The organism is Nocardia sp. NPDC058176, assembly GCF_042883805.1.
Lineage (GTDB): Bacteria > Actinomycetota > Actinomycetes > Mycobacteriales > Mycobacteriaceae > Nocardia.
Genome location: NZ_JBHVVA010000003.1, coordinates 469,445 through 527,115, shown reverse-complemented (window position 1 = coordinate 527,115; position 57,671 = coordinate 469,445). Strand labels below are relative to the sequence as shown.

Sequence of the window (57,671 nt, the reverse complement as noted above, 5' to 3'; positions counted from 1 at the left end):
ATCGACAGGCGCAGGACCCATCGCGGTAGTCGGCGCGGATCCTCTGCGAATGTCAGTCGTGGGAGCTCATCACGTGCTTGATCCGGGTGTATTCCTCGACGCCGTAGGCGGAGAGGTCCTTGCCGTATCCGGAGTATTTGAACCCCCCGTGCGGCATTTCGGCGAACAGCGGGATGTGGCAGTTCACCCATACCGCACCGAAGTCCAGTGCCCGGGTGAGCCGTTCGACGGTGCCGTGGTCGCGGGTCCACACGCTCGACGCCAGGCCGTAGTGCACGTCGTTGGCGTAGTGGATGGCCTGAGACTCCCCGGTGAACGCCTGCACGGTCAGCACCGGCCCGAAGGTCTCCTGCTGCACGATCTCGTCGTGCTGGCCCACGCCGGTGACGATGGTGGGCTCGAGGAAGTAGCCCAGGTCGCCCACCCGTTTGCCGCCGGTGACGATGCGGGCGTGTGACGGCAGCGCGTCGAGTTTGTCGGTCACCGCGGTGAAGTGGTCGATGTTGTTCAACGGGCCGTAGAAGGCGCGCGGGTCACGCGGCGGGCCCGGCACGAGGGTCTCGGCCTTCTTCACCAGCGCCTCGACCAGCTGATCGTGGACGGAGTGGTGGACCAGCACCCGGGCCGCGGCGGTGCAGTCCTGTCCGGCGTTGAAGAAGGCCGCCTCGGCGATACCACCTGCCGCCCTGTCGATGTCGGCGTCGGCGAACACCAGCGCCGGTGCATTGCCTCCGAGTTCGAGGTGTACGCGTTTGACCTGCTCGGCCGCCGCGGCCGCGACGGCGATTCCGGCCCGCACCGATCCGGTGATCGAGACGGCAAGGGCGGGTCCGATCTTCCAGATCGCCATCATGAACGGGTAGTTCCACGGCGTCACCTGCCCGACGACCTCGATCGGTTCCCGCCGCACACAGGAGGTGAATCCCTCCATGTATTCCCCGGCAGCCTTGCCCTCGAGCAGTCTGGCCGCTCCGGCGAAGAAGCGCAGCTGGTCGACGGCCATCGCCACCTCCTCGGTGGCGACGACCGCCCGCGGCTGACCGGTGTTGCGGCACTGCGCTTCGACGATGCCGTCGCTGTGCGCCTCGATCGCGTCGGCCAGTTTCAGCAGCACCGACTGACGGAAGGCCGGGGTGGTCTTGCCCCAGGTGAGAAACGCGCGTGACGCGGCGGCGACCGCCGCCGCGACATCCTCCCTGGTCGAGATCGGTGCCCGACCCACCACGCGCTCGTCGACCGGATCGATCAGGTCCGAGGCCTCGGTGGACATCGAGGCCACGAACCGGCCATCGACATAGTTGCGCAGCAGCGCGACCGACATGATTTCCCTCTCAGCGTTGTGCGTTGGCGGTCGATGTCATCGGGTTGTGCGCCAGTGCCCGGCCGACATCTTCGGCTGCTCGCCGGCCAGCGCTCACCGCGCCGTCGATGTAGCCCTGGTTGACGGTGGCGGTCTCGGTGCCTGCCCAGTGCAGGCGTCCGACCGTTCGGCGGTCGGCGTCGGTGTACTGGGTGAGCACGCCGGGCGGACGGGAGCTCACGCACCCGCTGATCCACGGTTCGTGCGTCCAGTCCTTCTCCAGATAGGCCCGCGGGTGGGCGGCCTCGGGCCCGAACAGGGTGACCAGGTCGTCCAGGAACATCGCGCGGCGCACCTCGGGATCGTCGAGGACCTCATCGCTCCAGTGCAGGCCGAAGCCGGCGCCGGCGGTACCGAGGAAGGTGAGCAGAATCCCGATGCTGCCATCGGGCGGGGAGTTGTCGACGACGTAGTTGGCGACCCGCAGATCGGTGATGGCCTGACCGTTGAATCCCTTGTCGCGCCAGAACGGCCGGTCATAGATCGCGAACAGCTTGCTCTCGGTGCCGTTACACCAGCGGCGCTGCAGCATGGCCCGGCGGGTGGGCAGGTCCGGCGCGAACCGGATGCGGTTGGCGTCCGAGGGCGCCATCGCGACGATGACCTGATCGGCACGAACATCGGCACGCGCGGAGGACACCAGCACCCCGGTGCTGTCCTGGGTGATCTGCGCGACCGGTGATTCGAGAACGACCTTCCCGGGAAGAGCTTCGGCCATGCGCAGCGAGATCAGCTGAGTGCCGCCGACCACCCGGGATTCCTGCGCACCGCCGGTGATGTTGACCAGGTGGTCGATCCCGCCGCAGCCGGCGATGCGGGCCAGCTGCACCAGCAGCGAGGTGCTGTGCAGGTCCTCGCCGTCGGTGACGGTGAAGGCCAGTTTGAACAGCAGCCGGACCTCCTTGGTGACGGCGTTGCTGTCGATCCACTGGCCGAAGGTGATGCTGTCCCAGTGGCGGGCCTCGGGGGCATTCCATGGCGCGTCGAGCGGGACCGTTTTCGCCATCCGCTCCAGTCGCAGCTGCGTCTGGGCGTAGTCGGCCAGGACCACCGGGTTCAACGGCGGGACCGTGCCCCTGTACAGCTTCTTCTTTCCCTTGCGCAGATAGATCGACTTGCCGTCGACGTAGGTCTTGAACGTGTCGAGACCGAGTTCGTCCAGCAGCGCCAGCACGTGATCCTGGCCGGGCCCGACCCACTGGCCGCCGCCCTCGGTGATCACGCCGGGGGCGACATCGAGGTTGACGGTACGTCCGCCGACCCGGTCGCTCGCCTCCAGCACGACGACGGAATGTCCGGCTCGATCGAGTCGGCGGGCGGCGGTGAGGCCCGACACTCCGGCACCGACGACAACGACGTCGGCTGTCAGTAGCTCGCTCATGGGGTGAGTCCTCCTGTGCTCTCGGTGAGTGGGATGTGGGCGCAGATGCGTTCGACGATCAGGTCGGCCAGTGAGTCCGGGAGGTGATGGCCCATTCCGGCGATGACGAGGTGGCGGGAGTGGGGGATGGCCGCCGCGGTGGCCTCTCCCCCTGAGGGGTCGACGAGGGGATCGCGGTCGCCGTTGATGACGAGCGTGGGCACGCTGATCGTGCGCAGGGCCGCGGTGCGGTCACCGGAGGCCTGGATGGCCTGCAGCTGGCGTTGCATCCCGGCGGGGCCGTCGCCGGCTGTTCTGTCCCATTGGGTTGCCGCGTGCTCGGCCTCGGCGAGCTCGTCGATGGGATGGCCCGCGCCCGCCAGCGCGGCCGTCAACCGCAGATGCGCTGTGACCGCCTGAGGCTTCGTCCGCGGTGACTGGGTGGCCAGGATGAAGGATGTCTTCAGCGACGCGCGGCCGACCGCGGGGTTGCCGGTCGTCGAGTAGATCGAGGTCAGTGATGCGGTGTGCGTGGGGAATTCGGCGGCGACGGTCTGCGCGATCATGCCGCCCATCGATCGCCCGACGAGATGAGCGGGACCGACGCCGAGGTGCTCGAGCAGATACGCGCAGTCGGTGGCGCAGTCGGTGAGCGTGTAGGCATCCGAGCGAGGACGCGCCGATGCCAAGCGCACGAGCCCCGGTGCGGGGGCGGAAACGAAACTGGACCGCCCGCTGTCGCGGTTGTCCATCCGGACGACGAGAAAACCGCGCGACACGAGCGCGGTCACGAAGTGCTGTGACCACTGGGTGAGGTCTTCGCCGAGGCCACCGATCAGCAGGACCGCGGGCTGACCGGGCCGGCCGTCGACGCGGTAGCAGACGCGGACGCCGCTGGGCAGGCGGGTGAACTGATCATGGCTTCGCGCGGACAACTCAGACACCGCCGGATTCCTGTGCCGCCGCGGTCAGTTCGCCGACCGTGGAGGTGTCACCGCCGAAGGGCCGGTCGGTGCTGGCGCTGAGGCGCAGGCTCTCGTCGAACAGCGCGCCCCGGAGCAGTTTGGCGTCTTCGGGGTAGGAAAGCCCCATGCGCCATGGCAGTTCGGTTCCTTGCCGGGGCACGGTGTGCTGGGAACGCAACACGTACCCGGCGCTGATGTCGAGCACCGGCTTGGTCCGCATGCCGGGTGCGGCCACCGCGACCGCGGTGTCGTAGCCGTAGCCGTCCATGTGCGCGAGCAGGCTACAGAAGTAGCGACACATCAGGCTGATCTTCAGCGTCCACGACGAGGTCGTGTATCCGACCGCGATCGCCCAGTTGGGAACACCGGAGAGCAGCATGCCGCGGTAGGCGACCGATTCGGCGAGGTCGACCGGGCTGCCGTCGACTCGCAGGTCCATGCCGCCGAGCAGCTGCAGGTTCAGGCCGGTGGCGGTGACGATGACATCGGCGGCCAGCTCGCGGCCGGATTCGAGCAGGATGCCGGTCCGGGTGAACCGCACGATCCTGTCGGTGACCACCGAGGCGTCACCATTGCGGATCGCCGCGAAGAAGTCTCCGTCCGGTGCCAGGCACAGCCGCTGGTCCCACGGGTCGTAGGGCGGGTTGAAGTGGGTGTCGACGTCGTAGCCCGGCGGCAGCAGGCCCTTGTTGACGTGGCGGATCAGCGCGCGTCCGGCCCGCGGGAACATGCGTAGGCCCTTCACGACCGCGCGATCGAGCCAGATGTTCTTGAACCGGGTCAACGAGTAGCCACGCTGCTCGCCGAAGAGCTTGGTCAGCGCGAGTGCGAGCGAGTCCACCCGCGGCAGCGACATCACATAGGTCGGGGTGCGCTGCAGCATGGTGACGTGTTCGGCGGCGCCCGGGCCCGCGGCCATCGACGGAACCAGTGTGATCGCGGTGGCGCCGCTGCCGATCACCACCACTTTCTTGCCCGCGTACTCGTAGCCCTCCGGCCAGTGCTGGGGATGGATGATGTCGCCGGCGAAGTCGTCGCGTCCCTCGAAGTGTGGGGTGAAGCCTTCGTCGTAGCGGTAATAGCCGGTGGCCGCGAAAACCCAGTTCGCCTTGATCCGCTGGTGGGTGACCGACTCGTCGGCGTTGTCGATCCGTACCTGCAAGGTCCAGGCCGCGTCGGCGCTCGACCAGTCGGCCGAGGTCACCCGGTGCCGCAATCGGATCAGCTGCTCGAGGTCGTTCTCCTGCACGGTTTCGCGCAGATAGTCACGGATGAGTGGGGCGTCGGCGATCGCGGCCCTGTCCTTCCACGGCTTGAACTCGTAGCCGAAGGTGTGCAGGTCCGAATCCGATCGAATACCGGGGTAGCGGAACAGATCCCACGTGCCACCGATGTTTTCGCGGCTCTCGAGCACCACGACACGTTTGGCCGGGAACGCTTCGGTGACATAGCGCGCGGCGCCGATGCCCGAGATCCCCGCACCGATGATCACGATGTCGAACTCCTCGTTGACGATCGTCGACGTGTTCATCACATTCACCCCTTCTCCGGTTGGTTAGGCGATGGCTTCACACTCCTCTCGGGGATGCCTCGCCGACCACCGCGCGGTGCCCCCACCTACGGCCGCGCCCGGTGCACAGTGCACCCCGGGCCGCGGTGGTGCACGGTGTCGCATCGGTGCTGGATGACGGTGCACGGCGGCGTGGCCGCCGGCACAGCCGACGCGCCAGGCTGGCGCCATGTCAGAATTTCACGAGTTCAGCGCATCACGGCTGATGCCGGTGCCGGTGGGGGCGGTGTGGGAGTTCACCGAGGATCCGCGGCACAACGCCCACTGGTGCAACAACGTTCGCGAGGTGACCCGGGTCGACAGCCCGTTCGGGGTCGGTCGCAGTTTCGAGGAGATCAGTGTCGTGGCGGGCCCGTTGACATCGGTCACGACCTGGACGCTGCGCACCGTTGTGCCGCAACGCGAACGGACCTTCTCCGGGCAGGGTTTTCCCGGTGTCGGCGAAATCCGGCCGTTCGTGCGGATGGAGCCGGTGCGCGACGCCCCGGGCGCGAACCTCACCTACGTCACCTACGGGTCGTCGATCGAACTGTCCTACGGCCGGTTCACCCCGATCGTGGCACGGCTGCTGCGGCGAATGCTCGCCACCGAGTTCACGACCTCACTGACCAACCTCGAACGGCTCGCCGGCCGCTACGCGGCTCGTTTCTGACTCCCGCAGCCGGTCAACGGTCGTCGCGCAGCTGCAGATACATCAGCGCGGCGACCACACTGGTCGCGTTGTCGACCAGCGGCCGCGGCAACAGCCGGTCCACACGAGCCAGTCGGCGCTCGATGGTGTTGCGGTGGGTGAACAAGCGCTCGGCGGTGCTGGTGGCGTTGAAACGCTCCAGCGCATAGGTCAGCGCTGTCTCGCGCAGCACGGTGTCGGCGGTCGCGAATTCGCCGAGGGTGTCGGTGACGAACTGTTCGGCCTGGGCCATGTCGGCGGACAGGGCCGCGACGAGCTGGATGTCCTCGTAGCGCACGATCTGCCGGGCCGAGCCGAGCCGGGCCAGGACCCGCTGCGCCGTGGCCGCGTCCAGGTGGGTGCGGCGGAAGCCCTCGATGTCGCGTCCGGGCCTGCCCAGTGCCACCCGCACCCCGGACAACTCCGCCGACTCCGGCTGTAGCGCCGATATCGGCGGGACCTGGTCGGTGGGTATCCACAACCAGAGCGCATTGGTGCTGGCCACCAGCGTCAGACGTCGACCGGCGCCGCAGGCTCGCATCACCAGCTCGGCTGCCGTCTCGAGTGCCTCGGAGCGTTCGGTGGAGTCCACCCAGACGATGGCCGCCACATGATCACCGGTGAGGGCGTAGCCGAGGCGGGCCTCGGCGCGCGCACGGCTGATCGGTGCGCCTTCGAGCAGCAGCTGAGCTGTGGCGTGCCGTTCGGCGTGGGCGCTGCGGGCGAGGTCGGTGCGTTCGGCTTCGACATGGTCGGCCAGGGCGACCATCGAATCGTCGACGAAGGTGAAGATCGAATACCCGGACACCTGCAAGGTTTCACGCAGCAGTTCGTGATCGCTGGTGACGGCGAAACACTCGTCGGTCCACCGTCGCCACGAGACCCGCTGGCCCGCACGCCAGGAGTCCAGGTCACTCGTGTCGAGACCGCGCCGCACGAGGTCGCGGGCGAATCTCAGGGTTTCGGGATCCGCACATGGTGGCACCCGCCGGCCGGGATGGTGGATGGTCGCGGTGAGCCAGTGGATGAGGTAGGCCCTGTGCATGCGCCGGTCGCCGGCGGCGAGGACCGGATCCTCGACGACGAACCGGTACCGGGTGCTGAGCTGGGAGGCCGAAAAGACTTCGTCGACGAGTTCGTCGACAGTGGGCAGAATCCGTTCGGCAACGTCGCGCATCACCGCGCACACCTGCTCGCTCGGCACCGGCCACAGTTCCTCCATGGGTGCACTGTTCACCATCGCCGGCTCGATTGCACTCGACTCTCCGAGAATCGCCACGACCCCCTCGAACCGGGCTCACGCACCGCGCGGATCAGCCCTCGACACCGTCGCGGCCGGGCAGCAACAGTTGGCGCAGCGCCTGACCGGCGGCCAGGTCCGCGAGAGCGTCGGCCGCTTCCGACAGCGGCCGACGGGCCGAGATCATCGATGCCAGATCCAGGCGCCCTGCCATGACTTCGTCCACCAGCTCCGGGATGTCGCGGTGCGGGATGGAGGAGCCGTAATTGCAGCCGAGGATGCGCTGGTCGGCTTCGGCGAGTGCGAGCGGATCGAAGGTCGCGTGCTCACCCTGGGCGGGCAGGCCGACGATCACCGCGGCCCCGCCGAGCCCGAGTCCCGCGATGGCCTGCTCGGTCGTGCGGATTTTGCCGATGGCGTCGAAGATGTAGTCGTAGCCGTCGGGTTCGACCGAGCGAAGCGCGGCAACAACATCGGGCACCGCGGTGGCGTCGACGGTGTCGGTCGCCCCGAGCGTGATCGCGAGCTCGAGTTTGTCGGCCACGACATCGACCGCCACGATCCGGGCGGCACCGGCCAGTCGCGCGCCCTGGATGCACGCCAATCCGACGCCACCACAGCCGATCACCGCGACAGTGGACTCCGGCCGGACCGCGGCGGTGTTGCGGACCGCGCCGACACCGGTAGCGATGGCGCAGCCGATGATCGCCATGTCTTCGAGGGGTGCGTCGTGGCGCACCTTGATCGCGCCGGACACCGGGACCACCACTTCCTCGGCGAACGACGACACCCCGAGATAGTGGTGAATGTGACCCTGCGCGTTCGACAGGCGGGTCGTGCCGTCGTAGAGCACCCCGCCGGGCGCCACGGTGGATGCCACCAGGGAGCACTGCGCGGGCCGGCCGGCGCGACAGGTGCGGCAGTGCCCGCAACCGGGCACCCAGGACAGCACGACGTGATCGCCGATCTCGAGCTCGTCGACGCCTTCTCCGATCGCGGTCACGATCCCCGATCCCTCGTGTCCGAGGACGAGCGGCCGTGGCACCTGCCAGGCGCCGGTGGTGACGTGCAGGTCGGAGTGACAGACGCCGGCGGCGACGATCCGTACCTGCACTTCGCCGGATCCCGGGGGCGCGAGGTCGACGGACTCGAGCGCGATCTTGCCGTCCTCGTCGAGGACGACGGCGCGGATCGGAGTGGGCCGTGAGTTAGCGGTGTCGTGAGTAGGCATGGCAATTCCTGATTCGTGTGACCGAAGAGCGTTGTGCGGCGCCGGCGCGTGGTGCACCGGCGCCGCGGTGAACTCGAATGGGCTGCGTCAGAGACCCAGCTGATCGGCGATCTCCTTGGCATCGGCCGTCCACAGGCCGGGTGATCCCACGGGGTACTGCGAGCGGAACCCGAGTAGTTTCTGCACTCGCGCGGGGAGTCCGCGGATCGTGTCGCGGTCGATCAGCAGCGCGTGTGCTTCCTCCGGAGTCAGGAACGATGCCTGGATGGCGATGCTCACTGCCCGCCGGCACTGGTCGTGGGTCTGATTCGCGCCACCGCCGTGCAGGACCTTGCCGGAGAAGTACAACGCGTCACCGGCGTTCATCTCGGCGGCGACGGTTTCCCCGGGAGCTCCGCGCACGCCGAAGTCGTCGGCCAGATGCGTACCCGGCAACACTCGGGTCGCGCCGTTGGCTTCGGTGAAATCGGTCAGCGCGACAAGGAGATTGGCGCACACCTCGGGTGCGGACTTGCCCATGGCCGCGAAGGCGGGATAGTTCTCGTTGTCGCGATGCAGGAACTGGGGCCGGTTACCGGGGCCGATCTGAATGACCTGCCCGGTCGAGAGCCACCAATCCCCCAGCCGATCACGGAACGTTCCCTCACCCAAAGCGTGCAGGAGATCGTCATCGAGAACCTCGCCGCCGAACGTCGGGCTCTGGGCCACCAGGCCGGTCATGCGTTTGGTGTTGGCGCCGTGGAACTCCTGCATGATCGGGTTCCAATGCTGCGACCCCGCCGAAACACCCGTCAGCGCGGGGTCGAGCTCGGTGTTGAACCGCCGGACCTGATCGGCGGACAAGAACCCGCCGATGATCACCGCCCCGTCCTCGGCCACGATCTGCAGGATCTCCCCCACCTCCGTCGACCGCGCTACCTTCCGCAAAGGCCGTGACCGGCCGGCTGCCGTCGATGTCATGGTTTTCACCTTTCATCTTGCCTGGATGGGCTACCGCTGGAGTGATGTCACTCTGCCCGCGGCGGCGCCCGTCCACTACGCCGTAGTGCCCCCGGGTGCACCTGATGCCGGTGCACACTGCACACCTCAGTCGTCGACTGCCCGACCGAGGGTGTCCGTTGCCATCGGTTGGCAGCCGGTGGTGACCGGCTCGGACCGCCGGATCACACGCGGTCCGGACCGCTGTTCTTCGCTTCGGCGATCACCCAGGTGCTCACCCGCGACGGCTTCGACATCACCGGGCATCCGATCAACCGGCTCGCCACCGGAGACCTGGCTGGATCCAGATCGCGGCCGGAGTCTTCACCATGGACCGGAGAACGGTTTTCCGGTCGGCACCACTCATCCCGACCCCGCCTGTTCAACTCGCGCGCCGTCGCGGTCGCCCGCGCCTACGCGCCGGAGCCGAGCATTCGGATGCCCACATTCGCCTTTCAGGACGTGAACGTCACATCCCCACCATTTACATTCACGCTTCCATTACTTCGATTTCTGCGGCACGCCCGGTTGGCTCCACAAGTATGCTTTCCTCCCCCACGGAGCCGTCCGGGTCGTCAGTCCAGTACATCGACGAGGCGAGAACGTATCCGACCTGCTTCGCACCCCGAAGGGTATATAGCGTCCTCCGCCCCAATTCACCACCTTGAAATCGCAAGAAATCTTCGATCTCAGCACTACTGGCATATGCCACTTCGAGCGGATAGAAGTTCTCCCATATCGCGATGGCACCGACATTTTTGAAGAGAACATCGAATACCGATTCATGTTCCGGAAAGTGACCGTCGTGATAGTAGCTCCGACCACTTCGAAGAAGAATCTGAGCGTGCGTTCCGACAAACGCGGCCAGATGAAACTTTCGATCCACCCGAAGGGGCAGAACTCCCGGAACGATATTCATGTCCAAATACTATGTGCCGACGCTACATTCGCTGCCGGCGGAGGGCGATCACGGCGGCGGGGACGATGATCAGGTCGAGGAAGACGTGCCAGACGCTGAAGGGGTTGGGGTGGGTGACGAAGCGGATCGTTCCGAGGATGCCGCCGATCGTCGGGAGGATCACCGCGAGCGGAAGCGACCACTTCCAGGACCAGAGGACCGCGATGCCGAGGACGAAATAGATCACGCCGTAGCCGACGGCTCCGAGGACATGGCCTGCCGTGCCGTAGACGGCGAGCTGGACCACGTGGGTGACACCGGTGAGGACCAGCAGGGAGCCCGCGAGGCGTTGCGGCACTCGGCTCGAGCGCGGGGTGCTGGGTGGTGAGGTCACCGAAGGCTGATTCATGCGATTTCCATCCGATAGTGGGCGCCACCCGACAAATTAGTACGGTGGCCTGACCATTTCGGAAGGTACGGTAGCCTTACTACTGTGTCAAGGACCACACCCGCCTCGGACCCCGCACATCTCGCCGACACCCACCTCGGCCCGCATTCCCGGATCGGTGCCCTCGCCCGCCGCCTCGCCCTCGTCGTGACCGACCAGGTCCAGGACGCCCTGCGCGCCGAAGGCCTGACCGAGCTACGACCCGTCCACCTCCGGGTCTTCGCCGCACTCGGTCCGGATGCCCGCCGGGTCACCCAGATCGCGGACCGCCTGAGCACGACCAAGCAAACCGTCGGCCCGATCGTCGACGAACTGGTCACCCTCGGCTACCTACAGCGCCGGGTGGATTCGAACGACGCCCGCGCGAAGCTCGTCGAACTCACCCCCGCGGGCCGCACCGCCGCCGAAGCCGCCTTGCGGGCCGCCGAGGCGATCGACCGGCGCCTGGCCGAGCGCGTCGGCGAGGCACGATTGGCCGAATGTCGCACGACGCTATGGGAACTCGTCGAGTCCGAGTCGACCGGGAACTCCTAGAGCTGGTCGAGGTATGCCTCGATCGCATCACCGACCGCACCGGCCACGGTGGCCAGGGCGGCCGGTGAGGTGGTGCGGTCGGCGACGTCGGCCGGGGTGTGGAACGCGGGGTGATTCCGACGAACGACAGCAGCGCGGAATCACTCGCGCCGGCCCAGAGTTCGCCTTCGCCGAACCATCGGGTGGGATTGAGCATCGGGACCAATGCGGCTCGCTCCAGCGCCTTCTCGACCGGCGCGTAGCGGTCGGCGTCCATCCGGATGAAGAGGCCGCGTCCCTCGGTGGGCAGATGTCGCGGGTCGGTCAAGGACGGCGCGAGTTCGATCGTTCCGTCGCCGGCACGTTGCCCCAGTGCGACATTCGCTCCCAGATGCACGGTGAGCGCGGGATCGGCGTCGAAGGTGCGCAGGTAGTGCTGCAGGCCGATGTGGTGCAGGATCTCGTGACCCGGCGAGCCGACCACAGTGATCGGGACCCGCCCGCGAAACCGTTGTGCCAACGCGAACGCCACCGCGATGCCGGTGGCCCGCTCGGCCGCACAGCCGAACCACCCGGACAGCGGAGTCGCGAGCACCAGCGGTTCGGCGGCGGGGTCGGACGTCGTGCCGAAGGTCGCGATCACCGCCGCCGCGGCACCGGCCCGCTGCCCGGCGGCGATGGCGTCGTCCAGCTCCGCGGAGGTGCGATCACCCTGCGTGACGTACACCGCGGCGGTGTAGGGAGCATCGGTGTCGACGGTCCCCACCGCTTGGTAGTAGAGGGGATCGGAGCAGACTTCGGCGCCGTCGATCGTGACCCGCGTTCGCGCCTGATACCGATCGAAGGTGAAGGGCTGGCGCCGAACTCGCCCGCCCAGCGCGGTCAGCGTGTCGGCGAAGAGGTCGTTGGTGGCGCGGTCGACGTCTGTCCCGACGCGGTGATCGCCCATCCCGGCATACTTTTCGACGAAGGCGTACAGAGTCCGACCGTCTGCCCATGTGGGTGAGTTCGAATTCACCAGTCGACTCCCGCGGTAGTTTCGGAGGAGAAAGGGGGTCATCCATGGCCATCATCGCGGAGTCCGACGACAGGACCGGCATTGGCGCGCCATGATCCTGTCCGCGAGGCCGCGGCCCCGTACACACCAGCGTTTCTGACCGTCTATGACGCCTGGGTGATCCGGCTGAGCAACCGGTTCGCCTGGCAGTGCGACGCGACGGTCATGCTCGATCTCTACAACCGGCATCTCGGCCACCGGCACCTCGAGGTCGGCCCCGGAAGTGGCTGGTATCTCGCCAACTCGGCGGCGGGCGAGACGGCACAGATCACGTTGATGGATCTGAATCCGACTCCCCTGTCGTTCACCGCGCGCCGGCTGCGCAAGTCCGTGCACGATGTCGCGGCGGTCTGCGCGAGTGTCCTCGAACCGGTGCCTGCCGAAGCCGGGACCGGGTACGACTCGGTCGGGATCAACTTTGTCTTGCACTGTGTCCCTGGCGATTTCACCGACAAGGGGATCGCGTTTCGGCATCTCGCGGACGTGCTGTCCGACGACGGCGTGCTGTTCGGATCCACGATCCTCGGACGGGGGCGAGAGCCACGGACCCTTTTCGGTCGCGCACTCACGACCGTCTACCGCAGGGTGGGCGCGTTCAACAATCGCGACGACGATCGTGGGGAACTCGAGGACGCGCTGGGGGCGGCGTTCGCGGAACACACTGTCATCGAGGTCGGGGCCGTCACGCTGTTCACCGCGCGACGGCCCCGCCGCTGACCAACCGGGCTCAGTCGAGTACCGGGTCGGTCGGCCTCACCCTGGGCCGTGGGGATGGGCGAGGTCGTAGGCGCGGGAGAGTTTTTGGGGGACGACCATGCGCCAGGCGTCGACTACCAGTTCGCGTGCTTCGGGCGGGTCCAGGGTCGACAGGTCGGCTTTGACCCAGTTGAAGCGCATTTCCGAGGTTGATGGCAGGTGGAATTTGTGTGGTTCGCTCGCGACGAGTGCTGCCCGTTCTTCCTTGGGGAATGCGAAGCCCATGATGGTTTCGTCGAGGGAGAAGTCCACGTAGACGATCTGCCCGACGCGGAACCTCAGCGCGCCGCGCACATATACCGGGTAGGAGCGCTCCAATTCGGTGCCGAGCGCCCGAACGTCCTCGATCACCGCCATGGCTCGGTCCCTTCCTTTCCATCGAGTATCCCAGTCGACGGAGTTGTCAACCGAACCGTCTCGTCTCGATTGGCTGATAGGCTCCCGGTATGTCGAATGCCCAGAATCCGGCGGCCTCCCGGCGCAGCGAGCGGTCCCGGCAGGCCATCCTCGCCGCTACTCGTGAGCTGGTGTCCGAGGTCGGGTACGGGAAGGTGTCGATCGAGGCGATTGCGGCTCGGGCCGGGGTCGGTAAGCAGACGATCTATCGGTGGTGGCCGTCCAAAGGGGCGGTGATCTTCGATTCGTTCCTGGCGCTCAGTGAGGCCGCCGACGGGCAGGAGGTGGCGCTGCCCGACACCGGGGATCTCGAGGCGGATCTGAAGCTGGTCCTGCGGGCGACCGCGGCCGAGTTCGCCGATCCGGATTTCGAGCGTCCGATTCGCGCGCTCAACACCGAGATCATCACTGACACCGAGCTCGCCGCCCAATATCGGGAGAAGCTGGCGGCGCCGATGGACGAGATCAAGAAGGTCCGCCTGCGCTCCGGACAACAGGCGGGCCAGCTCGACCCGGATGCCGATCTCGACCTGGTCCTCGAATTCCTCTACGCACCCCTGTTCCAGCGCTGGCTCCTGCGGTCGGGACCGCTCACCGCCGACTACGCCGACACCCTTGTCGAGACCACCTTGCGGGCCTTCCGCCCCTGACCGGGCACGGTGGGCCCCCATGCCACAATGCGGCATGACCATCAAGTTCGACGCGCTGGACTCCGCGTTGCTGGCCGAGCTGGCCGACGACCCGCGCGTGCCGATCCTCGAGCTGGCCCAGCGCCTCGGCATCGCCCGCAACACGGTGCAGGCGCGGATGAAACGGCTCGAGTCCTCGGGAGCGGTGCGCGGCTATCCGCCCGATGTGGACCTGCAGGCGATCGGCTTCGCGGTGCACGCGTTCCTCGGCGTCGAGCTCGACCAGAACCGGATCGACCCGATCATCGAGACGCTGCGCGGGTTCCCGCACGTGCTCGAGGTGCACGCCACCACCGGCCGCGCCGACCTGCTGGTCCGCATCGCCGCGCGCTCGCAGCAGGATCTGCTCGAGATCATCCAGCGGGTGCACGCCATCGACGGCGTGAACCACACCGAGACGATGCTCGCCCTGGCCACCCCGATCGGCTACCGGAGCCTGCCGCTGGTCGATCACCTCACGAACCGATCGACCGATGTGTGACCCAGGTCTCTCACCTCGAGCAGACTGACACCTCCACGCCAGTGTCGTAGATCACTTTTGAGCAGACTGATCAACTTTTCGACCGACTGTTGACACAGATCACCCCGCCACGGCAGATTTCGCTGCACCGATAGCAAGTTCCTTCGTTGCGCAGCTCGTGATCCGGGTTGTGGGAAGTGTGGTGAGGCGTCCATGACCACCATCGTCTGTCCGTCCGCAGGACCGGAGGCCGAGGCGGCCGCACCCTACGATCTCGCCGATCGCTATCGCTCCGGCGCCGGACCGGTGCTGCTCACCGGCGTCCAGGCCATCGCCCGGCTGCTCGTGGAACAGCAGGTGCGCGATCTGCGCGGCGGACGCCGGGTGGCGACGTTCGTCTCCGGTTACCAGGGCAGTCCGCTCGGCGGGGTGGACAAGATGCTGCTCGGCATGCCGGAGGTCCGCGCCGAACACGACATCACCTTCGTCCCCGGGTTCAACGAGGAACTCGCCGCCACCGCGGTCTGGGGCAGCCAGGCCGACCTGCCCGCCGGAACGCCGACCCACGACGGCGTGGTCGGCATCTGGTACGGCAAGGGCCCCGGCGTGGACCGGGCGACCGACGCGATCCGGCACGCGAACATGTACGGGGTGAACCCGCGCGGCGGCGTGCTGCTGCTGGTGGGCGACGATCCGGCGTCGAAGTCGTCGACCGTGCCAGCGGTGAGCGAGCGCTCACTGGCCGCGATGGGTGTGCCGGTGCTGTTCCCGCGCAATGCCGAGGAGATCATCACCCTCGGGATGCAGGGCATCGCGTTGTCGCGGGCGTCGGGGTGCGTGGTGGCGCTGAAGATCGTCGCCGATGTCGCCGACGGGGCGTGGACGGTCGATGCCGATGTGGCGGACCTCGGGATCACGGTGCCCGAGATCCACTGGGAGGGAAGGCCGTTCGTCTACCGGCAGCGGCCGATGGCGGCGCCCTCGGACAGCGTGATCGCCGAGGCCGATCTGTACGGCCCCCGCTGGGAGATGGTGCACGCCTACTCGGCGGCCAACGCCCTGGATGTGATCGAGGTGGACCCGCCGACGGCGAAGCTCGGGATCGCTGCCACCGGAACCACTTTCGACGCCCTCCGCCAGGGTCTGCTGGATCTCGGCGTCGACGAGGCGGCCATGCACCGGGCCGGGATCCGGCTGCTGCGCATCGGCATGCCCTATCCCGTCGGCACGACCGCGATCACCGAATTCGCCCGTGGCCTCGACGATCTCGTCGTGGTCGAGGACAAGACCGCGTTCATCGAGACCCAGATCCGCGAGATCCTCTACGGCACCCCTGACGCCCCGCGCGTCCTCGGCAAACGCGACGAGCGTGGTGCCCGGCTGATGCCGGTCGACGGCGAACTCACCCCCGGTCGACTGCTGGCGCCACTGCGCCGCGTGCTGCGCGGCCGGGTGGAGCTGAAAAGGGCTGCGCCGCCCGCTCTTCCGCTGGAGGTCCTGTCCGCCAAACGGACCCCGTACTTCTGCAGCGGTTGCCCGCACAACCGCTCGACCGCGCTGCCCGAGGGCTCGATCGGCGGCGGCGGAATCGGCTGCCACACCCTGGTGACCCTGTCGGGACGCGCCGACAGCGCCGTCACCGGACTCACCCAGATGGGCGGTGAGGGCAGCCAGTGGATCGGGCAGGCGCCGTTCACCGACGTCCCGCATCTGTTCCAGAACATCGGCGACGGCACCTTCTTCCACTCCGGGCAGCTGGCGGTGCAGGCGTGTGTCGCGGCGGGGGTGAACATCACCTACAAGCTGCTCTACAACGAGGTCGTCGCGATGACCGGCGCCCAGGACGTGGAGGGCGTGCTCACCGTCGCCCAGCTGACCCACAAGCTCAGCACCGAGGGCGTCCGGCGGATCATCATCTGCGCCGACGAACCGCAGCGGCATCGCAAGCGCTCGCTGGCCAAGGGCACGCTGCTGTGGCACCGCGATCGGCTCGACGAGGCACAGCGGCTGCTGCGCGAGACCGAGGGCGTCACCGTGCTGATCTACGACCAGCACTGCGCCGCCGACGCGCGCAGGCAGCGCAAGCGCGGCACCCTGCCGGTCCGCAACACGCGGGTGGTGATCAACGAGGCGGTCTGCGAGGGCTGTGGCGACTGCGGCACCAAGTCGAACTGCCTGTCCGTGCAGCCGGTCGAGACGGAGTTCGGGCGCAAGACCCGCATCGATCAGACCTCCTGCAACACCGACTACAGCTGCCTCGACGGCGACTGCCCGTCGTTCGTCACGGTGGAGGTACCGGAACGAAAGACCGAGCGCCGCAAGGCCGCCGAACCACCCACGGTGGCCGATCCGGGGCTCGGCGCACCGCAGCGCACCCAGAACGTGCTGATCGCGGGCATCGGCGGCACCGGCATCGTGACGGTGAACCAGGTGCTGGCCACCGCCGCCCTGCGCGCCGGGTACGCGGTGGAGAGCCTGGACCAGATCGGCATGAGCCAGAAGGCCGGCCCGGTGGTCTCGCACCTGCGGTTCGCCACCACCGAACTGGAGCCGTCCAACCGGCTGACGCCGGGCAGCGCGGACTGCCTGCTCGCCGTCGACCTGCTCACCGCCACCGAATCCCGCTACCTCCAGTACGGCGATGCCGACCGGACCATCGCGGTGGCCTCGACGAGCCAGACCCCGACCGGCGACATGGTCTACGACAAGTCGGTCGACTATCCCGCCACCGAGGTCCTGCTGGATCGTCTTGCGGCGGTGTCGCATTCGGTCAACCACTTCGACGCACTCGCCGCGGCGCAGACCCTGTTCGGCAACACCGCCTCGGCCAACTTCCTGATCGTCGGCGCGGCCGTGCAGTCCGGTGGGCTGCGGCTGCCCGCCTCGGCGGTCGAGGAGGCGATCGAGATCAACGGTGTCGCGGTGGCCGCGACCATCGCGGCGTTCCGGTGGGGACGCGTCGCCGTCGCCGATCCGGGCACGTTCGCGGCGGCGGTCGACCAGGGGCAGCCGCAGCGGGCCACGCGAACGGTGCCCGCGGAGCTGCTGGCGCACACCGGTTTCGAGGGTGAGGTGCGGCGGGTGGTGGAACTGCGGGCCGCGAATCTGATCGACTATCAGAACCTCACGGTGGCGCGGCGTTACGTCGAGACCGTCGAGCGCGTCTGGTCGGCGGAGCGGAGCGTCACCGAGCGCACCGAGTTCAGCGAGGCGGTGGCGCGCGGGCTGTACAAGTTCACCGCCTACAAGGACGAGTACGAGGTGGCCCGCCTGCTGGTCGATCCCGCGTTCCTCGACGAGGTGGCGGCCCAGGTACCCGGCGGCGAGAAACTCACCTACAAGCTGCACCCGCCCGCGCTGCGCGCCATGGGCCGCCGCAAGAAGATCGGCCTCACTCCGAAATCCCATGTCGCGCTGAAGGTTCTCGCCAAGGGCAAGTTCCTGCGCGGCACCCGCCTGGACCCCTTCGGCTACGCGCACGTGCGCAAGGTCGAGCGGGAACTGCTGGCCGAGTACACCGCGATGGTGCGACGACTGGCGAGCGATCTGCACGTCGAGAACTACGACACCGCCACCGCGGCAGCGGCGCTGCCCGATGTGGTGCGCGGCTACGAGGACGTCAAGCTCGGCAATGTCGAGGTCTACCGGGCCGGACTCCGCGAGCTCGGCATCGAGAGCTGACCGCGCATCGGCGGCGGGATCACGCCGCCGATGCGCCACAGCACCACGACCTCGTGGTGCGCCGACAACGCCGCGAACCCGCGGCACCACAACACTGTCGCACCCACGGCACGACCGGGTGTGCGGCAATCGGAAAGGAATGGACAGTGACCGTTGTGCACACCGAGGCGGGAGTCTTCGGCCGATCGCACGAACTCAGCGCCCGCGCCCACGAGCAAGTGGTGTTCTGCGAGGACGACCGGTCCGGGCTGAAAGCGATCATCGCGATCCACTCGACCGCGCTCGGCCCAGCCCTCGGCGGGACCCGCTTCTACCCGTACGCCGACGAATCCGCGGCGCTACAGGATGTGCTGCGGCTGTCGTGGGGCATGACGTACAAGGCCGCGGCGGCAGGCGTCGATCTCGGTGGCGGCAAGGCCGTGATCATCGGTGATCCGGCCACCCAGAAGAGCGAGGACCTGCTCGCCGCCTACGCGCGCTTCGTGGAGACCCTCGGCGGGCGCTACATCACCGCCGGTGACGTGGGCACCGACACCGACGATCTGGATGTGATCGGCAGGCACACCCGCCATGTCACCGGCCGCAGTGTCGCCGCCGGTGGCAGTGGTGACAGCGCCCGTTTGACCGCGCTGGGCGTGTTCCACGCCATGCGCGCCGGAGCCGAATCCGTCTGGGGCGCACCGACACTGGCCGGTCGCACGGTCGGCGTCGAGGGTGTGGGCAAGGTCGGCCGGGAACTCACCGCGCTGCTGCTGGCCGACGGCGCCGAGGTCTGCGTCACCGACGTGAACGAGGCCGCCCTGCGCCGCATCGCCGACGAACAGCCCGCCGTGCGGCTGCTGTCCACGGTGTCCACCGCACCGGTCGACGTGTACGCACCGTGCGCGATGGGCGCCACGCTCACCGCGTCGAGCGTGGCCACCATCGAGGCCAAGCTGGTCTGCGGCGCGGCCAACAACCAGCTCGCCACCCCCGACGTGGAGCGGCAGCTCACCGAGCGGGGCATCACCTGGGTGCCCGATTTCGTCGCCAACGGCGGCGGGCTCATCCAGGTGGCGGGCGAACTGCGCGCCGCCGCCCCGGCCGAGATCGACGCCGAGGTGGCCGAGATCTACCCGCGCTGCCGCGAGATCATCGCCGCCGCCATCGCCGAGGGCATCGGCACCGGCGCCGCCGCCAACCGGTTCGCCGAACGCCGCCTCGACGCCATCCCCCGGGCGCACCGATGACGAGCACGAGCGGCTTGTTCCGCACGAAGTCCGTCGAGCAGTCGATCCGCGACACCGACGAACCGGGTTCCAAGCTCCGCAAGGATCTGACGGCCAAGGACCTGACCATCTTCGGCGTCGCGGTGGTGATCGGCGCGGGCATCTTCACCCTCACCGCGCGCACCGCGGGCTCGGTGGCCGGGCCCGCGGTCTCGCTCGCCTTCGTCTTCGCCGCGATCGCGTGCGGGCTGACGGCCCTGTGCTACGCGGAGTTCGCCTCGACCGTTCCGGTGGCGGGCAGCGCCTACACCTTCGCCTATGCCACCTTCGGTGAGTTCATCGCCTGGATCATCGGCTGGGACCTGATCCTGGAGTTCGCGCTCGCGGTCTCGGTGGTCGCCAAGGGCTGGTCGCAATATCTCGGCGACGTCCTCGGGTCGACGCCGGTCATGCATCTCGGCTCGGTGCGCTTCGACTGGGGCGCGGTGGTGATCATCGCGGTGGTCGGCGTGCTGCTGGCCACCGGGACCAAGCTGTCCTCGCGGGTGTCGGCCATCGCCGTGGCGATCAAGCTCGGCGTGATCGCGCTGGTGCTGGTGGTCGGCGCGACCTACTTCAAGCCCTCGAACCTGACGCCCTACATCCCGCCGTCGCAGCCGGCCGAGGACGGCGCCAGCGGCCTGCACCAGTCGCTGTTCTCCTTCCTGACCGGCGCGGGCAACACCAGCTTCGGCTGGTACGGCCTGCTCGCCGCGGCCAGCCTGGTGTTCTTCGCCTTCATCGGCTTCGACGTGGTCGCCACCACCGCCGAGGAGACGCGCAATCCGCAGCGCGACATCCCGCGCGGCATCCTGGGCTCGCTGGCCATCGTGACGGTGCTCTACATCGCGGTCTCGCTGATCCTCACCGGCATGGTGTCCTACACCGAGCTCGCCGACGGCAACGCCACCCTCGCGACAGCCTTCGCGATCCACGGCGACACCTGGGTGAAGAACATCATCGCGATCGGGGCGCTGGCCGGACTGTCGACGGTGGTGATGGTGATGTACCTGGGTCAGACCCGGGTGCTGTTCGCCATGGCCCGCGACGGTCTGCTGCCCCGGAGCCTGGCCAAGACCAGCAGCAAGGGCACGCCGGTCCGGTTGACGGTGTTCGTCGGCGTGGTCTGCGCGCTGCTGGCCGGGTTCGTCGACTTCGGCACGCTGGAGGAAATGGTCAACATCGGCACCCTGGTCGCGTTCGTCATGGTGGCGATCGGCGTGCTGGTGCTGCGCCGCACCCGGCCCGATCTGCCGCGCGGGTTCCGGGTTCCGTTCGTCCCGGTGGTCCCGATCCTCGGCGCGGCGGCCTGCCTGTGGCTGATGCTGAATCTGTCGATCGAGACCTGGTTGCGCTTCGTGATCTGGATGGCCCTCGGTGTCATCGTGTATTTCGCCTACGGGCGCGGGCACTCGGTCCTCGGGCGGGAGAAACCGCCCGCAGCCGAATCCGAGCTCACCCCGGCCCGATAGCCGAAACCGCTGGGCCGCCCCGCTTGTCGACCAGGACAGGGGCGGCCCGGTCGGTGCCGTCGAGTCCGCCGGAGAGCACTTCTCACAGCCTGTGGCACTGAGTGCCAGCCAGGGTGAAATAATCCCCTGGACAAGCAGGGCGATGCGATGGGAAGTGACTGCAGTGGAGTTGATCGGAGTGATCGGTGGCGGCACCATGGGTGCCGGTATCGCCGAGGTGTGTGCCAAGGCCGGCAGCTCGGTGCTGGTGCTCGAGACCAAGCCGGAGTTCGCCGAGGCCGCCCAGCAGCGGATCGCCGGGTCGATCGGCAAGGGCGTGGCCCGGGGCAAGATCAGCCAGGAGGAGGCCGACGCGGCCATCGCCCGCGTGCGGGTCACCCTCGACATCGACGAGTTCGCCGACCGTGACCTGGTGATCGAGGCCGCGCCGGAGATCGAGGCGATCAAGTACGAGATCTTCGGCAAGCTGGACAAGATCGTCAAGCCCGAAGGCATCCTCGCCACCAACACCTCCTCGATCCCGGTGATCAAGGTGGCCGGTGCCACCGAGCGGCCCGAGCGGGTCGTCGGCGTGCACTTCTTCAACCCGGTGCCGGTGATGCCGCTGGTCGAGATCATCTCGACCCTGGTGACCGCGCCGGAGGCGGCCGCGGCCGTCACCGACTACGCCAAGAACACCCTGGGCAAGCTGACCGTGCAGGCCGGTGACCGCTCCGGCTTCATCGTCAACGCCCTGCTCATCCCCTACCTGTGCTCGGCGATCCGGATGCTCGAGTCCGGCTACGCCACCGCCGAGGACATCGACGCGGCCATGAAGGGCGGCTGCGGCTACCCGATGGGCCCGCTCACCCTGCTCGACACCGTCGGCCTCGACATCGCCCTGGCGGCCTCGGAATCGCTGTACGCGGAATTCGCCGAGCCCCACCTCGCCCCGCCCGCGCTGCTGCGCCGGATGGTCGAGGCGGGCCGCCTGGGCCGCAAGTCCGGCCGCGGGTTCTACGACTACGCGAAGTGAGCACCACCCCGCGGGAGCCCGGCTCCCGCGGGGTACCTAGGTGACCGGCTGGGCCCGGCCGCAATTCGCGCAGAAGGCCATGCCCGCCTGGGATTCGTGGCCGCATTCGCAGCGCACGCGCAGGTCGAGGGCGGTGCCGCAGGTGGCGCAGAAGCGGCCGCCGGAGGTCGGTGCGGCGCAGGTCGGGCAGGTGACCCGGGCGGGGCTGCTCAGGTCGTGCTGGGCGGCGTAGTCCTGGCGCTGGGCGGCCTGCTGGATCTGCGAGCCCCTGGCGTCGGCCTGGGCGCGGGCGATCTGGTGGGCGACCTCCGGTGAGCAGCGGGTGCACTGGCCGACGTGGTCGTTCCAGCAGATCCGCGCGCACACCCACGAGCCGCAGCCCGCGCAGAGCCGGAAGTCCCCGCGCACCTGCTCGACGGCCGTCGCGAACGCCTTGTCCTTGGTGGCCGAGGCCGATCCGCCCCAGTTGTTGGAGTAGCTCTCCGCGGCGTTGGACGCCTTGTGCAGGCCGGGAACCCGATCGCCGAACAGGTTGCTCAGTACGCGCAGGGCACCGCGGCCCCTGGACAGGTAGTTCTGCTGGAACGCGGAGGTGTGGGCGGTGCTGCAGCGCTCGCAGCGGAAGGTCCACTGGAATCCGCTGTCGTTGGAGACGTCGGAGAAGGAACTGGTGAAGACGACCGGTGCGGCCATGGCGCGAACGAGTCCTTTACATCAGAGAACAACGGACGGCCGGCGAGCCCGAACCATCCTGTGCGAGTTCATATCGCACCGGCGGACCGCCGCGCAACGCGAAGCGCGCGCCACACCGTTGACACGTCACAGGCGCACCTGTCGCGCCGTGCCGGTGAGCAGCTCGACGAGCTCGGGATCGTCGACCATCAGGCGCCCGGTCCGCCCGATCGCGGCGAGCGCGCCCACCACGGCGCCGCCGGGCGCGCGGACCGCCACCGCCACCGCGCTGCGGCCGAGCCTGCACTCGTTCACCTCGGTCGCGACTGCGGCCCGGCCGACCCGGCGCAGCTCCGCGGCGAGTTCGTTCGGCGCGGTGATGGTGTAGGAGGTGACCCGGCGCAGTGGCGGGGTGAGTAGTTCCGGATGCCCCGCCACCAGCAGTTTGCCGATCGCGGAGGCGTGCGGGTGGCTGATCAGGGTCTGCTCGCCGCCGAGTTCGTGATCGGGGTCCTTGTCGACGATCCGGATGCGGTCCCCCGCGAAGGAGGCGAGGTGGATGCCGAACCGCAGCCGCTCGCGCAAGTCGCTCAGCGCTCGCCGGTGGTCGGGCTCGGATTCGGGTGCGGCGGCGGCGAGTTCGCGGGTGCGGCGGCCCAGCGCGAAACCCGAGAGGTCCTCGATCCGCACCAGATAGCCGTCGGCCACCAGCAGATTCAGCAGCCGGTAGGCGGTCGCGGGCGGGATGCCGGTCTGCGCGGCGATGCCCTTGGCGGTGGCGCCGGGACCGAGCCGCGCGACCGCCTCGAGCAGGGCCAGCGCCTTCTGCACCGCCCTCGGCTCGTGCCCGGTGGGCCCGTCGCGGCGGGTCGAGATGCTCACGACTCGCCGCGGCCGGTCCGATTCGCCCCGACCAGGGCGATCGCGCCGCGGGCGTTGACGGCGAACACCCCGGCGCCCGGCAGCACGTCGGCCGATTCCGGACTGTCGAAAACCCCGATGGCGGTGAGGCTTCGGGGCCTGGTACACCACAGGTAGCGGTACCAGACCGCACCCGTGACCAGCACGGCCAGCACGGTCGCCGGGGCGACCAGCACGCCGTGGCGCGCGTCGGACACGGTCAGGTAGCCGAGGACGGCTACGAGCGCGGCGGCACCGAGCAGACCCGCCGCGCGGTCGAGGTGGTTCAGCTCGTCGATCCGGGCGAGGAACAGCACCGCGGCGATCGCGACGAGCACGTAGGCCAGCGCGAGCGCGGTCCGGACGGCGGTCTTCACCGGGCCGGGCACACCGTCGAGCGCGACGAAGGTCAGCCCGGCGGCCGAGACGATCCCGATGATCGCCGTCAACGCCACGTGCGGGGTGCGCAGTCGCGGTCCGACGCGGGTGAACACCCGGGGCAGCACGCCTTCCACGCTCATCGAATAGACCAGCCGGGACGCGGCATTGGCCGAGGCCATCGACGAGCCGAGCCACGAACACGTCAGGCCCGCGTCGAGCAGGAGCACCACCACCAGGCTCGCGCCGCCCGCCGTCCCGTACAGGTAGGCGTTGACGACCGCGCCCGCGTGCCCGGACCAGGCGGCCCAGGACGCGAAGATGAACAGCGCCCCGCACAGCACCGGGGTGAGCAGCACGGTGCGGGTCACCGTCACCAGCGGACGGCGGGTCTCGGGCGCGAAGAAGGTGGCGCTCTCGAATCCGGCGAGCGCGAACAGCGCCAGCATCGCGACCGCCAGCACCGCGGGCACATTCGGCGCGACAGGGGTGACCGGCGCCGCCGGACCCGAGACCAGCATCAACCCCACGATGAACGCCAGCGAACACGCCTCGACGGCCAGAATCGCGATGGCCGCGAACCGCACCCCGCGTACCAGCACCGCGCCGATCAGCACGGCGATGCTCACATACACCGCCGCGATTCCCCAGCCGCGCACGGTGATTCCGAGCTGCGCGGCCAGCGCCAGCACCGTCTGGGCGCCGTGATACATGGTCAGTGAGGCGCTGCCGAGGTACTTCACCAGCATCCCGACACCGCAGGTGAGCGCCGCGCGTGGCCCGGCACCGTGGCTGACGAAGGTGTAGAGCCCGCCCGCCGCCGAGAGCCGCCGGGTGAACTGCGCGACGCAGTGCGCGATCAGGGTGACGACCAGGGTCGCCACGACGATCGTGATCACCCCGGGCAGCAGGGTCTCGTGGGTGAGCATGGTGACCGGCAGCAGCACCATCGAGGCCGCGGGCGCGGTGGTCGCCACCGACTGGCCGAGCACCGCCGTGCCGGAGAGCTGTTTGCGTCCCAGCGCACGCAACGGTGACACCGCGGGGCGCTCGGGTTCACCCGCTGCGAACGAGCGCGCGAGCGCGTCGGCCAGAGCAGTCACCACTCACCTCCGCCGAACCGTGCCCACTGTGCGGGCGACCCTATCCAGATCGGGTTTCGGCGATATTGCGGTCAGGAGTCCGTCGGCGCACGCCGAGCGAGAAAGCGCCGCGGCCGCTCTCACTCGTCGACCGGTGAACGTTTTCGCCGGTGTAGTCGAACCGACCCGCGCGCTGCGGAGACTTTCGCAGCAGCACATCGCGGATCGGACAGCGGACGGAGTCACCCCATGGCAGTCACCAGAAGATCGTTCATGCAGAGCCTCGGGGTCACCGGCGGCGCCGGACTCGCCTACGGCGCGCTGTCGACGCTCGGCCTGGCCCCGGCGAGCGCGCAGGTCTCCTACCGCTCCCCCGCCATGGGCGATCTCATCGGCAAGGCCGGGTCGGGTGCCTCGGTGGCGATCCTCGGCGGCGGTCCGGCCGGGCTGTGCGCGGCCTACGAACTGGGCAAGGCGGGCTACGACGTCACGGTGCTCGAGGCGCGGAGCCGACCGGGCGGGCGGGTGTGGTCGGTGCGCAACGGCACCACCGAGACCGACCTGAACGGCGAGACCCAGACCTGCACCTTCGCCGAGGGCCACTACTTCAATCTGGGTGCGACGCGCATCCCGCAGAGCCACATCACCCTCGACTACTGTCTCGAGCTCGGCGTGGAGATCCAGCCGTTCGGCAATCAGAACGCCAACGCGCTGGTGAACTACCAGAGTTCGACGCCGATCTCCGGCCAGTCGGTGCAGTACCGGACGGCGAAAGCCGATGTGTACGGGTACATGTCGGAGCTGTTGCAGAAGGCGGCCTCGCGCGGCGCGCTCGACGACGTGCTCTCGGTCGACGACAAGGAAGCGCTCTCGTCGTTCCTGAGCGATTTCGGCGACCTCTCCAGCGACGGCCGCTACCTCGGCTCCACGCGGCGCGGCTACGACTCCGAACCCGGGGGCGGGCTGAACTTCGGTGACCAGCGCGAACCCTTCGGCATGTCCGAGACCATCCGCAGCGGGCTCGGCCGCAACTTCAGCTTCGACTTCGGCTACGACCAGGCCATGATGATGATGACCCCGGTCGGCGGCATGGACCGGATCTACACCGCGTTCCAGCGCGCGATCGGCAGCGAGCGGATCCGGTTCGGCGCCGAGGTCGCGGCGATGCGCAACACCCCGGAGGGCGTGCGGGTCGACTACATCCAGGACGGTGCGCGCAAGTCGCTCGACGCCGACTACTGCATCTGCACCCTGCCGCCCAATCTCGTCGGCCGCCTGGCCAACAACCTGCCCGCCGACGTGCTGACGGCGTTGAAGGCGGCGATCCCGATCTCCTCGGGCAAGCTCGGCATCGAGTACACCCGCCGGTGGTGGGAGCTCGACGACCGCATCTACGGCGGCGCGAGCAACACCGACAAAGACATCGCCCAGATCATGTTCCCCTACGACCACTACAACGGCGAGCGTGGCGTGGTGGTCGGCTACTACAACACCGGCAAACGTCATCAGGCGTTCGAATCCCTCACGCACCGGCAACGATTGGCGAAGGCGATCGACGAGGGCGCGGCGCTGCACGGCGAGAACTACCGGCGCGACATCGCCTCGGCGTTCTCCGGCAGCTGGCGGCGCACCAAGTACTCCGAGGGCGCGTGGGTCGGCTGGTCCGGCAGCGATTCCCACGGCGGGGAGGCCACCGCCGAGTACACGAAGCTGCTCGAGCCGGTCGAACGGATCTATTTCGCCGGTGACCACCTGTCCAACGCGATCGCCTGGCAGCACGGCGCCTTCACCTCGGCCCGCGATGTGGTGACCGCCCTGCACTCGCGCGTCGCCGCGAGCTGAAACACCAACCCCGACAAGGAGTACCGATCATGAAGCGAACGATCAGTCTGGCCGCGGCGGCCCTCGCAGCCCTGGCGCTGACCGCCTGCACCTCCGACACCGAGGCCGCCGCGCCCGATGCCGCCCCCAGCACCTCGATTCTCGAAGCGGGACAGGCCAATCCGATGATCGCCCAGGGCGTGGTGATCGCCACCGGCGTCGCGATCTACAAGTCCAGCGGTCTCGGCCCCGCCGCGGCGAACAAGGCCGCACCCGCGGGCAGCCCCGAATCCTTCATCGACACCACCCAGTTCCCCGACGCGAAGCTGAGCCCGGGCGTCACGATCACCGAGGCACAGGGCATGGCGGCCCTGGCCGCGATCAAGGAGAACCTGGAAGCCCAGGGCCTGACCCTCGACGACGTGATCACCATGCGCGTCTTCCTCGACAACGCCCCCGGTACCGACCGCGCCGACTACGCGGGCTGGAACCGTGCCTACCGCCAGTACTTCGCCAACACCAACCTCGACACCGGCGACACCGAACTGGTCCCCCTCGGCACCGCCGCCCCCGCCGCTCCCCTCGTCCGCAATCCGGCCCGCCCGAGCCGCTTCGCCCTCGAGGTCGCCAGCCTCCCGGTCCCGGGCTGGCTGGTCGAAATCGAGGTCGACGCGGTCTATCCGGCGGGCGAGTGATCCCGGCTCACGCCGAGGCGAACTGGTCGGGGGCGGGGAAGAAGCCGACCTCGATGTAGTGGTCGAAGTAGCGGCTGATCGCGGCGGCGTCGACGGCGGGGAAATCGATGGGCAGGCCGCGGAACACCTCGACCGGAGCGCCCTCCACCGAGCTCAGGACGGTGGCCGGATTCGCCTTGGCGATGGCGGCGGCGTAGTTGCCGCTCAGGGCGGCGGCCCTGGCCAGGATCGGATCGGCGTCGGGACGTTCGGCCGCGGCGTTCAGCGTCCGGCCGAACTCCACCGGGTCGATGAACTCGAATCGGTAACCGCGGCGCAAGATTTCCTCGTACACGACCTGCAGTGCCACATGGGAACCCGAGGCGCGGTAGATGGCGCCGAGCGAGGCCGGGTCGCGGGACTGGCGCACGATGCCGGCGGCGACATGGTCGACCGGCGCCATCTCGATGCCGATCGCGCGCACGTCGACCGCGACGCCGAGCACGAGCATGGCGCGCAGCATCGTCCACCAGGCGTCCTCGGCGGGCGCGGTGCCGGTGCGCGAGTCGCCGGTGATCAGGCCGGGACGGTAGACGGCGATGGGGATGCCCCGGTCGATCGCGGTGTGCACCAGCTGTTCGGCGACCCACTTGGTCATCGCGTAGCCGGGCAGCCCGCCGGGGACACCGTTGTCCTGCGGGACACCGGCGAGCACCGACAGCGTGGAGACGTAGTGGATCGGCTTGATCCGCGTGGTGGTGGCCAGCCGCAGCACCTCGACGGTGCCCTCCACATTAGCCGCGCGCATCCGCGCGTACGGCTCGAGATGGTTGACCAGCGCGCCGTTGTGGTAGATCGCGTCGATGCCCGCGGCCAGTTCGGCCAGGCGCGACGGGTCGATGCCGAGGCCGGGCTGGGCGAGATCGCCTGGCACACCGACGATTCGGTCGAGGTGCGGGGTCACATCGATGCCGAGTTTCGCGGCGGTGGCGACGACGCGGTCCACCGCGGCCCGGTCGTCGGTGGCGCGGACCAGGCAGTGGATGGTGGCCTCGGTCTGGTCGAGCAGTTCGCGCAGCAGGAAGCTGCCGAGGAAGCCGGTGGCGCCGGTGAGCAGGATCGTCGCCGGTGCGCCGGTGCGCCGCGGCGCGCACCCGGCCGGGTCGATCGCGGGGTCGAGCACCGTGTCGGCGGCGGGATCGGGGCCGGTGGCCGAGGCCGAGGACTCGTCACGCACCGCCAGTGCCAGATCGCTGACCAGTGGATAGCTGAACAGCATGCGCAACGGCACCTCCACGCCCAGCCCTTCCGACAGCCCGGCGCGAACCCGGATCGCCGAGAGCGAGGTGCCGCCGAGAACGAAGAAATCGTCGTCGCGGCCGACCCGATCGAGTTCGAGCACCCGCGCGATCACCTCCGCAACGATCCGCTCGTCGTCGGTGACCGGGGCCTGGTATTCGCGAACCTCCACCGCGGGCGCGGGCAGTGCCTTGCGGTCGAGCTTGCCGGTGGCGCCGAGCGGGAATTCGTCGAGCACCAGCAGCCGGTGCGGGATCATGTACGGCGGCAACAGCATTCGGATCGACGTCAGCACCTCGGCGACATCGATCGCGCGACCGGTCGCCGGGATCACGTACCCGACGAGCTGCTCGTGACGCACCGCGACCGCCGCACCCGCGACCGCCGCATGGGTGCGCAAGGCGGCCTCGATCTCGCCGGGTTCGATCCGCAGCCCGTGCAGTTTGAGCTGCACGTCGGTGCGGCCCAGGTAGGTCAGATCGCCGGTCGCGAGCCTGCGGACCAGATCGCCGGTGCGGTACATGCGCTCCCCGACCGGCCCGTACGGGTCGGCGACGAACCGCTCCGCCGTGCGATCGGGGCTGCCCAGATAGCCGCGCGCCAGCTGCGCACCCGCCAAGTAGAGCTCACCGGGTGTGCCGACGGGTACCGGTCGCAGTCGCGCGTCGAGGACATAGGCCCGGGAGTTCCAGTGCGGGTGGCCGATCGGCACGGTCCCGTCGCCGATCTCGGTCACATCGGCGGCGGTGATGGACACGGCGGCCTCGGTCGGGCCGTACATGTTGTGCAGGCGGCCGGTGGTCGCGGCGGCGAAGCGGGCGATCGTGGCGTTGGGCAGCGCCTCACCACCGACCCACACCGCGCGGATCGATCCCAGGGAGCCCGCGGGGGCGGCCTCGAGCAGCATCTGCAGCACCGACGGCACGATGGTGGTGCCGGTGACCCGGTGCCGGGCGATCAGCTCGGACAGGTAGGCCGGATCGGTGAGCCCGTGCGAGGCCGCCACGATCATGTGCGCGCCCGCGCGCAGCGGGGTGGCGAAACCGATCATCGACGCGTCGAAGGTGAACGGGATCGACTGCAGCACAGTGTCATCGGCGTCCACCGCGTACTCGCCGACCATGAACGCCGCCTGGTTGACGATCGCCGAGTGCGGCACCCCGACACCCTTGGGCTTGCCGGTGGACCCGGAGGTGAAGATGACATAGGCCAGATCCAGGGTGCGCAGCGGCCGCGACCGGTCGGCGTCGGTGAGCCAGCGGTCCGAGAAGGCCGACAGCGCACCGGAATTCGCGACCAGGTCCACCGAGACGACCGGCAGGCCGTCGACCTCGATCGCATCGGCGGTGGTCGTCAGCACGCAGACCGGGCGCGCGGCGGCGAGGATGTCGGCGCGGCGTTCGGCGGGTGAGTCCGGATCGATCGGCACGTAGGCACCACCGGCGGCGAAGACCGCGTACATGGCGACGACCAGCTCGATCGACGGCCGGATCGCCACCCCGACCGTGCCGCCGGGGCCGACCCCGGTCGCGACGAGCAGCCGGGCCAGCCGGTTGACCCGGCTCGCCAGCTCCCCGTAGCTCAGGGTGAGGTCGCCGAAGGTGACGGCGGGCGCGTCCGGCCGCAGCTGCACCTGCGCTCGGAACGCGTCGAGCAAGGTCGGGTCGGGTACGAGCCGGACCTCACCGGCGGGCTCGATCCGCTCGGCCTCGGTCAGCAGGGGCAGGTCGCCGACCGGCCGCTCCGGTGCGGCGACCGCCGCCGCCAGCAGCACGGTCAGCCGTCGGCCGAGGCTCGCCATGGTCGACTCGTCGAACAGGTCGGTGGCATAGCGCCAGGAGCAGCGCAGGCCCGCCGGGCCGTCGGCGTCCTCGTGCGGGACGACGGTCAGCTGCAGGTCGACCGGCGAGACCTCCTCGCCGAGATCGACGGCCGCGACCACCAGATCGGGCAGTTCCAGCCGCGCGCCGCCGAAGTTCTGGAACGACAGCGCCACCTGGTAGAGCGGATGATGCGCTTGGGAGCGCGGCGGATCCAGTTCGGCGACAAGGCGTTCGAACGGCACGTCGGCGTGGGCGAAGGCGGCCAGATCGGCCTCGCGGACCCGATCCAGCAGCGCGGCGAAGGGTTCGGCCGCGTCGATGCGGGTGCGCAGCACGACGGTGTTGACGAACATGCCGACCAGCTCGTCGAGTTCGGGCTCACCACGGCCGGCGACCGGGGCGCCGACGGTGACGTCATCGGTCCCGGCGACCCGGGCCAGCAGCACCGACAGCGCGGCCCGCACCACCATGAACAGCGACGCATTGTGTTCGCGCGCAAGGGCTTCCAGCTCGCGATGCAGCGCGCCGTCCAGTTCGAAGTCGTGCGCGGCGCCGCGACTGCCCGCGACCGGTGGGCGTGGCCGGTCGGTGGGCAGTTCGAGCAGGGCCGGGGTGCCCGCGAGCGCGGTGCGCCAGAAGCCGAGCTGCTGGGACAGCAGCGACTCGGGATCGTCGGCGGCGCCGAGCAGCTCCTGCTGCCACAGGGTGTAGTCGGCGTACTGCACCGGCAGCGGTGCCCACCCCGGTGCCCGGCCCTGGACGCGGGCCACATACGCGGTCATCAGATCGCGGGTCAGCGGGCCGAGCGAGAAGCCGTCGGTGGCGATGTGGTGCACCACCACGGCCAGCACGTGCTCGGTGCGCGAGATCTCGAAGACCGCCGCGCGCACGGGAACTCGCGTGCACACGTCGAATCCGCCGAAGGTCAGCCGGGCCAGCGCGTCGCGCAGGCCCGCCTCGCCGGTCGGCACCACCGCCACGTCGAGACCGGCCTCGGCCGTCGACAGGACCCGCTGGTATCCCGCGCCGCCGTGCTCGGGGTAGACCGTGCGCAGGACCTCGTGCCGTTCGAGGACGTCGTCGAGCGCGGCGGTCAGCGCGGCGGTGTCGAGCGGACCGGACAGGCGAAGGGCCACCGGGATGTTGTAGGTGCTCGCGTGCGGGTCGAGGCGTGCCATGAACCACATGCGCTGCTGGGCGAGCGAGAGCGGCACCCGCTCCCCGCGCTCGCGCCGGGTCAGCGGGACGCGCACCGTCGCGTCGTCGACCAGGGCGTCGAGTGCGGCGGCCAGGTCGGCGACCGTGCCGTGTTCGAAGACGGTGCGGGCGGGCACCCGCACTCCGGTCACCGCGCCGAGGCGACCGGCCAGCCGCGTGGCGAGCAGCGAGTTGCCGCCGAGGGCGAAGAAGTCGTCGGCGCGGCCGAGTTCGTCGGCGCCGAGGAGATCGGCGAAGACCGCGGCGACGGCCCGCTCGGTGTCGGTGCGCGGCGCCTCGAAGGCGCGGGCGGTGAGCTCGGGCTCGGGCAGCGCCCGGTGGTCGAGCTTGCCGACCGGGGTCAGCGGCAGCCGTTCGATGGGCACGATCGCGGCGGGCACCGCGTGCTGGGGCAGTCGCTGCTCGGCGAGCCGGGTCAGCGCGGCCGGGTCGATCGTGGCGCCCGGGGCGGGCACCACATAGGCGACGAGCGCGTCCACGCCGCTGGGCAGCGTACGCACGACAGTGGCGGCAGTGCGCACGGAGTCGTCGGTCGCGAGGACCGAGTCGATCTCGCCCAGTTCGATGCGGAAACCACGCAGCTTCACCTGGGAATCGGTGCGGCCGAGGAAGGCCAGCTGCGGGCCACTACCCGGGATGTTCTCCCATTTCACCAGGTCACCGGTGCGATAGAGCCTGCCGCCGGTGACCGGATCGGCGACGAACCTGGCCGCGGTCAGACTCGCCCTGGCGTGATATCCCCTGGCCAGCCCGGGCCCGGACAGGTACAGCTCGCCGGGGACACGGTCGGGAACCGGGTGCAGCCTGGCGTCGAGGACCAGCGCGGTCATGCCGGGGATCGGGCCGCCGATGGTGATGGGGTCGTCCGGCGTGAGCGGATCGCTCATCAGCACCACGGCGGTGGTCTCGGTGGGGCCGTAGACATTGAAGAACTGGCGACCGGGCGACCAGGCGGCGATCAGCTCCGGCGGAACGGCCTCGCCACCGACCGCGAGCGCGGCCAGGTCCGGCAGTCCCGCGGGATCGACACCGGCCAGCGCGGCGGGGGTGATGAAGGCGTGGGTCACCCGTTCGGTCCGCAGCAGCTCGGTCAGCTCGTCGCCGCCGTAGACGTCGGTCGGCGCGATCACCATCGTCGAACTCGCGCCGATCGCCAGCAGCAGTTCCAGGATGCTGGCGTCGAAACTGGGCGAGGCGAAGTGCAGGGTGCGCGAGGCCCCGGTGATGCCGAAGCGGCGGACCTGTTCGGCGCACAGTCCGGCCAGGCCGGTGTGCGTGACGGCGACACCCTTGGGGACACCGGTCGAGCCGGAGGTGTAGACGACGTAGGCCAGATCGTCGGCGAAGAGCCTGCGGGTGCGTTCGGCCGCGCTCACCGGCGTGTTCGACGCGTGCGAGAGCTCCTCGGTGAACTCGGCGGAATCCAGTGCCAGCCAACGGAATCCGGCATCGAGCCGAGCGATGTCGGCGCCGAGGGCCAGACCGAGGCCCGCGCCGGAGTCGGCGAGCATGTGCGCGACGCGTTCGGCCGGGTAGCGCGGGTCGACCGAGACGAACGCCGCGCCGGTCTTGGCCACCGCCCACATCCCGACGATCGCCTCGATCGACCTGGTCAGGCCGAGCACCACCCGGTCACCGGGGCCGGTACCGCGCTCGATCAGGACCCTGGCGAGCTGGGACGAGCGTTGATCGAGTTCGACGTAGGTCAGGCTCTGTCCGGCGGAGCGCAGCGCGATCGCGTCGGGCGCGCGTTCGACGGCGGCCATCAGCAGGCGCGGCAGGGTCGGTGTCGCCGCCCGGCGGGCACGGCGCAGGACGGGTCGTCGAACGCCAGGAGCTTGCTCGGTCACCGTTAACGCTTCCCTTCACCATGGATCACCCGGGCGATCGCACTGTTCGAACGTTCGCCTGGACTCTCGGCTACACGGGGTATCGGAAAAATCCTGCGTGACGGTACCGCAAATATCTCATCAATTTCGGCGCCACGGCAATCAGTATGTTTCGCTTCCTTTCGGTTTGGGTATAGCCGACTGCCCAGTCTGTTGCGCACGTCATACGCAGGTCATATGCATGGCGAACGACCTTCACGCGGGTGCTGCCTTTTCACATTCCTCCGAGTCGGCGCCCCGGGCAACCGCCTCCAGCATCACGCCCGGTCCAGCCTCCACAGACGCGAACACCGGAGGCCGCGAGGCGGCTCTCCGGTGTTCTATGAAGCGAGGCGGCGATGGTTACCGAACGGTAGCCGTGATCGATCGCGTACTCTGCGCGCTCGGATCCTGCACGCGAGTGTTGCCCGCGGCGATCCACTCGGCGTCGAGTACACCGTGCCGCGAGTGGTCGGCACCGCGGATCGCGGTCTCGCAGCGCCGGGCGAGATCGCGCCGGTCCAGGCCGGGCCGCTCGAGCGGCTCGAGCACGATCTCCACCACCATCCCCCTGCTGCGCAGCACCCGCTTCGCCGAATCGGCGAAGGCGTCGGCGCCGACGAAGCCGGGGACCGTGCACGGTGCGCCGTGCCGGTCGAGATAGCGCAGCCGGACCGGCTGCACCGGGGTGGTGGTGTCGATCGCGGCCTGGAACATGGCGGGCCGCAGCGACCCGTAGGCGCGCCCGCACCAGGTGGTGCCCTCCGGGAAGACCGCGATCCGATTGCCCTCGGCCAACCGTCGCGCGACCTGATCGACCACGCCCGGCAGGGCGCGCAGATGCGCGCGCTCGATCGGGATCACGCGGGTGAGCTGGGCGAGCTTGCCCAGCACCGGCCACTCGACCATGTCGGCGCGGGCCACGAAACTCACCGGCTGCACCGCGGCCAGTGCGACGATGTCGGTCCAGCCGATGTGCCCCGCCACCACCATGACCGCGGTCCCCGAATCGGCGAAACCGTCCGTCGAGGCGCCTCGCTCGGGTGCGCGGCGGTCGACGATGCGCAACCGCATCCCCAGGCAGCCGAGCGCGGCACGGGCGTAGCGGCGCTGCAGGTTCTCGCGCCGCGACTTCGGGGTGGCGACGGTCAGCACCGGGAAACTCAGGACCAGGCCGAGGACGCCCGCCAGCCGGGCGAGCATCGTCGCGGTGCCGACCTGATCGATCGGCTCGATGCACCCGGCCCCACAGGGGCTCGACGGCATCCACGAATGGGTGGCGGTGGCGGGCGGCGCGTCGAACACCATGGTGATTACTTCCCGTCGAAGGTGGCGGCCGCGCTCTGCAGCCGCTCCAGGTAGCGGGTGTTGATGGTTTCCATACCGAGCAGGGCGACGAAATCGGCCACCGCGAACTCGGGGTCGTGCGCCGGTTCGCCGCAGATCTCGGCGCCCAGGCGCAGGTATCCGCGCAGCAGCGGCGGTAACTTGGGGCGGCTCGGCGGGGTCAGCTCGTCGAGCGAGAGACCGTCGACGACGACCGGGCGGTGCGGGTGCACCCGGCGCTCGGGGTCGCACGCGTGGCGGCCGAGCAGCATGTCACGCACGCCACGCACATTGACACCGGCGGGGTCTTCGGGGGTGTCTCGCATCGGGACCGACACGCAGCCCATCACCCAGTCGTAGCCGGTCAGCTGGATGTAGTGCAGAATTCCCGCCCACATCAGGGTGAGTACCGAGCCGTTGCGATGATCGGGCACCACGCACGCCCGGCCCATCTCGACGATCCGGTGGCCCTCGGGATCGAGCTGGGTGAGATCGAATTCGGTGGCGGTGTAGTACCCGCCCGCCGCGGCGACCTTGTCCGGCGGCAGCATCCGGTAGCAGCCGACGAACTGCTCGGTGAGTTCGTCACGGACCAGCAGGTGGTCGCAGTGGTCGTCGAACCGGTCGGCGTCGAGGCCGGTACCGTTGTCGGGCATCTGGAACCCGGGCTCGGAGGCGAAGACCTGGAAGCGCAACCGCTGAGCGGCTTCCCTGTGCTCGGCGTCGGAGGCGACGACCAACGAGTACCGAGACTTCCCCACCCCGGAGTCCGGCGCCGGAGTGGTCAACACGGACGAAATTGTCATACCGCTGATGAAGCCAGCCCGAATTGGCATCGGGGCGACGCGTCAGTGTCGTGTCGATGCCCGTTCGGTGAACGAGACACCCGTCACACCGGTCGTTCACCGAGCCGCTGCCCATCGTTCGCCCACCTGCGGGTTTCTGGCCGAACACCACCGATTTCGGTGCGAGATCCGATTCGGCGGCCCGCATTTCGCCGGTCCGGAAACGACGATCGGCCCGCTGCTCTCGCCAGCGGGCCGATAGGAAGAAGGGTCAGACGGAGGCGCCCACCCGTTCCGATTCCGGTCGGCGCTCCTCGGTGTCGACCGGTGCTGCCGGGGCAGCCTTCGGCGCTGCCTTCCCGACGTTCGCGGTCCGGCCGACCTTGCCGATCCTGCCGTTCTTCGCGGCCTCGGCGAACCCGGGACGGGCGGTGCCGAGGAACGAGGCCAGCCACGAGGCCGCCGTGGCGACCTGGTTGCGGAAGCCGACGAGGTACAGCAGGTGCACGGCCAGCCACATCGCCCAGGCGATCGTGCCGCGGAAGCTGATGCGCTCGTTGAGCTGCACCACCGCGCTGAACCGGCTGATCACCGCCATGCTGCCCTTGTCCCAGTAGACGAACGGGGTACCGGCGTCGATCCTGCGGCGGATGATGTCGGCGGCGTGGCGGCCCTGCTGCATGGCCACCGGCGACTGGCCGGGATATCCGTTGAGCGAGGTCATGTCGCCGATGGCGAAGATGTCGGCGTGCCCGCCGACGGTCAGGTCGGGGTTGATCAGCAGCCGGCCCGAGCGGTCGGTCGCCACCCCGGTGGCCTCGACCAGCACCTTCGCGAATCCACCGACCTGCACGCCCGCCGACCACACCACGGTCTCGGCGGCGATGCCGCGCTCGATGCCGTCGCCGTCGCGCACGGTCACCTTGCCCTCGTCGATCTCGGTGACGAAGGTACCGAGCAGCACCTCGACGCCACTGTCGGTGAGCGAGCGCTTCGCGTACTCCGAGAGTCCGCCGCCGAAGGGCGGCAGCACCTCGCCCGCGCCCTCGACCAGGGTCACCGAGACCTCCTGACGGAAGTGCCGCTTGGCGAGCTCCTTGATCTGGCCCGCCACCTCGACGCCGGTCGCGCCCGCGCCGACCACCACGAAGCTGAGCAGCTTCTGCCTGGTCGCCGCGTCGGCGCCCTTGGCCTGGGCGAAGACGCGGGTGATCTGCTCGCGTAGTCGCTCGGCGTCCTCGAGGGTCTTGAGCGAGAAGGTCTTCTCGGCGAACTCGTCGCGGCCGAAGTAGCCCTGGCTGGCGCCGGTGGCGGCGATCAGCGAGCCGTAGCGGATCTGGCGGGTGCCCTCGGCGGTCTCGTAGGTGAGTACCGCGGCGTCGGCATCGATGCCGGTGACCTTGCCGAGGCGCACGTCGCCCTCGCGGTGGCGGCGCAGTACGTTCTTGATCGGCGGGGCGATCTTCTCCGGTGCGAGCACGCCGGTGGCGACCTGGTACAGCAGCGGCTGGAACAGGTGCTCGGGTGTACTCGAGATCAAGACGTAGTTGATCCGTGACTTGGCCAGCTGCTTGGCAGCTGCCAGGCCGCCGAAGCCCGAACCGACGATGACGACATCAGTGTGTTCCATGATCGCGCGCTCCAAGATCGGTAATGATTCCTTTCATATGAGTAAACGCGATGCGGAACGGAAACGTTTCCCGTGTTTGGGCGCATACTTACGATGACTCTTATCTGTATGACTAATCAATGGAGGTCAGCGCGTGGAACTTCGCCAACTGGCGTACTTCGTCGCCGTCTGCGAGGAGCTCAGCTTCAGCCGGGCCGCGAGCCGATGCTTCATCTCCCAATCCGCGATCAGCCATCAGATCGCGAGACTGGAACGTGATCTCGGTGCGCAACTGTTCGAGCGCACGACCAGGGCCGTCGTCCCGACCGACGCGACCCTGCGCCTGCTGCCGCTGGCCAAGCAGATGCTGAGCCTGGAATCGGCCATCCGCGCGGCCGTGCGCACCACCGGGCCCCGGGTGCGGCTGGCCGCGAACATGTCCTTCGCCGCGCCCTCGCTCTCGGCGATCGCCGCCGCCCGCGCCGCGCACCCCGACGCCGAGATCGAATACGTCATCAAACCGTTCCGGCAGCGGATCAACGCCGTCGCCGACGGTGACTGCGATCTGGCCTTGATCCGCGGCAGCGTGGAGCAGCCCGGGCTGGCGGTCGAGCAGTTGTGGGTCGAGGACCTGGTGATCGCCATCTCCAGCAGTCACCCACTCGCCGAACGCGGCGCCGTCACCCTCGCCGACCTCAGCCCCTACCCCCTACTCCTGCCCCCGGAACAGGAACAGGTCCTGCTCCACACTCTCATCCGCACGGCCTTCGCCGACCTCCCCACCGGCCCCACCTTCGGCCCGCCCATTCCCCCCGACCACACCGCCACCATGGAACTCCTCAACCGCCCCGACGCCTGGACGATCCTCTACGAGGGCCCCACCAAGGGCCTGCTCACCCTCGACCTCACCGACCACCGCCTCCGCATCCCGGTCTCCGCCGTCCTGCGCGAGGACGGCCGCCAGCACGCCATCATCAAGACCCTCCTCGACGCCCTGCATCGCGACTGAGTCGCCCTGGCGGATCGTCGGGGTTCGTCGCTCAGACGAACCCCTCCTCGACGAGTTCGAATCCGTCGGGCCGGACCCGATGGCGCTGACCGGACCCGCCGGCGACGCGACACCAGCTCTCGACGATCAGCTCGTCGGCGCCGTCCGGGTCGAAGGTGATCGAGAAGCCGCCGTACATGCCGGGAATCGGGCACCACATCACGGCGTCGGGATACTCGAGCAGTGGACCCACCGGCGGGGTGCGGAACCGGCTCTCCGTACACAGGTCGAACGCGCGGCCGAAAATGACTGCCCGCAGCTGACATTCGAGTTGGGCGAGGGTGCTCGCGGAGATCTCGCGGGAGAGTTCCGGTTCGAGCATGACCGCGAGGTGATCGCGGCCCCGCGCGGCCGCGATGTCGGCGGCGGTCTCGCCGTCGGTGGTGCGCAAGGTGCGCCACGCACCGAACGTCAACAGCCGCTGGACAATCGGCTCCGGCGCCCCCTGGAACGCGGCCTGATGCAAAGGTGCGAACCGTGACCACCCGCCGAGCCGCGGCAGGTTGACCCGCCTGCTCCCCTCGCTCAATTCGAAGACGACATCCCACTCCCCCAGCCGCGCCGCATCGGCGAGCCGATCGCGAATCACTGCTTCCTCTTCGCGCAGGATCGTGCGTCGGCCGGTGCCCTCCCAGGTCAACTGCATGTCCGCAGCTTAACCAGCGCCAGCGCATGTCCGATCCGAGAGCCGGTTCGGTCAGCCGAACGGCAGATCGGCGAGCGCGTAGGCAACCGCGGTATGCAGGGCGAGCATTTCGGCGTCCTGATCCTCGACGGCCCACGTCATCTCCTCGACGGCGCGAATCAGCGCCCAGCCGCGGGCCCGTTCCGGGTCGACATCGAGACCGGCCGCCGTGCTGGCGACAACGGAATCAGCGTGTGCGCGAGAAGGATTCGACTGAACTTGGATCATCAGCAGGAATCCGGCATCGAAGGCGGCCTCGCCCAGACACGGCTTCGGATCGATCAGCAACCACGGTTCCCGTTCGGCGCCAAGGATGTTGCCGAGATGGGTGTCGCGGTTGACGATCAGCAGCGGCCCATCCGGAATTGCCAATTCGGCACACCAGTGGTCGACCACCTCGCGCAGCGGACGCGAAAGCACCTCGCCCAGACGCGGATCCGGGTCCTCGAGCCGCGTGCGCAGCCCCGCGATGAGATCGTCGGCCACAGGCAGCGACGGATAGCCCGCGGGAACCTCGGTCAACGGCCTACGCAACCGCCGGTAGAGCGAACAGGCCAACGCCACCTTCTCGGCATTCTCCGGCCGCCCCTCCAAGCTCGGAAACCCCGGCTGGACCAGCAATTCGGCCCCAGGTGCCCACTCCAGCAGCATCGCCCCACTGCCACGATCGAAGTCGAGCAACCGCACCGCACCATCACCGTCATAGACATGCAGTGCCGTGGCCTCCGCGACATTCTCCTCGTCGACCATCGGCACCTTCAACACCACCGTCGACCCGTCCACCCGCCGACAGGTCACCACATACGCATGGGTCCCACCCCCGAACGGCGCAGAGAACCCACTCAACCCCCACTGCCCTGCCAACCCCTCGACCACACCGGGCAATTCATCGATCCACCGCACCCCAGCCGCCCCGAACACCTCCCGAACCGTCGACTCCACCTCGACCGGCAACGACACCACATTGCGCCCCAACGACATCACTCCACCCTGCCGATCCGCCACTCATCCCGTCAATCCGATTTCTCCGGACGACACCGGACCAGCGTCAAATCAGCTCGACGGAAAACGCCCCGACCTGACACCCTCCACGCATGACCGATCCATCCGCTTCCGAATTTCCCGACGGCTACGAGTTCTCCGCCGACCGCGCACGTATCGACGCCGCACGGGTGCACACCTGGCTGTCCACCGACTCCTACTGGGCCGAGGGCAGACCGCGCGAGCAGCAGGATCGGGCCATCGCGGGTTCCCTCAACTTCGGCGTGTACGACAGTGTTTCGGATGCGCAGGTCGCCTACGCCCGCATAGTCACCGACTACGCCACCTTCGGTTGGCTGTGCGACGTCTACGTCGACCGCGCCGTACGAGGCAAGGGCATCGGCACCGCGTTGATCACCGCCATACGCGAGCACCTCCAGCCGTTCGGCCTGCGCCGCATACTCCTCGCCACCGCCGACGCCCACGACCTCTACGAGAAGATCGGCTTCGAACAACTCGACAACCCGGACAGGTGGATGGCCCTCGGACGCCAGTGACCACCAGCCGACCTGCGCGGATCAGAAGACCAAGGCGGACCAGGGGATCTCGAGCGAGAAGGGGTAGGGGAAGGAGATGCCTGCTGCGGAGTCGGGTGTCCACTCGCCTGCCAGCAGGTAGTTCGCGTTGCGCAGGGGGCGCACGCCCGGTGGGAGTTCGGCGTGACCGGTCTCGAGGATGTACACCCGTAGTGCCGCGATGCCGGTGAGATCCTGTCGCAGTTCGACTTCCCAGTACGACGGAATCCCCGCCCCCGCGTATCGGGCCTTCTTCGCTTCGATCTCGGTCGGTGTGTTCGAGGGGGACAGCACCTCGCCGACCAGCACGGTGTCGGCTGCGCGCACGTCGGCTCCCGGTTCCAAGCAGCGGTGCACGAGGAAGTCCGGGGTGACGAAGTCGGACTTCCCGGTGTGGCCGAAGAAGACGTTCGTCTCGAGATTGCCGCGCCAGCAGCGTTCGGGGTGCAAAGACCTGTCGTCACTGGAACAACGTCGGATTTCCTGCGTGAACAACAAGGTGGCCAACTGATGCTCACCCGGCCCCCTGCGCAGCCACACCACCCGCCCGTCCCACAGCTCGATCTGGGCGGCGATCTCTTCGGGTAGCGCCTCGAGCTCCTCCCAGGTCATCCACTCGGGAAGGTCGGGGCGATCGACAGTCGGCTGGACCATCCACCCATGCTACTCAGCCCCGAAAACGCCAAAACTCGCCAGACCTGCCGTTTTCGCAACAACAGATCTGGCGAGTCAGGGGTAACTCGAGGCGGAGCTTCCTAGCCCTTGTGGGACTTGACGGCCTCGGTCAGCTGCGGGGTGACGTTGAACAGGTCGCCCACGATGCCGTAGTCCGCGATCTCGAAGATCGGGGCCTCTTCGTCCTTGTTGACCGCGACGATGGTCTTCGAGGTCTGCATGCCCGCGCGGTGCTGGATGGCGCCGGAGATGCCGAGGGCGATGTAGAGCTGGGGGGAGACCGTCTTGCCGGTCTGGCCCACCTGGAACTGGCCCGGGTAGTAGCCCGAGTCGACCGCGGCACGCGAGGCGCCGACGGCGCCACCGAGCGAGTCGGCCAGCGCCTCGACGACCGCGAAGTTGTCGGCGGAACCGACACCACGGCCACCGGAGACGACGATGCTCGCCTCGGTCAGCTCCGGACGGTCGCCGCCCACGATCGGCTCACGCGAGACGACCTTGACGACGCCCTCTTCCTGCGCGGGGACCTCGACGACGACCTGCTCACCGGCACCGGCCTGCGGGGCGGCCTCGATCGAACCGGGGCGCACCGAGATCACCGGCACGTCGCCGGTGGCCTTGGCGTCGACGGTGAACGCGCCACCGAAGATGGAGTGCACGGCCGAGCCGTCGGCGTTGACACCGATGACGTCGACGAGCAGACCGGAGCCGATGCGCGCGGCGAGGCGGCCCGACACCTCCTTGCCCTCGGCGGTGGCGGCGACCAGGACGGCGGCGGGCGCGGCGGAATCGACCAGCGCGGCCAGCACGTCGACCTTCGGGGTGACCAGGAAGCCCTCGATGTCGTCGGACTCGGCGACATAGATCTTCTCGGCGCCCGCGGCGGTCAGCGCGGCGGCCAGCTTGTCGGCGGTGCCGGCCGGGCCGGCCACGACGGCGGCGGGCTCGCCCAGGGTGCGGGCGGCGGTGAGCAGTTCGGTGCTGACCTTCTTCACGGCACCGTCGGCGTGCTCGACGAGCACAAGTACTTCAGCCATTAGTTCTTTCTCCTTCGAAGTCTCGGACGGGCCGGGATCAGATGATCTTCTGACCGATGAGGTAGGTGGCGATCTGGTTGCCGCCCTCGCCCTCGTCCGCGATCTTCTCGCCCGCGGTGCGGGCGGGCTTCGGGGTGGCGCCGGTGACCTGGGTGCCGGCGTTGGCGACACCGACGGTCGACGGGTCGATGCCCAGATCGGCCAGGGTGAAGACCTGAACTTCCTTCTTCTTCGCGGCCATGATGCCCTTGAAGGAGGGGAAGCGGGGCTCGTTGATCTTCTCGGAGACCGAGATGATCGCGGGCAGGGACGCCTCGAGCTTGAACACGCCCTCGTCGGTCTCGCGCTCGCCGGTGATCTTGTCGCCGTCGACGGTGACCTTGCGCAGGTGCGTCAGCTGCGGGATACCGATGTACTCGGCGATGATCGCGGGCACAGCACCGGCGCGACCGTCGGTCGCCTCGTTGCCTGCGATGACCAGCTCGACGCCCTCGACCTGGCCGAGCGCGGCGGCCAGCACGTAGGAGGTCTGCACGGCGTCGGAGCCGTGGATCGCCGGGTCGTTGATGTGGATGGCCTTGTCGGCACCCATGGACAGCGCCTTGCGGATGGCCTCGGTGGCGCGATCCGGACCGGCTGCGAGCACGGTCACCTCGCCGCCCTGGGCCTCCTTGATCAGCAGCGCTTCCTCGACAGCGCGCTCGTTGATCTCGTCGAGCACGGCGTCGGCCGCCTCGCGATCGAGGGTGTAGTCACCATCGGTCAGCTTGCGCTCGGACCAGGTGTCGGGGACCTGCTTGATGAGTACGACGATGTTCGGCATCGGTCTTCGTCGACCTCCTTCTGGGACACGGGTGTGGTGGCCGCACGAGCTGGGCCGTACGTCCGGGTGAGTAGCTCAGAGCGGAACACTACCCTACGCTAAGTTACTCGTGGGTAACCTACTTGCGCAAGAGGTTCGCAACCGATCCCTGGCTCCCACTCGAACCGGCGGTACCAGTAACGTCAGGGCCATGAGCGAGGCTGTGATCCCTGCCGCACCTGTGGCCGACACACATGAACCACTGCCACTGACCGGTGAGCGGACCGTGCCCGGCATCGCCGAGGAGAACTACTGGTTCCGGCGGCACGAGATCGCCTACGCCCGCCTGCTCGACCGCTGCGCCGGCAAGACCGTGCTCGAGGCCGGCTCGGGTGAGGGCTACGGTGCCGACATGATCGCGGGCGTCGCCGCGCGTGTCACCGGTGTCGACTACGACGAGGGCGCCGTCGCGCACGTGCGCGCGCGCTACCCCCGGGTGGAGATGATCCAGGGCAATCTCGCCGCGCTCCCGCTCGATGACGAATCCGTCGATGTGGTGGTGAATTTCCAGGTCATCGAGCATCTGTGGGATCAGGCGCAGTTCCTGCGCGAATGCCTGCGGGTGCTGCGGCCGGGTGGACAGCTGCTGATCAGCACGCCGAACCGGATCACCTTCTCCCCCGGTCGCGACACCCCGCTCAACCCGTTCCACACGCGCGAACTCAACGCGGCCGAGCTCACCGAACTGCTGGTCGAGGCGGGCTTCACCGTCTCGGAGATGCTCGGTGTGCACCACGGCGCGAGCCTGAAAGCGTTGGACGCCAAGCACGGTGGCTCGTTCATCGATGCCCAGATCGAGCGCGCGCTGGCCGGTGAACCCTGGCCCGCCGACCTCACCGCCGACGTCGCCGCGGTCACCATCGACGATTTCGACCTGCGCGCGGGCGATATCGACGCCAGCCTGGACCTGGTCGCGATCGCCGAAAAGGCAAGGCGTTGACCGACTCCCGCTCCACCGGGTCCGGCTCCGTGCCGGGCCAGTTCACGCTCGTCCTGCACTCGCATCTGCCCTGGCTGGCCCATCACGGCCGCTGGCCGGTCGGCGAGGAGTGGCTCTACCAGTCCTGGGCCGCGTCCTATCTCCCCCTGGTTCGCGTGCTGAAAAACCTTGCCGCCGAGGGGCGTTCACATCTGCTGAGCCTGGGCATCACACCCGTGCTCGCCGCCCAGCTCGACGATCCGCACAGCCTGGCGGGCATGCACCACTGGCTGGGCAACTGGCAGTTGCGCGCCGACGAGGCGTCCATGTCGGGCAACGTGGCGCTGGGCAGCCACGAACATCGACTCGCCGCAACAGCTTTGACGGAATTCGAGCGCGACTGGCGCCACGGCAGCGCGCCGGTCTGGCGCTCGCTCATCGACGCCGACGCGATCGAACTGCTCGGCGGCCCGCTCGCCCATCCCTTCCAGCCGTTGCTCGACGACCGGCTGCGCCGGTTCCAGCTCACCGAGGGCCTGGCCGACGCGCGGCTGCGCTGGGGCACCACGCCGACCGGCATCTGGGCACCGGAATGCGGCTACACCCCCGGCATGGAGCACGGCTACGCCGACGCCGGTGTGACGCATTTCATGGTCGACGGCCCGTCGCTGCGCGGCGACACGACCCTCGGCAGGCCGGTTCGCGACTCCGACGTGCTCGCCTTCGGGCGCGATCTGCAGGTGAGCTACCGGGTCTGGTCGCCGAAACAGGGCTACCCCGGCCAGAGCGCCTACCGCGATTTCCACCACTACGACCACGCGACGGGTCTCAAGCCCTCACGCGTCACCGGCAAAACCGTCGCCGGTCCTGACAAGGCCCCTTACGATCCGCAGCTCGCCGCCGAGGCCGTCACCCGCGATGTCGCCGACTTCGTCGAGACCGTGCGCGCCCGGCTGATCGAGGAGTCCGACCGCATCGGCCGCCCGGCCCTGGTGGTCGCCGCCTTCGACACCGAATTGTTCGGGCACTGGTGGCACGAGGGACCGCAGTGGCTCGAGCAGGTGCTGCGCGCCCTGCCCGAGGCCGGGGTCACTGTCGGCACCCTCGCCGACGCCCGCGACAACGGCTTCGTCGGCGAACCCGTGCAGCTCAACGACTCGTCGTGGGGTTCGGGCAAGGACTGGCGGGTGTGGGCGGGTGACCAGGTAGCCGACCTCGTCGAGCTCAACGCCGAGGTCGTTCGCTTGGCCTTGGACACCCTCGACAAGGTCCGTGGCGACGAGCCCGGCCTGCGCGATCCGGTCGCCGATCAGTTGCTGCGGGAGGCGATTCTCACCGTCTCCAGCGACTGGGCGTTCATGGTCAGCAAGGACTCCGCCGCCGGATACGCCCGCGACCGGGCACACCAGCACGCGCACGCCGTGCGGGAACTCGCCGAGGCGATCGGGGCCGGTCAGTTCGCCAAAGCGGCCCGACTCGCGGCAGGATGGAACGCGGCCGACGGATTCTTCCCAGGTCTGGACGCGCGGCGGTTGCCGACCGCCGTCCCGTCGGCCGCCCGTGAAGGATTCGTATGAAGATTTTGATGGTGTCGTGGGAGTACCCGCCGGTCGTGGTCGGTGGGCTCGGCAGGCATGTGCACCACCTCGCGGTGGAGCTGGCCGCGGCCGGTCACGAGGTGGTGGTGCTGGCGCGCAGGCCCACCGGCACCGACTCGCTGACCCACCCCACGCACTCCTACATCGCCGACCGCGTGCTCGTGGTCGCGGTGGCCGAGGACCCGCCGTGCTTCGACTTCGGTGAGGACATGCTCGCCTGGACCCTGGCCATGGGCCACGCGATGGTCCGCGCGGGGGTCGCGCTCGGCAAGCCCGGTGTCGGCGAGGGCTGGACGCCGGATGTGGTGCACGCCCACGACTGGCTCGTCGCGCATCCCTCGATCGCGCTGGCCGAGTACTACGACGTGCCGCTGGTCTCGACCATCCACGCGACCGAGGCCGGTCGGCACAGCGGCTGGGTGTCGGGGCGGGTCAACAAGCAGGTGCACTCCGTGGAGTGGTGGCTGACCAACGAATCCGATCAGGTCATCACGTGTTCGGCCTCCATGCAGGACGAGGTGGAACGGCTCTACGGACCCGAGCTGGCCCCGATCACGGTCATCCGCAACGGCATCGACGTCGGCTCGTGGAGCTTCCGTCCCCGCGCACCCCGCTCCGGGCCGCCGCGGCTGCTCTATGTGGGCCGCCTCGAATACGAGAAGGGTGTGCAGGACGCCATCGCGGCCCTGCCGCGCATCCGCCGCGCCCATCCCGGCACCACCCTGACCGTGGCCGGTGTCGGCACCCAGTTCGACTGGCTGCGTGAACGCGCCCGCGTGCACCGCGTCGCCCGTGCCGTGCACTTCGTGGGCAGCCTCGGCCACGCCGAACTGCTCGGCTGGCTGCACGGCGCCGACGCCATCGTCCTTCCCAGCCGCTACGAACCCTTCGGCATCGTCGCCCTCGAGGCCGCCGCCGCCGGTGTCCCCCTGATCGCCTCCACCGCGGGCGGGCTGGGTGAAGCGGTCATCGACGGCGTCACCGGCGCCTCCTTCGAACCCGCCGACATCGACGGCATCGTCGACGCCACCCGCGCCGTCCTCGACGACCCCGCCACCGCCCAGGACCGCGCCTACACCGCCCGCGAACGCCTCACCGCCGACTTCGCCTGGGACGTCGTGGCCGCCGAAACCGCCCAGGTCTACTCGGTCGCCAAACGCCGCGTCCGCACCTCCCTCGGCCGCCCCACCATCATCGAACGCCCCCTCCCGGAACGGGACCCGAAGTAGCAGGTCACGATACTCACGATGATTCAAACGTGAGTTGTGTAACACCGTAGCTCCTGGCGCCGACATCCCTCGGCATCGCCGCTGAATCGCGATGTGCGGCAAGGGGGTCAGCGCGTGGGTCGGCTGCATCAACCTTGCGGGTGTTGTGCCGAGCCGTCGAAGGGTGCTGCTGCTGTGTCGTCTCCGTCTCCGCTGTTGTCCAAGGGCCAGAACATTCCGCTGCCCGCGGATATCGATCGCATCGACATCGTGATCGGCTGGCCAGAGCCCGATGTCGAGGTGGACGCGTCGGCCCTGCTGCTCGGCGCGGACCGCCGGGTCGGGTCGGACGCGGATTTCGTCTTCTACAACCAGCCCGAATCCCCGGACGGTTCGGTGCGATTCCTCGGCACCAGCGCGACCGAGGAGGGCATGCAGGCCAGGATCTCGATCGAGCTGTCGGCCGTGCCCGCCGGGGTGCACACCGTCGCGCTGGCGGGCAGTGTCGGCACCGGGAACTTCGGTGCGCTCGGCAAACTCGCCCTGCACGTCATCGACGCGGCCGGGCACTCGCTGGCCGAATACCTCACCGCCGACGCCGATTCCGAGTCGGCGTTCGTCTTCGGCGAGATCTACCGACGCGACGGCAGCTGGCGGGTGCGCGCGGTCGGGCAGGGCTGGGAGTCCGGATTGACCGGGCTCGCCACGGATTTCGGGGTGTCGATCGACGACGAGCCCGAGGAGGCGCCCACCGCCGACCCTGCGCTCACCGTCGACCAGGCGCCCGCCGAAGCGATCGTGCGGCCCGATACCGCCCCGGGACCGAAGCCGACCACCCGTGGCCGCGGTGTCGCGACGGCCAAACGACCGGTGCGCAAGACCAAGCCGATCGAATTCCGGCAGGCCGAAGCCGAATCCTGGCAGCCCGCCCGGCTGTTCTCGGTCGTCGGGGTCGGTGCGGGTGAGGAACAGGAACGCCGCACCACCTCGGCGCTGATCTCGACCACGCAGGCGGTGCGGCCGTTCGCCCGGGCGATCTGCGCCCGAATGGGCGCTCCCGCCGGTGCTTTCGAGGGGTACATCGAGGTCCAGTACGAGTCCGGTGAGACGAAGGTGATCCCCGATGCCGTGCTCAAGGTGAGCCGGGGCAGCAAACAGTGGACCGGACTGCTCGAGGTGAAGACGGGCAACGGTAAGCTCCGGCGCGATCAGCTGGAGAACTACCTCGACATCGCGCGGCGCAAGAAGTACGACGTGGTGGTCAGCCTGTCCAACGACATCCCCGCCGGGCCAGGCGAACTGCCGGTGCAGGTCGACCGGCGCAAACTGGCCAAGGTCGCGCTGCGGCATCTGTCCTGGGCCGAGGTGGCGCACGAGGCGCGGATGCTGCTGTCCCACGGCGGCATCGACGACGCGCTGCAAGCCTGGGTCCTCGCCGAGTTCCTGCGCTTCCTCGACCATCCCCGTTCCGGCGCAGCGGAATTCGTCGACATGGGCAGGCACTGGGTGACCGTGCGCGACGCGGTCACCGCGGGCACCCTGCGCGCGGGCGACCAGAAGGCGCTGGCGGTGGCCGACACCTGGGTCTCGCTGTGCAGGCATCTCGCGTTGCGGCTCACCGCCGAACTCGGTGTCGAGGTCAAGCACATCCTACCGCGCAAATTCCAGTCCGACCCCGCCACGCGCGCCGCCGCGATCGCCGAACGCCTGGCCGCCGACGGCTCCTTCGAAGCCGTGCTGCGCATCCCCGACACCGTCGGCGACCTCACGGTGCTCGCCGACGTGCGCACGAACAAGGTGCACTGCCGGATCGCCCTCGCCGCCCCCGACGAAGGCACGTCCGGCCGTCGCGTGACCTGGCTGATCAAACAGCTCACCGACGCCCCCGGCCGGGTCCAGGTGGAGGCCGTCTTCTCCGAACGCGGCACCGAGTCCTGCGAACTGCTCGACACCGTCCGCGCCAACCCCAAGTCGCTCACCGACGGCCGCACCGGCTCGATCGTCTCGTTCACCCTCGAACAGAGCTTCCCCATGGGCAACAAGCGTTCCGGCACCGCGGCCAGCTTCATCGCCAGCGTCACCTCGGCCACCGACACCTTCTACGGCTCGGTCGTCCAGCCCCTGCGCGAATGGGTCCCCGCCGCCCCGAAACAAACCGACGTCATCCCACCCGAACCCACCGAATGAGCGCGATGGACCGCTGGGCGGCTCGCTCAGCGGCCTATCGGGCGGCGACCGGATCGATGCCGCCGCGGTGGTAGCGGGTGGCGGCGTTCCAGAGGAAGAAGCTGTCGATGCCCGCGGCTCGGGTGGCGTCGATCTGGGCGCGGAGCTCGTTGTCGCCGTAGGTGACGCCGAGGCTGAAGTCTTGGAGCCAGGGGATGACGGTGGCGCCGGTGTTGGCGGTGACGGCTTGGAAGTCCTGGAGTGAGCGGAAGGTGATGTCGTAGGGCTGGGCGTTGGGGTTGGCGACGCCGTACTCGCCGGAGTTCCAGTGCGAGGGGTAGACCATGGGGGCGACGAAGTCGACGCTGCGGGCGATGAGGGGGATGTCCTGGGCGATCTCGTCGGGTCGGGTCGAGGCGATGCCGTAGACGGCGGCGCTGAGGTGCGCGCCTGCGAGGTGTACGGGATAGCGGCTCTGGGCGAGGAAGTCCGCGACCGCCACGGACGGGGTGCCGGTGAGGCCGGTGAAATTCATGCTGTTCAGGCTGCCGTCGGGGCGGCGGACGTAGTCGTACATGATGCCGTCGAAGCCGAGCTGTGCGGCTTCGACCGCGAGATCGATGTTGTACCGGCGTACCTCGGGATGGGCGACATTGGTGAAGGCGATCGGGCCGTAGTGGCTGGAATAGGGCTGCCCGGAAGGGTTTTGGACGACCCAGTCGGGTCGGCCGTTGTGCCAGGCCCACGCGGCCAGCGTCGGATCACGGAACGCGACGATGCGACCGACCACCTGCAGGCCGAGATCGTGCAGGTGCGCGAGGGCGGCCTTGGCATCGTAAATCGCTGCGACGGCACCGGATTCGCGAGCCAGCGGCACCTGGGAGTCGTAGCCGACGACGCCGTCCTCGTCTTTGATGTCGAGCTGTACGGTGTCGATCCGGCCTTCGCGGGCGAGATCGAGTACGGCTTCGCGCAATCCCTCGTGTGACCACGCGTGCGCGGTGACGTGCACCGCCCGCATCCGCGGCAGCGTCACCGCGGTGACGGCGACACTGTTGCTCTGATTCCCGTCGGCGTCCACCGCGACGACCTCGACCGCGGGCGCCCATGGCACCTCGATCTCGAAGGCACCGTCGGGTGCCGGTGTCACACTCACCGAACCGACGGACACCCGCACCGCGTCGACAGCGTTGCCGCGCACCACAACCGGCGCGCGATACGAACCGACGGGTTCGGCAGGCAGCACCTGCAACGTCGGCGGCACGGTATCGGCCACCGGCGAACCGCCTGATCTGCTGAGCGCGAATCCGGCCGACAACGCGATCACCACCACGGCGAGCACCACACCGAGGACCGCCCGGAGCCGCAAACCCAACGCCCACACCAACTTCCACTGTCGTCGTCAGGCCACTATCCCGCAGTCCCGAGGATGCGCCGCCGGTTATCGAAAGATCGAGGGAAAACCTTTGCCGCCGCGTAATATCGCCACGATGGCAGGCGGTTCGAACACGATGATCCGGGTCGTGCCCGCCCTGTTGCTGGCCGCGGCACTCACCGCCTGCACGGCGCCGGCGCAGAGCGAGCAACCGGCGCCACCGGCGACGACAACGACACCGGCACCGCCGAATCCGGCCGAGATCGCCGCCAACGAACTGGGATTCGTCCCGGTCCTGATGTATCACCAGATCACCCCGAATCCGGCCGGCGAATACGACCAGACCCCCGCGGAGTTCCGCGACGAACTGGAACGGCTCCACCGCGAGGGCTACCGCCCGGTGACCGCCGCGCAGTACGTCGCCGGTGACCTCGACCTGCCCGCAGGCACCCATCCGGTGGTGCTCACCTTCGACGACTCCACCGGCAGCCAGCTCAGCTTCACCGACACCGGCGAGATCGCCCCGGACAGCGCCGCGGGCATCCTCGCCGAATTCGGCACCCGCTACCCGGATTTCCGGCCCGTCGCCACGTTCTACGTCAACAACGAGCCCTTCGGCGGCGACCCGCGCGCCCTGCCCTGGCTGGCCGCGCACGGCCACGAGATCGGCGCGCACACGGCCGGTCACGCCCATCTGGCGAGCCTGGACGCCGACAACGTGCAGCGCGAACTCGTCCAGAACGTGCGCGCCGTGACCGCGGCCGCGCCGGAGGTCACCGTGCGCACCATGGCGCTACCACTCGGCATCCACCCCCGTGATCACGCCCTGGCCGCCGCGGGCAGCTGGGACGGCACCTCCTACGCCTTCGACGCGGTGATGCTGGTCGGCGCGAATCCGGCCCCCGCACCGTACGGCGCCCTCGACCGCGGCGCCGTGCCGCGCATCCGATCGGGTCAGGGCGCGGTCCCGTTCGATTCGGCATACTGGCTGGACTGGCTGGCCGAGAACCCGGACCAGCGCTACACCGCCGACGGCGATCCCACGCGCATCTCGTTCCCCAGTCGGCTCGCGGCCGAACTCGACCCGCGTTGGTCGGACCGGGCCAACCCGTACTGAGGTCAGGCGTCAGGGGTGAAGGTGAAGATCTCGCCGAGCCGGGTCGCGACGACGACCTCGCCCTCCGGACCGATCGAGGTGCCGGTGGTGGTGCCGGTGGCGTCGGGCAGCGGGTCGGAGTCGACGGTGTTGCCGTTGCCGGTGTCGAAGGTGATCAAGTTGAGGCCGGGGCCGATCGCGGCGACCGTGTAGCCGATGCCGCCCGCAGTCTGCGCCGGTGTACCGCGCAGGGCGAGATCCTTGCGCTCCCAGGCGATCTCGGCACGGTCGCCGGAGTCGCGCAGGGCCGTCAGGTAGCCCTCGTCACCCGCGGGGATGATCAGGCCGTCGGCGACGGAGATGCCGCCGCTGGGGGTCCAGCCGAGGTCGTGGGTCCAGCGGGTGCTGCCGTCCTCGGTGTTCACCGCGATCAGGCGGCCGCTGTTGTCGCCGACGTAGACGGTGTCGCCGTCCGCGGACAGGGTCGGGCTGGTGGCGCTACCGCCGGTGAGCATGTCGGCGCTCCAGTCCTGGGTCACCTTGCCCTCGGCGTAGCGCATCGCACGCAGCGAGGCCGCGGCATTGCCCGGCTGCCACACGGTGACGAAGAACTGGCCGGTGGCCGGGTCGACGGCGGTGGTGTTGGCGACCGCGCAGCGCGGGCCGCCGGTGCGGCAGTCGTCGAGGCCGTCGCCGGAGGCGGGGCGGGTCAGGCCGGGGAACTGGAGGAAGTCGGGTTCGCCGAGCAGCTGCAAGGTCGGCACCTCGCGGCCGCCGGTCTGGCGGCTGAGCACGTCGACCTGGCCGGACTGGGTCACCGTCAGCAGCTTGCCGTCGCCGGTGAACTGGATCGCCACCGGCACCCCGGCCACGGGCGTGCGCCAGCGGGGCTGACCGAGGTAGTTGAACGAGTTCACCGCGCCGTCGTCACCGACGTAGACATTGGCGACCTGATCGACCACCGTCGGCGCCTCGATCGTGGAGGGTCCGAGCGGGTTGCAGAAGCGTTTGCGGCCGGTCAACATCTGGAAGGAGAAGATCGCGCAGTTGCCGGTGCTCGTCGTGACGAACATCTGGCCCTCTTCGCCGATCGTCAACGGCTGGGCGATCGGGCCGCCCACCGGGCGCGACCAGCTCAGCGACACCGACTCCGCACCGCTCACCGGACTGGCGCCGCCGTTGCGGCCGTCGTGATGGGCTGCGGGCCAACCCTTTCCGGCGCCGACCGTGATGTCGTCCACATCGGTGCCGCAGCCAGCCAGCGCCACCACACCGGCGGCAGCGAGCGAGGTCACGACGCGAGTCCGAGTTCGCACCTGCTGATCTCCCTGTGTCATCGAGCCAAGGATCGGGGTATGGCACGGTTAGTGTGCGCTCCGAAAGTACTCTGTGTACCCGATGACCGAATCCCCGGGTGGCAGGCCCGGCGGATCGCCGTTCCTTTCTCGAGGGAGTAGTTCGTGACGAGCATGTGGGGCGCGCCGCTGAGCGCGCGCTGGCGTGGATCCCGCCGCCGCGATCCGCAGCAGGCGCGGTTTCTGACCAGGGACTCGCTGCGCTGGGTGCTCGCCAACCGCGCGTACACCCCGTGGTACCTGGTGCGTTACTACCGGCTGGCCAAGTTCCGGCTGACCAATCCGCACATCGTGCTGCGCGGAATGGTGTTCCTCGGCCGCAACGTGGAGATCCACGCGACCCCGGAACTGGCCCGCATGGAGATCGGGCGCTGGGTGCACATCGGCGACGGCAACGCCATCCGCTGCCACGAGGGTTCGCTGCGCATCGGCGACAAGGTGGTGTTCGGCAAGGACAACGTCGTCAACACCTACCTCGACATCGAGATCGGCGAATCGACGCTGGTCGCGGACTGGTGCTACATCTGCGACTTCGACCACAAGATGGACGACATCACGCTGCCGATCAAGGACCAGGGCATCGCGAAGAGCCCCGTGCGGATCGGACCCGACACCTGGATCGCCGCCAAGGTGACGGTGCTACGCGACACCCGCGTGGGCCGCGGCTGTGTGCTCGGCGCGCACGCGGTGGTGCGCGGCGACATCCCCGACTACTCCATCGCGGTCGGCGCACCGGCCAAGGTGGTCAAGAACCGCAAGGTCGCCTGGGACGCCACCGCCGAGGAGCGCGCGGCCTACCTGGCGGCGCTGGCCGACATCGAACGCAAGAAGAACGCGGCGAGCAACGCGAACTGAGTTCCGGCGGGTGTCGGTGCCGATGGGTACGGTCACAGGCATGAACAGCTATGCGGCGTTGCTGCGTGGGATCGCGCCGTCCAATCCGCAGATGACCAACGACAAGTTGCGCGGGGTGTTCACGGGTCTGGGGTTCACCGACGTGGGCTCGGTGGTGGCCAGCGGCAACATCGTCTTCCGCTGCGCCGACACCGACGTCCCGGCCTTGGAGGACCGGATCCAGGACGCGCTCAACGCCGAACTCGGCATCCCCGGTGGCACCATCGTGCGCTCGCGCGAGGATCTCCAGGCCCTGCTCGACAGCGACCCCTTCCCCGGTCTCACCCACGGCCGCGGCACCTATCTCACCGCCACCTTCTTCAAGGCCGCCGAGGCGCCCGCGGAGATCCCCGATTTCGACGACCCCCTCGCCCGCGTGGTCGGCATCGACCACGCCGCCCGCGCGCTGCTGGCGGTCGTCGACAACACCGTCGGCAAGACCCCGGACTTCATGGCCTGGATGGAGAAGCGGTACGGCAAGGACATCACCACCCGTACCTGGCTCACGGTCCAGCGAGTGGTGAAGAAGATGGGCTGACGGCGTCATCGCCCAGTCGACAGGCGGGCCGGAGTCGGTGCCGGGCGACGTCAGGCCACAGATTCCAGCGAGCCGAGTCGCGTGGAGTCCGCGAGCAGAGCGGCGAGCGAGTCACGGGTGGCGGTCAGGTCCGCCAGTTGGGCCTGCAGGTCGTCGAGGCGCGTACGGAGACGACCGGCCATGCAGTCGCCCACCGTCGTTCCGCGGTTCTCCACGCACGGCAGGACCTCGCGGATCGTGCGCGTCGGCAGGCCCGCGGCGAGCAGCATCCTGATGTCGCGCACGACGTCCGGCGCGTTGTCGTCGTAGGAGCGATGCCCGCCCGCGGTGCGCTGGGCGATCAGCAGATCCTGCTCCTCGTAGTAGCGCAGCAGGCGAACACTGACCCCGGTGCGGTCCGACAGCTCACCGATCTTCATGTGATCCACCTCATCTTCGCTTGAATCTCACATCCGTGTCAGGTCATAGCGTCGTCGCCATGACGAACACGGAAACGATCTCGCACAGCACAACATTCACCCTCGGCGGAGATCTTCCCCTCCGCCGGATCGGCTACGGCACCATGCGCCTGGCCGACGGACCGCAGTCGCCCGGTGGCGCCGACGCCCCGATCTGGACCGCGCCCACCGACCGCGCCGCCGCCCTCGCCGTGCTCCGCCGTGCCGTCGAGCTCGGTGTGAATCTCATCGATACGGCGGATGCCTACGCGCTCGGCGCGGGTGAGGAGCTGATCGCCGAGGCGCTGCACCCCTATCGCGACGAGGTGGTCGTCTCCACCAAGGTCGGGATCGTGCGACCCTCCCCCACCGAATGGGTGCCGCTCGGCAACCCCGCCTACCTGCGTCAGCAGGCCGAGCTGAGCCTGCGCCGCCTGCGCACCGACCGCATCGACCTGCTGCACCTGCACCGCCTCGACCCCGCCTACCCGATCGCCGACCAGGTGGGCGCCCTGGCCCAGCTCCAGCAGGAGGGCAAGGTCCGCCACATCGGCCTGTCCGAGGTGACCGTCGACCAGCTCACCGAGGCTCGCCGTGTCGCCCCGATCGCAGCGGTCCAGAACCTCTACAACCTGGCCACCCGCGACCACGACGCGGTCATCGACTACACCGCGACCCACGACATCGCCTTCCTGCCCTTCTTCCCCGCAACCCTGGGCGACACCGCGAGCACCGTCGCCGCGGTCGCCACGGAACTCGGCGCCACCCCCACCCAGACGGCACTCACGTGGTTGCTCCACCGCTCCCCGAACGTGATCCCGATCCCGGGCACGACGTCCCCCACCCACCTCGCGGAGAACGTCGCAGCCTCGGCCCTGCGACTCACCGACGCCCAGTTCACGCGCCTGACCGCCGCCACGTAACCACTCCTGGACCGTTGATCACCACGCTCTCAGGTGAGTATCGGCCGAGTAGCGACCGCCACCAGAGCGTGGTGATCAACGGTCCAACCGACGCCGGGCCGAGTCCATCGGTCCGGCGACGTCGCACGACCCCTGCTAGGGGGCGAAGGTGAGGCCGCGAGCGGCCAGTTCCTCGGCGAGGATGCGGACGGCTTTGGGGCCGACACCGTGGATGGCGAGCAGCTGGGCCTCGGTGACCGAGGTCAGCTGGTCGTAGCGGGTGTAGCCGTTCAGGGCGAGCTCGCGAGCGGCCACCTTGCCGATGCCGCGGGGAAACTCGGTCTGGTTCTCGGTCATCGCGCCTCCTGGTCCAACAACTGTTCCTTCGATCATGCCGATCCGCCCGTCCTTCGCACCTCGCGGGCCGGCGTGATCGGCCGACGACTTGGCACGGTGCCGAAAGTGGGTGTAGGCAAGGAGAAATGACGACTCGGTGGGTGTGGGCTGGTGCGGCGGTGGGGGTTTCGATCGCCGCGGTGGTGGGGGTGAGCTGGTTCGTCGTGGCCGTTCCGGACCGGTTGCTCGGCGCCGACGGCGCGCGGATGACGGCGGTCGAGCGGGTCACCGCGGTGACCGCGATCCGCGCGCAGCTCATCACCTATGTGAGCGTGCTCGGTGGACTCGTCGTCGTCGCCTACGGCGTGTACCGGTACTACCTCGAGAAGGCCAAACAGCGCCTCGACGAGGACAAACACCTGACCGGCCTGTTCGACAGCGCCGCCGGACGACTCGCCGACCCGGAGCCCGCCGTCCGCGCGGTCGCCGTGCGCACCCTGTTCCGCCTCATGGTCGACTCACCCCGCGACCACCTGCTGGTCCTGCACTCGATGGGCGACGTCCTGCGCCGCTACGCCGTCCACGACCAGCACCCCGACGGCCGCCTCTCCCCCGAGGTCGCCGCCGCCGTCGACGCCCTGCGCGACCGACCGCATCGCGACGAACCACGCCCCCTCGACCTCACCGGCGTCTGGCTGCGCGGCGCCGACCTGACCGGTGCCGTGCTGCGCGGCGTCCGGCTCGGCCGCCCACAACACCCCGGCGCCGACCTGTCCGACGCCGACCTCACCGCCGCCGACCTCACCGCCGCCAGCTGGCCCCGCGCCCACCTGTCCGGCGCGCGGCTCCACCGCGCCCGCCTCCACCGCACGGACTTCACCGCCGCCGACCTGACCGGCGCCGACCTCACCGACACCGTCGCCACCGAGGCCCGCCTCACCGACGCCACCCTGTTCCGCGCCGACCTGTCCCGCGCCGACCTGCGCGAGGCGAACCTGTCGGGCGCCCGCCTGCGCGGTGCCATCCTGGAATCCGCCGACCTCACCGGCGCCAGCCTGACCGGCGCCGACCTGTCCGGCACCGACCTGCGCACGGTCCGCGGACTCACCGAGACCATGGTCCGCGCGACGACCATCGACGCCACGACGGCGCTGCCACCCGGCATGAACCACCCCGAGCTGCCCGTCCCCTCCGCCGGATGAGCGCCCTCCCGGGGATCGGTTAGGGTGGCCGGACAGCATCGCACCACGTCATCACAGGGAGTTCCGTGCTCGTCCAGCCCGCCGTTTCCCTTGTCGACGGGTTCCGAACGCACCGACGATCCCTTCGCACGATTCGACCGGCAGAAGATATCCGGAAACAATTCGACCGATCAATTAACACGAACAATCCACGGTCGGAATATCCCATTGATATCATCGAACCGGAAACCGGAAACCGGAAACCGGAAACCGGAAACCGGAAACCGGAAACCGGAAACCGGAAACCGGAAACCGGAAACCGGAAACCGGAAACCGGAAACC

The 57,671-nt window shown here is 69.1% G+C and carries 48 protein-coding genes; 22 read left to right on the top strand and 26 right to left on the bottom strand.

Translation table 11 applies throughout. The annotated features are described in order from the left end of the window. Positions 1 to 52 precede the first annotated feature (52 nt). From ACFVVM_RS20415 to ACFVVM_RS20400, 4 genes are read right to left on the bottom strand one after another with little or no spacing between them, the layout of a single operon-like run. A complete protein-coding gene (locus tag ACFVVM_RS20415) occupies positions 53 to 1,321 on the bottom strand; it encodes an aldehyde dehydrogenase family protein (protein WP_387620390.1) in 1,269 nt (422 codons plus the stop codon). Between the two features lie 10 nt (positions 1,322 to 1,331). Next, complete coding sequence (locus ACFVVM_RS20410) at positions 1,332 to 2,741, bottom strand: flavin monoamine oxidase family protein (protein WP_387620387.1); 1,410 nt, start codon at positions 2,739 to 2,741, stop codon at positions 1,332 to 1,334. Continuing rightward, entirely contained in the window at positions 2,738 to 3,664 is a 927-nt protein-coding gene (locus ACFVVM_RS20405; protein ID WP_387620384.1) for an alpha/beta fold hydrolase, read from the bottom strand. Before ACFVVM_RS20405 ends, ACFVVM_RS20410 begins: the two co-directional genes overlap by 4 nt. Then, the gene (locus ACFVVM_RS20400) at positions 3,657 to 5,216 is read right to left on the bottom strand and encodes a flavin-containing monooxygenase (protein ID WP_387620381.1); all 1,560 of its coding nucleotides are present in this window, start codon (positions 5,214 to 5,216) and stop codon (positions 3,657 to 3,659) included. Before ACFVVM_RS20400 ends, ACFVVM_RS20405 begins: the two co-directional genes overlap by 8 nt. Before the next feature lie 208 nt (positions 5,217 to 5,424). On the opposite strand from ACFVVM_RS20400, the gene ACFVVM_RS20395 reads away from it, so the two are divergent. Beyond that, on the top strand, positions 5,425 to 5,907 hold the full coding sequence (locus ACFVVM_RS20395; protein ID WP_387620379.1) for an SRPBCC family protein: 483 nt from the start codon (positions 5,425 to 5,427) through the stop codon (positions 5,905 to 5,907). Between the two features lie 13 nt (positions 5,908 to 5,920). On the opposite strand, the gene ACFVVM_RS20390 is transcribed toward ACFVVM_RS20395, so the two are convergent. The 5 genes from ACFVVM_RS20390 to ACFVVM_RS20370 form a co-directional block, all read right to left on the bottom strand. Then, positions 5,921 to 7,165, bottom strand: a complete 1,245-nt coding sequence (locus tag ACFVVM_RS20390; RefSeq protein ID WP_387620377.1) for a PucR family transcriptional regulator — start codon at positions 7,163 to 7,165, stop codon at positions 5,921 to 5,923. A gap of 73 nt (positions 7,166 to 7,238) precedes the next feature. Further along, positions 7,239 to 8,396, bottom strand: a complete 1,158-nt coding sequence (locus ACFVVM_RS20385) for a zinc-binding dehydrogenase (protein ID WP_387620374.1) — start codon at positions 8,394 to 8,396, stop codon at positions 7,239 to 7,241. A gap of 87 nt (positions 8,397 to 8,483) precedes the next feature. Then, positions 8,484 to 9,356: a phytanoyl-CoA dioxygenase family protein gene (locus ACFVVM_RS20380; protein WP_387620371.1), complete on the bottom strand. Its 873-nt coding sequence runs from the start codon at positions 9,354 to 9,356 to the stop codon at positions 8,484 to 8,486. A 508-nt stretch (positions 9,357 to 9,864) separates the two neighbouring features. After that, on the bottom strand, positions 9,865 to 10,293 hold the full coding sequence (locus ACFVVM_RS20375) for a hypothetical protein (RefSeq protein ID WP_387620368.1): 429 nt from the start codon (positions 10,291 to 10,293) through the stop codon (positions 9,865 to 9,867). A gap of 22 nt (positions 10,294 to 10,315) precedes the next feature. Next, a complete protein-coding gene (locus tag ACFVVM_RS20370) occupies positions 10,316 to 10,681 on the bottom strand; it encodes a hypothetical protein (protein WP_387620365.1) in 366 nt (121 codons plus the stop codon). An 84-nt stretch (positions 10,682 to 10,765) separates the two neighbouring features. Between ACFVVM_RS20370 and ACFVVM_RS20365 the strand changes: the two genes are divergently transcribed. Both ACFVVM_RS20365 and ACFVVM_RS20360 read left to right on the top strand, forming a co-directional pair. Further along, positions 10,766 to 11,254, top strand: a complete 489-nt coding sequence (locus ACFVVM_RS20365) for a MarR family winged helix-turn-helix transcriptional regulator (RefSeq protein ID WP_387620362.1) — start codon at positions 10,766 to 10,768, stop codon at positions 11,252 to 11,254. A gap of 1,078 nt (positions 11,255 to 12,332) precedes the next feature. Continuing rightward, entirely contained in the window at positions 12,333 to 13,007 is a 675-nt protein-coding gene (locus ACFVVM_RS20360; protein ID WP_387620359.1) for a class I SAM-dependent methyltransferase, read from the top strand. Positions 13,008 to 13,043: 36 nt separating this feature from the next. Here ACFVVM_RS20360 and ACFVVM_RS20355 read toward each other — a convergent pair whose 3' ends face one another. Then, positions 13,044 to 13,403 (bottom strand): MmcQ/YjbR family DNA-binding protein, encoded by a 360-nt coding sequence (locus ACFVVM_RS20355; RefSeq protein WP_387620356.1) that lies wholly within the window; start codon positions 13,401 to 13,403, stop codon positions 13,044 to 13,046. An 89-nt stretch (positions 13,404 to 13,492) separates the two neighbouring features. Here ACFVVM_RS20355 and ACFVVM_RS20350 point away from each other — a divergent pair, with 89 nt between their 5' ends. From ACFVVM_RS20350 to ACFVVM_RS20325, 6 genes are all read left to right on the top strand, one after another. Continuing rightward, on the top strand, positions 13,493 to 14,092 hold the full coding sequence (locus tag ACFVVM_RS20350) for a TetR/AcrR family transcriptional regulator (RefSeq protein WP_387620353.1): 600 nt from the start codon (positions 13,493 to 13,495) through the stop codon (positions 14,090 to 14,092). A 34-nt stretch (positions 14,093 to 14,126) separates the two neighbouring features. Beyond that, the gene (locus ACFVVM_RS20345) at positions 14,127 to 14,612 is read left to right on the top strand and encodes an Lrp/AsnC family transcriptional regulator (RefSeq protein ID WP_387620351.1); all 486 of its coding nucleotides are present in this window, start codon (positions 14,127 to 14,129) and stop codon (positions 14,610 to 14,612) included. Positions 14,613 to 14,804: 192 nt separating this feature from the next. Beyond that, entirely contained in the window at positions 14,805 to 18,272 is a 3,468-nt protein-coding gene (locus ACFVVM_RS20340) for an indolepyruvate ferredoxin oxidoreductase family protein (RefSeq protein WP_387620348.1), read from the top strand. 146 nt (positions 18,273 to 18,418) lie between these two features. Further along, a complete protein-coding gene (locus ACFVVM_RS20335) occupies positions 18,419 to 19,501 on the top strand; it encodes a Glu/Leu/Phe/Val dehydrogenase dimerization domain-containing protein (RefSeq protein WP_387620346.1) in 1,083 nt (360 codons plus the stop codon). Then, positions 19,498 to 20,991 (top strand): amino acid permease, encoded by a 1,494-nt coding sequence (locus ACFVVM_RS20330; RefSeq protein ID WP_387620343.1) that lies wholly within the window; start codon positions 19,498 to 19,500, stop codon positions 20,989 to 20,991. The genes ACFVVM_RS20335 and ACFVVM_RS20330 overlap by 4 nt, the downstream gene beginning before the upstream one ends. A 163-nt stretch (positions 20,992 to 21,154) precedes the next feature. Next, the gene (locus ACFVVM_RS20325) at positions 21,155 to 22,006 is read left to right on the top strand and encodes a 3-hydroxybutyryl-CoA dehydrogenase (protein WP_387620340.1); all 852 of its coding nucleotides are present in this window, start codon (positions 21,155 to 21,157) and stop codon (positions 22,004 to 22,006) included. A 36-nt stretch (positions 22,007 to 22,042) separates the two neighbouring features. On the opposite strand, the gene ACFVVM_RS20320 is transcribed toward ACFVVM_RS20325, so the two are convergent. From ACFVVM_RS20320 to ACFVVM_RS20310, 3 genes are all read right to left on the bottom strand, one after another. After that, on the bottom strand, positions 22,043 to 22,699 hold the full coding sequence (locus ACFVVM_RS20320; protein ID WP_387620337.1) for a hypothetical protein: 657 nt from the start codon (positions 22,697 to 22,699) through the stop codon (positions 22,043 to 22,045). Positions 22,700 to 22,825: 126 nt separating this feature from the next. Next, positions 22,826 to 23,554: an IclR family transcriptional regulator gene (locus ACFVVM_RS20315; RefSeq protein ID WP_387620909.1), complete on the bottom strand. Its 729-nt coding sequence runs from the start codon at positions 23,552 to 23,554 to the stop codon at positions 22,826 to 22,828. Positions 23,555 to 23,556: 2 nt separating this feature from the next. Beyond that, complete coding sequence (locus tag ACFVVM_RS20310) at positions 23,557 to 25,059, bottom strand: APC family permease (protein WP_387620335.1); 1,503 nt, start codon at positions 25,057 to 25,059, stop codon at positions 23,557 to 23,559. 252 nt (positions 25,060 to 25,311) lie between these two features. Between ACFVVM_RS20310 and ACFVVM_RS20305 the strand changes: the two genes are divergently transcribed. Continuing rightward, a complete protein-coding gene (locus tag ACFVVM_RS20305; RefSeq protein ID WP_387620906.1) occupies positions 25,312 to 26,880 on the top strand; it encodes a flavin monoamine oxidase family protein in 1,569 nt (522 codons plus the stop codon). A gap of 29 nt (positions 26,881 to 26,909) precedes the next feature. Next, positions 26,910 to 27,554: a Rid family hydrolase gene (locus tag ACFVVM_RS20300; protein ID WP_387620332.1), complete on the top strand. Its 645-nt coding sequence runs from the start codon at positions 26,910 to 26,912 to the stop codon at positions 27,552 to 27,554. 7 nt (positions 27,555 to 27,561) lie between these two features. On the opposite strand, the gene ACFVVM_RS20295 is transcribed toward ACFVVM_RS20300, so the two are convergent. From ACFVVM_RS20295 to ACFVVM_RS20280, 4 genes are all read right to left on the bottom strand, one after another. Then, the gene (locus tag ACFVVM_RS20295; RefSeq protein WP_387620329.1) at positions 27,562 to 33,723 is read right to left on the bottom strand and encodes an amino acid adenylation domain-containing protein; all 6,162 of its coding nucleotides are present in this window, start codon (positions 33,721 to 33,723) and stop codon (positions 27,562 to 27,564) included. A gap of 381 nt (positions 33,724 to 34,104) precedes the next feature. After that, a complete protein-coding gene (locus tag ACFVVM_RS20290; RefSeq protein WP_387620326.1) occupies positions 34,105 to 35,049 on the bottom strand; it encodes a lysophospholipid acyltransferase family protein in 945 nt (314 codons plus the stop codon). Positions 35,050 to 35,054: 5 nt separating this feature from the next. After that, on the bottom strand, positions 35,055 to 35,873 hold the full coding sequence (locus ACFVVM_RS20285; protein WP_387620323.1) for a GNAT family N-acetyltransferase: 819 nt from the start codon (positions 35,871 to 35,873) through the stop codon (positions 35,055 to 35,057). A gap of 250 nt (positions 35,874 to 36,123) precedes the next feature. Continuing rightward, positions 36,124 to 37,482 carry an NAD(P)/FAD-dependent oxidoreductase gene (locus ACFVVM_RS20280; RefSeq protein ID WP_387620320.1) on the bottom strand — a complete coding sequence of 453 codons (1,359 nt, stop codon included), beginning with the start codon at positions 37,480 to 37,482 and terminating at the stop codon, positions 36,124 to 36,126. Between the two features lie 133 nt (positions 37,483 to 37,615). Here ACFVVM_RS20280 and ACFVVM_RS20275 point away from each other — a divergent pair, with 133 nt between their 5' ends. Next, on the top strand, positions 37,616 to 38,470 hold the full coding sequence (locus tag ACFVVM_RS20275; RefSeq protein WP_387620318.1) for a LysR family transcriptional regulator: 855 nt from the start codon (positions 37,616 to 37,618) through the stop codon (positions 38,468 to 38,470). Between the two features lie 31 nt (positions 38,471 to 38,501). On the opposite strand, the gene ACFVVM_RS20270 is transcribed toward ACFVVM_RS20275, so the two are convergent. After that, positions 38,502 to 39,155, bottom strand: a complete 654-nt coding sequence (locus tag ACFVVM_RS20270; RefSeq protein WP_387620315.1) for a hypothetical protein — start codon at positions 39,153 to 39,155, stop codon at positions 38,502 to 38,504. A 51-nt stretch (positions 39,156 to 39,206) separates the two neighbouring features. Further along, a complete protein-coding gene (locus ACFVVM_RS20265) occupies positions 39,207 to 40,175 on the bottom strand; it encodes an aminoglycoside phosphotransferase family protein (protein WP_387620312.1) in 969 nt (322 codons plus the stop codon). 113 nt (positions 40,176 to 40,288) lie between these two features. Here ACFVVM_RS20265 and ACFVVM_RS20260 point away from each other — a divergent pair, with 113 nt between their 5' ends. After that, positions 40,289 to 40,732 (top strand): GNAT family N-acetyltransferase, encoded by a 444-nt coding sequence (locus tag ACFVVM_RS20260; protein WP_387620309.1) that lies wholly within the window; start codon positions 40,289 to 40,291, stop codon positions 40,730 to 40,732. A gap of 21 nt (positions 40,733 to 40,753) precedes the next feature. On the opposite strand, the gene ACFVVM_RS20255 is transcribed toward ACFVVM_RS20260, so the two are convergent. The 3 genes from ACFVVM_RS20255 to ACFVVM_RS20245 form a co-directional block, all read right to left on the bottom strand. Next, positions 40,754 to 41,404, bottom strand: coding sequence for a Uma2 family endonuclease (locus tag ACFVVM_RS20255; RefSeq protein WP_387620307.1), 651 nt, complete (start codon positions 41,402 to 41,404; stop codon positions 40,754 to 40,756). Between the two features lie 101 nt (positions 41,405 to 41,505). Continuing rightward, positions 41,506 to 42,462 (bottom strand): electron transfer flavoprotein subunit alpha/FixB family protein, encoded by a 957-nt coding sequence (locus ACFVVM_RS20250; RefSeq protein ID WP_387620304.1) that lies wholly within the window; start codon positions 42,460 to 42,462, stop codon positions 41,506 to 41,508. Between the two features lie 37 nt (positions 42,463 to 42,499). Next, complete coding sequence (locus ACFVVM_RS20245) at positions 42,500 to 43,285, bottom strand: electron transfer flavoprotein subunit beta/FixA family protein (RefSeq protein ID WP_387620301.1); 786 nt, start codon at positions 43,283 to 43,285, stop codon at positions 42,500 to 42,502. Between the two features lie 190 nt (positions 43,286 to 43,475). On the opposite strand from ACFVVM_RS20245, the gene ACFVVM_RS20240 reads away from it, so the two are divergent. The 4 genes from ACFVVM_RS20240 (at position 43,476) to ACFVVM_RS20225 (ending at position 49,236) form a co-directional block, all read left to right on the top strand. After that, positions 43,476 to 44,264 (top strand): class I SAM-dependent methyltransferase, encoded by a 789-nt coding sequence (locus ACFVVM_RS20240; RefSeq protein ID WP_387620298.1) that lies wholly within the window; start codon positions 43,476 to 43,478, stop codon positions 44,262 to 44,264. Then, a complete protein-coding gene (locus ACFVVM_RS20235; protein ID WP_387620296.1) occupies positions 44,261 to 45,820 on the top strand; it encodes a 1,4-alpha-glucan branching protein domain-containing protein in 1,560 nt (519 codons plus the stop codon). Before ACFVVM_RS20240 ends, ACFVVM_RS20235 begins: the two co-directional genes overlap by 4 nt. Then, positions 45,817 to 47,070: a glycosyltransferase family 4 protein gene (locus ACFVVM_RS20230; protein WP_387620294.1), complete on the top strand. Its 1,254-nt coding sequence runs from the start codon at positions 45,817 to 45,819 to the stop codon at positions 47,068 to 47,070. The genes ACFVVM_RS20235 and ACFVVM_RS20230 overlap by 4 nt, the downstream gene beginning before the upstream one ends. Positions 47,071 to 47,244: 174 nt before the next feature. Beyond that, positions 47,245 to 49,236 carry a TerD family protein gene (locus ACFVVM_RS20225; RefSeq protein WP_387620291.1) on the top strand — a complete coding sequence of 664 codons (1,992 nt, stop codon included), beginning with the start codon at positions 47,245 to 47,247 and terminating at the stop codon, positions 49,234 to 49,236. A 34-nt stretch (positions 49,237 to 49,270) separates the two neighbouring features. On the opposite strand, the gene ACFVVM_RS20220 is transcribed toward ACFVVM_RS20225, so the two are convergent. Then, a complete protein-coding gene (locus ACFVVM_RS20220; RefSeq protein ID WP_387620289.1) occupies positions 49,271 to 50,590 on the bottom strand; it encodes a putative glycoside hydrolase in 1,320 nt (439 codons plus the stop codon). A gap of 115 nt (positions 50,591 to 50,705) precedes the next feature. On the opposite strand from ACFVVM_RS20220, the gene ACFVVM_RS20215 reads away from it, so the two are divergent. Beyond that, complete coding sequence (locus ACFVVM_RS20215) at positions 50,706 to 51,707, top strand: polysaccharide deacetylase family protein (protein ID WP_387620286.1); 1,002 nt, start codon at positions 50,706 to 50,708, stop codon at positions 51,705 to 51,707. 2 nt (positions 51,708 to 51,709) lie between these two features. Here the strand turns inward: ACFVVM_RS20215 and ACFVVM_RS20210 are convergent, their stop codons facing one another. After that, on the bottom strand, positions 51,710 to 53,002 hold the full coding sequence (locus ACFVVM_RS20210) for a PQQ-binding-like beta-propeller repeat protein (RefSeq protein ID WP_387620284.1): 1,293 nt from the start codon (positions 53,000 to 53,002) through the stop codon (positions 51,710 to 51,712). 144 nt (positions 53,003 to 53,146) lie between these two features. Here ACFVVM_RS20210 and ACFVVM_RS20205 point away from each other — a divergent pair, with 144 nt between their 5' ends. Next, positions 53,147 to 53,896, top strand: coding sequence for an acyltransferase (locus ACFVVM_RS20205; RefSeq protein WP_387620282.1), 750 nt, complete (start codon positions 53,147 to 53,149; stop codon positions 53,894 to 53,896). 40 nt (positions 53,897 to 53,936) lie between these two features. After that, positions 53,937 to 54,473, top strand: coding sequence for a DUF1697 domain-containing protein (locus tag ACFVVM_RS20200; protein ID WP_387620280.1), 537 nt, complete (start codon positions 53,937 to 53,939; stop codon positions 54,471 to 54,473). Positions 54,474 to 54,523: 50 nt separating this feature from the next. Here the strand turns inward: ACFVVM_RS20200 and ACFVVM_RS20195 are convergent, their stop codons facing one another. Continuing rightward, the gene (locus ACFVVM_RS20195) at positions 54,524 to 54,892 is read right to left on the bottom strand and encodes a MerR family transcriptional regulator (RefSeq protein ID WP_387620277.1); all 369 of its coding nucleotides are present in this window, start codon (positions 54,890 to 54,892) and stop codon (positions 54,524 to 54,526) included. Positions 54,893 to 54,951: 59 nt separating this feature from the next. Here ACFVVM_RS20195 and ACFVVM_RS20190 point away from each other — a divergent pair, with 59 nt between their 5' ends. After that, on the top strand, positions 54,952 to 55,833 hold the full coding sequence (locus ACFVVM_RS20190; RefSeq protein ID WP_387620274.1) for an aldo/keto reductase: 882 nt from the start codon (positions 54,952 to 54,954) through the stop codon (positions 55,831 to 55,833). Between the two features lie 135 nt (positions 55,834 to 55,968). Here ACFVVM_RS20190 and ACFVVM_RS20185 read toward each other — a convergent pair whose 3' ends face one another. Then, complete coding sequence (locus ACFVVM_RS20185) at positions 55,969 to 56,169, bottom strand: hypothetical protein (RefSeq protein ID WP_387620272.1); 201 nt, start codon at positions 56,167 to 56,169, stop codon at positions 55,969 to 55,971. Between the two features lie 125 nt (positions 56,170 to 56,294). Here ACFVVM_RS20185 and ACFVVM_RS20180 point away from each other — a divergent pair, with 125 nt between their 5' ends. Next, positions 56,295 to 57,350 (top strand): pentapeptide repeat-containing protein, encoded by a 1,056-nt coding sequence (locus ACFVVM_RS20180; RefSeq protein ID WP_387620270.1) that lies wholly within the window; start codon positions 56,295 to 56,297, stop codon positions 57,348 to 57,350. Positions 57,351 to 57,671 lie beyond the last annotated feature (321 nt).

Excerpts from the sequence above, each read along its gene's own strand:
- ACFVVM_RS20370 (WP_387620365.1), bottom strand. The coding sequence starts at position 10,681 with ATGAATCAGCCTTCGGTGACCTCACCACCCAGCACCCCGCGCTCGAGC.
- ACFVVM_RS20215 (WP_387620286.1), top strand. The coding sequence starts at position 50,706 with ATGGCAGGCGGTTCGAACACGATGATCCGGGTCGTGCCCGCCCTGTTG.
- ACFVVM_RS20375 (WP_387620368.1), bottom strand. The coding sequence starts at position 10,293 with ATGAATATCGTTCCGGGAGTTCTGCCCCTTCGGGTGGATCGAAAGTTT.
- ACFVVM_RS20195 (WP_387620277.1), bottom strand. The coding sequence starts at position 54,892 with ATGAAGATCGGTGAGCTGTCGGACCGCACCGGGGTCAGTGTTCGCCTG.
- ACFVVM_RS20305 (WP_387620906.1), top strand. The coding sequence starts at position 25,312 with ATGCAGAGCCTCGGGGTCACCGGCGGCGCCGGACTCGCCTACGGCGCG.
- ACFVVM_RS20350 (WP_387620353.1), top strand. The coding sequence starts at position 13,493 with ATGTCGAATGCCCAGAATCCGGCGGCCTCCCGGCGCAGCGAGCGGTCC.
- ACFVVM_RS20395 (WP_387620379.1), top strand. The coding sequence starts at position 5,425 with ATGTCAGAATTTCACGAGTTCAGCGCATCACGGCTGATGCCGGTGCCG.
- ACFVVM_RS20300 (WP_387620332.1), top strand. The coding sequence starts at position 26,910 with ATGAAGCGAACGATCAGTCTGGCCGCGGCGGCCCTCGCAGCCCTGGCG.
- ACFVVM_RS20340 (WP_387620348.1), top strand. The coding sequence starts at position 14,805 with ATGACCACCATCGTCTGTCCGTCCGCAGGACCGGAGGCCGAGGCGGCC.
- ACFVVM_RS20270 (WP_387620315.1), bottom strand. The coding sequence starts at position 39,155 with ATGCAGTTGACCTGGGAGGGCACCGGCCGACGCACGATCCTGCGCGAA.
- ACFVVM_RS20355 (WP_387620356.1), bottom strand. The coding sequence starts at position 13,403 with ATGGCGGTGATCGAGGACGTTCGGGCGCTCGGCACCGAATTGGAGCGC.
- ACFVVM_RS20260 (WP_387620309.1), top strand. The coding sequence starts at position 40,289 with ATGACCGATCCATCCGCTTCCGAATTTCCCGACGGCTACGAGTTCTCC.
- ACFVVM_RS20265 (WP_387620312.1), bottom strand. The coding sequence starts at position 40,175 with ATGTCGTTGGGGCGCAATGTGGTGTCGTTGCCGGTCGAGGTGGAGTCG.
- ACFVVM_RS20380 (WP_387620371.1), bottom strand. The coding sequence starts at position 9,356 with ATGACATCGACGGCAGCCGGCCGGTCACGGCCTTTGCGGAAGGTAGCG.
- ACFVVM_RS20320 (WP_387620337.1), bottom strand. The coding sequence starts at position 22,699 with ATGGCCGCACCGGTCGTCTTCACCAGTTCCTTCTCCGACGTCTCCAAC.
- ACFVVM_RS20285 (WP_387620323.1), bottom strand. The coding sequence starts at position 35,873 with ATGACAATTTCGTCCGTGTTGACCACTCCGGCGCCGGACTCCGGGGTG.
- ACFVVM_RS20185 (WP_387620272.1), bottom strand. The coding sequence starts at position 56,169 with ATGACCGAGAACCAGACCGAGTTTCCCCGCGGCATCGGCAAGGTGGCC.
- ACFVVM_RS20190 (WP_387620274.1), top strand. The coding sequence starts at position 54,952 with ATGACGAACACGGAAACGATCTCGCACAGCACAACATTCACCCTCGGC.
- ACFVVM_RS20230 (WP_387620294.1), top strand. The coding sequence starts at position 45,817 with ATGAAGATTTTGATGGTGTCGTGGGAGTACCCGCCGGTCGTGGTCGGT.
- ACFVVM_RS20385 (WP_387620374.1), bottom strand. The coding sequence starts at position 8,396 with ATGCCTACTCACGACACCGCTAACTCACGGCCCACTCCGATCCGCGCC.
- ACFVVM_RS20390 (WP_387620377.1), bottom strand. The coding sequence starts at position 7,165 with ATGGTGAACAGTGCACCCATGGAGGAACTGTGGCCGGTGCCGAGCGAG.
- ACFVVM_RS20280 (WP_387620320.1), bottom strand. The coding sequence starts at position 37,482 with ATGGAACACACTGATGTCGTCATCGTCGGTTCGGGCTTCGGCGGCCTG.
- ACFVVM_RS20345 (WP_387620351.1), top strand. The coding sequence starts at position 14,127 with ATGACCATCAAGTTCGACGCGCTGGACTCCGCGTTGCTGGCCGAGCTG.
- ACFVVM_RS20330 (WP_387620343.1), top strand. The coding sequence starts at position 19,498 with ATGACGAGCACGAGCGGCTTGTTCCGCACGAAGTCCGTCGAGCAGTCG.
- ACFVVM_RS20250 (WP_387620304.1), bottom strand. The coding sequence starts at position 42,462 with ATGGCTGAAGTACTTGTGCTCGTCGAGCACGCCGACGGTGCCGTGAAG.
- ACFVVM_RS20245 (WP_387620301.1), bottom strand. The coding sequence starts at position 43,285 with ATGCCGAACATCGTCGTACTCATCAAGCAGGTCCCCGACACCTGGTCC.
- ACFVVM_RS20410 (WP_387620387.1), bottom strand. The coding sequence starts at position 2,741 with ATGAGCGAGCTACTGACAGCCGACGTCGTTGTCGTCGGTGCCGGAGTG.
- ACFVVM_RS20415 (WP_387620390.1), bottom strand. The coding sequence starts at position 1,321 with ATGTCGGTCGCGCTGCTGCGCAACTATGTCGATGGCCGGTTCGTGGCC.
- ACFVVM_RS20180 (WP_387620270.1), top strand. The coding sequence starts at position 56,295 with ATGACGACTCGGTGGGTGTGGGCTGGTGCGGCGGTGGGGGTTTCGATC.
- ACFVVM_RS20290 (WP_387620326.1), bottom strand. The coding sequence starts at position 35,049 with ATGGTGTTCGACGCGCCGCCCGCCACCGCCACCCATTCGTGGATGCCG.
- ACFVVM_RS20400 (WP_387620381.1), bottom strand. The coding sequence starts at position 5,216 with ATGAACACGTCGACGATCGTCAACGAGGAGTTCGACATCGTGATCATC.
- ACFVVM_RS20200 (WP_387620280.1), top strand. The coding sequence starts at position 53,937 with ATGAACAGCTATGCGGCGTTGCTGCGTGGGATCGCGCCGTCCAATCCG.
- ACFVVM_RS20240 (WP_387620298.1), top strand. The coding sequence starts at position 43,476 with ATGAGCGAGGCTGTGATCCCTGCCGCACCTGTGGCCGACACACATGAA.
- ACFVVM_RS20255 (WP_387620307.1), bottom strand. The coding sequence starts at position 41,404 with ATGGTCCAGCCGACTGTCGATCGCCCCGACCTTCCCGAGTGGATGACC.